The sequence below is a fragment of the Amycolatopsis sp. La24 genome (assembly GCF_029087445.1).
Classification (GTDB): Bacteria; Actinomycetota; Actinomycetes; order Mycobacteriales; family Pseudonocardiaceae; genus Amycolatopsis; species Amycolatopsis nivea.
Genome location: NZ_JARACH010000018.1, coordinates 54,643 through 109,251, shown reverse-complemented (window position 1 = coordinate 109,251; position 54,609 = coordinate 54,643). Strand labels below are relative to the sequence as shown.

Below are 54,609 nucleotides of genomic sequence, written 5' to 3'. Positions count from 1 at the left end.
AGCATCTCGCTGGACCGGGTCAGCAAGTCGATCGTGATGACCGAGTACACCTGCAAGGCCGACTGCACCGACTACCCGAACCGCGCCCCGCGCGCGGTGCGCTTCCCGTTCGCCTCGGGAGCGACGACGTTCGCCGCCTCCACGACGGCGAGCCAGGCGCTGAAGCTGCCCTGGTACAACCTCAACGGCGTCGCCTCGCACAACGGCCGCTGGTGGTTCAACTCGTCCGCCGCGAAGCAGCTCTACTACTGGACCCCGACCGCCGGCCCGGCCACGCACGCCTGGGTGAGCAGCGGGGAGAGCATTTCGTACTGGGAGGACCCGAAGGACGCGGATCTGCTGTGGTCGCTGCAGGAGGGCGCGGGAAACCGCAACGTGTTCGCGGTGAAGCAGGCCAGTTACGGCGCCTGACCGCTGACTGTCCGTGAGGGGAACCCGCATTGACTCTGATTCCTTCAGGGTTCCCCTCACGTACCTCGGCAGCGCCCGCCCGGGGTGGCGGGGGATAGGCTTCGCGGCATGAGTGCGGTCTACGACTGCGGCAAGCGCGAATCCCGAGCCGAAGGCCTGTCCGCGGCGGCCGCCGCGGTGCGGTCGAGCCGGCTGGTCGTCCTGCCGACGGACACGGTGTACGGCATCGGTGCGGACGCGTTCGACTCCGGCGCCGTCCAGGCGTTGCTGCGGGCGAAGAACCGCGGCCCGGACATGCCGGTCGGCGTCCTCGTCGGCTCCTGGTCCACTGTGGACGGTCTGGTGCTCGGCGTTCCGCCGCAGGCGCGGGCGCTCATCGAGGCGTTCTGGCCGGGCGACCTGTCGATCGTGCTGCCGCACGCGCCGAGTCTGCAGTGGAATCTCGGCAACTCCCGCGGCACGGTGATGCTGCGGATGCCGCTGCACCCGGTCGCGCTCGAGCTGCTGCGCGACGTCGGCCCGATGGCGGTGTCGAGCGCGAACGTCTCCGGGCGTTCGCCCGCATCGACCGTCGAGGACGCGCAGGAGCAGCTCGGCGATTCGGTGTCGGTGTACCTCGACGGCGGGTCGAGCGGGGAAACGGTGGCTTCGTCCATCGTGGACCTGACCGGCGACAAGCCGCTGGTGCTGCGCGAGGGCGCGGTCACGAAGGCCGCCATCGCCGAGGTGATCGGCGTCGCCGAGGAGACGCTGGACTGAGCCGCGGAAGTGACTGCCGTTCACCGTGGCCGCACGCGGGCGCGGTAGCGTGGCGCGGTGACTCCGACCTCCCGGCGGGCGTGACGCGGTCATGCCTGTAGTCCAAGGACTTCTCCCGATCCGGGAGTACCTGCTCGTCGCGCTGACCGCGACCGCGGTGACCTATCTGCTGACCGGCGTCGTGCGGCGCGTGGCCATCCGGATCGGCGCGATCGCCAACCCCCGCGCGCGCGACGTGCACGTCAAGCCGATCCCGCGGATGGGCGGCGTCGGCATCTACCTCGGGATCGCCGCCGCGATGGGCCTCGCGCACCAGCTGCCCGCGCTCAGCCACGGTTTCGACGTCTCCTACGACGCGGTCGGCGTGCTGCTCGCGGCGGGCGTCATCTCGCTCATCGGCATCCTGGACGACCGGTTCGAACTCGACGCGTGGACGAAGCTCGCCGGACAGGTCATGTGCGCCGGGATCCTCGTCATCTTCGGCGTGCAGTGGGTGTCGTTCTGGGTGCCGTGGGGCGGCAACGGCGATTCCATCGGCTCGGTGCTGGTGCTGGACAAGAACCAGGGCGCGCTGCTGACCGTCGTGATGGTCGTGGTGATGGTCAACGCGATGAACTTCGTCGACGGCCTCGACGGGCTGGCCGGCGGGCTCGGCTTCATCGCCGCGGCGGCCACCTGCGCGTTCTCGATCGGCCTGCTCGACAACGCGGGCGGCGACTTCGGCGCGTACCCGCCCGCGCTCATCGCCGCCGCGCTCGCCGGGGCGTGTCTCGGTTTCCTTCCGTACAACTTCCAGCCCGCCAAAATTTTCATGGGCGACTCCGGATCGATGATGATCGGGCTGATGCTCGCCGGGGCCACCACCTCGGCGAGCGGACGGGTCAACTACACCCGGTTCTCCGCCTCGGACGCGCTCGCCCTGCTGTCCCCGCTGGTGGTCGTCGTGGCCGTGCTTTTCGTGCCGGTGCTCGACCTCGTGATGGCCGTCGTCCGGCGCACGCGGCGCGGGCAGAGCCCGTTCGCCGCCGACAAAATGCATCTGCACCACCGGCTGCTGGAAATCGGCCATTCGCAACGGCGCGCGGTGCTGCTGATCTATTTGTGGGCCGGAATTCTCTCTTTCGGAGCGGTCTCCATCACGATTTTCGACAGCCCGGTCGTGTTCTGGGCGATTGCCGCCGCACTGGTGGTCGCGGTGCTGGTTTCCCTGGTGCCGCGACTGCGTTCCCGGCACCGCCACGGGGTCTGAGCCCGCGGGCGGTCTATACTGGCGGGTCGAACCGAACGAGGAGCGATTGCAGTGAGCGACACCGAGACGCCGGAGACGACGCCCGAGACGTCCCAGGCCACGGCTCAGGCCAAAGCTGTGTCCTCCTCGGAGAACCCGCACGCCGCTCCGGTGCGCCAGCTCGCGCGCTCGATGACGCGCGCCTCGCTGCTGTTCACTCCGCCGTTCATCCTGGTCTGCATTGTGCTTTTCACCGTCCTCAACGGACTGCACGGCTTCCTCGGGGCCCTGGTCGGCGGCGTGCTGGCGATGGTCGCCTCGCTGTCGACGCTGGGCATGATGAAGGTATCCGCCGGACAGGACCCCTCGCTGGTGATGCTCATCGCTCTCGGCGGCTACGCGGCGAAGGTCATCCTCCTGTTCCTCGCGCTCACTCTGCTCAAGGGCGTCACCGTGCTGCACCCGCTTTCCCTCGGGATCACGATGATCGTCGCCATTCTCGTAGCCGCCGCTGTGGAGTTCGCGACATTCCGCAAAGCGCGTATCCCGACCATCATTCCCGCCTCGAATTGACGGATTCGGGACAAGGGTCCCAGCCGGATCCGGGACTTAGGTCCTGGACCGTTCGGCTGGTAAGGAGTACGCCTGTACGGCAGTGATTGACCTGCTGGTATGGTCCGCGTCATGGGTGGCGGCCTCGGCCGCGCACTCCCGACGACGAACCGCGATCAGCAGTGTGGCGACCGGATGGTTCCGCCTCTTTCACCAGCTGGTCCGAAGTAGACCGCAGGGCAGTGTTCACGCGAGACATCCCTCGAGCGCAGACCGGTGTTTGGCTCCGCGCACGGTGGGTACCGCCGCCTCCGGCGTCCCGATGCGTATCGGGTACGTTAAGTCCAGATCGTGACGATTCCCCCGGCGGAGTGAACGCCGGCCGGGAGAACCGGGAGGAGCCCAGTGGCCGCGCTGGTACTGACCGAGGGTGCGACCTTCGTACCCCCTGGCGCCGAAAGCTTTGAGCTGCCGCCGTTGTTCGGCTTCGTCACGAAGCCGATGCTCCTGGTGGTGCTCTCGGTGATCATCATCGCGGGGTACTTCCTGCTGGCGACGCGCAAGATGAAGGTCGTCCCGACCAAAGGCCAGTTCGTGGCCGAAGGCATCTACGACTTCGCGCGCAACAACATCGCCCGCGAGCAGATCGGCTCGAAAGACTTCCAGCGCTTCGTGCCGGTCATCTTCGCGTTGTTCACCTTCATCCTGCTGAACAACCTCTACGGGGTCATCCCGTTCCTGCAGTTCCCCACCATGGCGCGGTTCGGGTTCCCGATCGCGTTGTCGGTGCTCGTGGTTTACCCGATGTACCACTACGCCGGGATCAAGAAGCACGGGATCGGCGCGTACTTCAAGAAGGAGCTCGCGCCCGCCGGGGTTCCCGGTCCGGTGCTGCCGCTGTTCGCGGTGATCGAGTTCGCGGAGAAGTTCTTCCTCAACCCGCTCACGCTCGCCATCCGAGTTTTCTCCGCCATGTTCGCGGGTCACCTGATCCTGGCGGTCTTCACCCTCGGCGGCACCTTCCTGCTGACCGAGACCTCGAGCATCGTGCTGAAGCCGGCGTCGCTGGTGGCGTGGATCGTCGCCATCGGCCTGACGTTCCTGGAGGCCTTCATCCAGGTGCTTCAGGCGTACATCTTCGCCCTGCTGTCCGCGGGGTACATCGGCGCCGCGCTGGCGTCGGAGCACTGAGAACACACACAGACCCCGATCCGCGTGAGTGCGCGGACCGAAGTGAAGGGAAACGCACGTGAGCAACATCGTTCTGGCCCAGCAGGCCGCCGAAGCCGTCAGCATCAACAAGGGCCTCGCCGCGATCGGCTACGGCCTGGGCGCGATCGGCCCCGGCATCGGTGTGGGCCTGATCTTCGCCGCGGTGATCAACGGCACCGCGCGCCAGCCGGAGGCCCAGAGCAAGCTCCAGGGCATCGGGTACGCCACCTTCGTGCTCACCGAGGTGCTGGCCCTGATCGGTATCGTCATCTACTTCATCGCCTCCGCCTGAGTCGTTCGCTCTCGCGTAAGGAGACGTTGTGCTGAAGACCGAAATGGTGCTCGCATCAGAAAGCCCGATCGTTCCGAACATCTCGGAACTGATCCTCGGCATCGTCGCCTTCCTGATCCTGCTGTTCATCCTCAAGAAGTACGTCGTCCCTCGTTTCGAGAAGACGTACGAGGAGCGGGCGCAGAAGATCGAAGGCGGGATCGAGAAGGCCGAGAAGGCTCAGGCAGAGGCCGAGAAGGCGCTGTCGGAGTACAAGGCGCAGCTGGCGGACGCCCGTTCCGAAGCCGCGAAGATCCGCGACGACGCCCGGCTCGAAGCCGAGCAGATCAAGGCGGAGCTGCGGGAGCAGGCGGAGTCCGAATCCCAGCGGATCGTGGCGCAGGGCCACGCCCAGCTGCAGGCGCAGAAGGCGCAGATCGTCGCCGAGCTGCGGGCCGAAATGGGCCGCAACGCGGTCGAGCTGGCCGGCCGGATCGTCGGCGAGTCGCTCGAGGACGAGGCGCGCCGTCGCGGCACCGTCGACCGGTTCCTCGCGGAGCTGGACACCGCCGGTGCCACTAACGGAGCGGGGAAGTAACCAGAGATGACGCTGCATGCTGCGAGCCGTGAAGCGCTCGACCTCGCCGAGCGCTCGCTCGGCGAGGTGCTGGCCGGAGCGGGCGCTGACCCCGCGAAGGTCGGGGACGAGCTGCTCTCGGTCGTCGACCTCCTTGACCGCGAAATCGGCCTGCGCCGCGCGGTCGGCGATTCTTCGGTCGCTCCGGAGAGCCGCCAGGGCCTGGTCCGCCGCCTGTTCGACGGAAAGCTGAGCGAGCAGGCCCTGAAGGTGCTCGACACCGTGGCGGGCAGCCGCTGGTCCAGTCCCCGCGAGCTGGTGGACGGGCTCGAGTCGGTCGGCCGTTCGGCGCTGCTCACCGCCGCCGAAAAGGCCGGGAACATCGAAACCGTCGAGTCTCAGCTGTTCCAGGTCGCGCGGATCGTCGCGGGCGCCCCGGAACTCGAGGCGGCGCTGTCCGACCTGAGCGCTCCCGCCGACGCGAAGCGGACCCTGGTCCGCGGGCTGTTCGCGGGCAAGGTCGACGCGGTCGTCGAGACCCTGGTCGAGCAGGCCGTGCAACGCGCCAAGGGGCGCGGCATCGGCAACGCGCTCGACAAGCTGGTCGCGCTGGCCGCCGAGCGGCGCGAACGCTCGGTCGCATACGTGACCTCGGCGAACGCGCTCACCGACGAGCAGCGGGCCCTTCTCGGGACCAAGCTCGACGGCATCTACGGGCGGCCGATCGCGCTGCACGTCGAGATCGACCCGGCACTCGGCGGCGGCCTCGTCGTCCGCGTCGGGGACGAGGTCATCGACGGCAGCACCTCCGGGCAGCTGGCGGCGGTGCGCCGCACGCTGAGCCGGGCCTGAGCGGCACAACAGACTTTGCACACTGGACAGAACAGAAGCGAGAGCGGGAACGAAATGGCGGAGCTGACGATCTCCTCGGACGAGATCGCCCACGCGATCGAGAATTACGTCTCGAGTTACGCCCCTTCGGTGGAGCGGGAAGAGGTCGGCGTCGTCGCCGACGCCGGTGACGGCATCGCCCACGTCGAAGGGCTGCCCTCGGCCATGGCCAACGAGCTGCTCGAGTTCCCGGGCGGCGTCCTTGGCGTGGCGCTGAACCTGGACGCGCGCTCCATCGGCGCGGCGATCCTCGGCGACTTCGAGAGCATCGAAGAAGGCCAGCAGGTCAAGCGGACCGGCCAGGTCCTCTCGGTGCCGGTCGGCGACGGCTACCTCGGCCGGGTCGTCAACCCGCTCGGCCAGGCCATCGACGGCCTCGGCGAGATCGAGACCACCGGCCGCCGCGCGCTGGAGCTCAAGGCCGCCTCGGTGGTCGAGCGCCAGCCGGTGGCCGAGCCGCTGCAGACGGGCATCACCGCGATCGACGCGATGACGCCGATCGGCCGCGGCCAGCGCCAGCTGATCATCGGCGACCGCAAGACCGGCAAGACCGCGGTCGCGGTGGACACGATCATCAACCAGAAGGCCAACTGGGAGACCGGCGACCCGAAGAAGCAGGTTCGCTGCATCTACGTCGCGGTCGGCCAGAAGGGCTCCACGATCGCCTCGGTGAAGTCGGCGCTCGAGGACGCGGGCGCGATGGAGTACACCACCATCGTCGCGGCCCCGGCCTCGGACTCGGCGGGCTTCAAGTGGATCGCCCCCTACACCGGCTCGGCCATCGGCCAGCACTGGATGTACGAGGGCAAGCACGTCCTGATCGTGTTCGACGACCTGACCAAGCAGGCCGACGCCTACCGCGCGATCTCGCTGCTGCTGCGCCGCCCGCCGGGCCGCGAGGCGTTCCCCGGCGACGTCTTCTACTTGCACTCCCGTCTCCTCGAGCGGTGCGCGAAGCTCTCGGACGAGCTGGGCGCGGGCTCGCTGACCGGTCTGCCGATCATCGAGACCAAGGCCAACGACGTGTCGGCCTACATCCCGACGAACGTCATCTCGATCACCGACGGCCAGTGCTTCTTCCAGTCGGACCTCTTCAACGCCGGTCAGCGCCCGGCCATCGACGTGGGCATCTCGGTGTCCCGCGTGGGTGGCGCCGCGCAGGTCAAGGCGATGAAGAACGTCGCGGGCTCGCTGCGCATCGACCTGTCCCAGTACCGCGAGCTGGAGGCGTTCGCCGCCTTCGCCTCGGACCTGGACGACGCGTCGAAGGCGCAGCTGGAGCGCGGCGCCCGGCTGTACGAGGTGCTCAAGCAGCCGCAGTACTCGCCGGTCCCGGTCGAGGAGCAGGTCGCCACGGTGTACCTGGGCACGAACGGCTACTTCGACTCGGTCCCGACCGAGGACGTGCGCCGCTTCAACCTCGAGTTCCTCGACTCGGCGCGGCGCAAGCACGCCGAGGTGCTGGGCGCGATCCGCGACACCGGCAAGTTCGAGGACGACACCCGCGACGCGCTGATCGCGGCGGTGAACGAGTTCAAGAAGGAGTTCACCACCTCCGAGGGCAAGCCGCTCGAGTCGAACGCCGACGCGATGGCCGCCGAGAAGGTCGGGCAGGAGACCGTCAAGGTCAACAAGCCCGCCCCGAAGAAGTGAGCTGGTAGCCCATGGCCGCACAACTCCGGGAGCTTCGCTCGCGCATCAAGGCGACGAAGTCGATCGGCAAGATCACCAAGGCGATGGAACTCATCGCCACCGCGCGCATCACCAAGGCGCGCGCGAAGGTCGCCGCTTCCCGGCCGTACGCGGACGAGATCACCAAGGTGCTCTCGGCGCTGGCCGGCGCGGCGGCCAACCTCGACCACCCGCTCCTGGTCGAGCGCCCGAACCCGAAGCGCGCCGCCGTCCTGGTCGTCACCAGTGACAAGGGCCAGTGCGGCGGTTACAACTCGAACGTGCTGAAGGCGACCGAAGAGCTGCTTGCCCTCCTGAAGAAGGAAGGCAAGGAGGTCGACATCTACACGACCGGCAGCAAGGGCCTGAACTACTACCGGTTCCGCAACCGCGCGGTGGCGGGCAGCTGGACGGGCTTCTCCGACCAGCCTGCCTACCCGGACGCGGTCACCGCGGCCGAGACGCTGGTGCAGTCCTTCAACGCGGGTGTCGACGACGCCTCGGGCAACGCGGACGGCATCACGGGCGTGGACGAGATCCACGTCGTCTACACCGAGTTCGTCTCGATGCTGACGCAGCGCCCGGTCGCCAAGCGCGTCGCGCCGCTGGAAGTCGAGTACTCCGACGGCGAGGACGAGAAGCCTGCCGGTCTGCTGCCGAGCTACGAGTTCGAGCCCAGCGCCGACAAGCTGCTCTCCGCGCTGCTGCCGAAGTACATCAACACCCGGCTGTACTCCGCGCTGCTCGAGTCCGCGGCGTCCGAACTGGCCGCCCGCCGCACGGCGATGAAGGCCGCGTCGGACAACGCGAACGAACTGGTGAACACGCTGACGCGGGAGGCGAACCAGGCCCGGCAGGCGCAGATCACCCAGGAGATCTCCGAAATCGTCGGTGGCGCGAACGCGCTCACCGCAGCAGGAAGTGATGACTGATGACCAGTACTGAAGCCCCGCGCGCCAAGGGGCGCATCGTCTCGGTGACCGGGCCGGTCGTCGACGTCGAGTTCCCGCGCGGTTCCGTTCCCGACCAGTTCAACGCGCTCAAGGTCGACATCGAGTTCGAGCAGCTGCGCAAGACGGTGACCCTCGAGGTCGCCGCGCACCTCGGCGACAACCTGGTGCGCACGATTTCGCTGCAGCCGCAGGACGGCCTCGTCCGCGGTGCGGAGGTCACCGACACCGGCGGCCCGATCACCGTCCCGGTGGGCGACAAGGTCAAGGGCCACGTCTACAACGCGCTCGGCGAGTGCCTCGACGAGCCCGGCTACGGCGAGGACCTCGAGCGCTGGGGCATCCACCGCAACCCGCCGCCCTTCGACCAGCTCGAGGGCAAGACGGAGATGCTGGAGACCGGCCTGAAGGTCGTCGACCTGCTGACCCCGTACGTGCAGGGCGGCAAGATCGGCCTGTTCGGCGGCGCGGGCGTGGGCAAGACGGTGCTGATCAAGGAAATGATCACCCGTGTCGCCCGGAACTTCGGCGGTACGTCGGTGTTCGCCGGCGTCGGCGAGCGCACCCGTGAGGGCAACGACCTCTTCCTGGAGATGTCCGAGGACGGCGTCATCAACGACACCGCCCTCGTGTTCGGCCAGATGGACGAGCCGCCGGGCACGCGTATGCGCGTCGCGCTGTCCGCGCTGACCATGGCGGAGTACTTCCGCGACGTCCAGAACCAGGACGTGCTGCTGTTCATCGACAACATCTTCCGGTTCACCCAGGCCGGTTCCGAGGTGTCGACCCTGCTGGGCCGCATGCCTTCGGCCGTGGGCTACCAGCCGACGCTGGCGGACGAGATGGGCCAGCTGCAGGAGCGGATCACCTCGACCCGAGGCCGTTCGATCACCTCGATGCAGGCGATCTACGTGCCCGCGGACGACTACACCGACCCGGCCCCGGCGACGACGTTCGCCCACCTGGACGCCACCACCGAGCTTTCCCGGTCGGTGTTCCAGAAGGGCATCTTCCCGGCGGTGGACCCGCTGGCGTCGACGTCGACGATCCTCGACCCGGCGATCGTCGGCGAGGACCACTACCGCGTCGCCTCCGAGGTCATCCGGATCCTGCAGAAGTACAAGGAGCTGCAGGACATCATCGCGATCCTCGGCATGGACGAGCTTTCCGAAGAGGACAAGCTGACCGTGCAGCGGGCGCGCCGGATCGAGCGGTTCCTGTCCCAGAACATGCTGGTGGCCGAGGCCTTCACGCAGATCCCGGGCTCCACGGTGCCGCTGGCCGAGACGATCGAGTCGTTCGACCGCATCACCAAGGGCGACTTCGACCACTACCCGGAGCAGGCGTTCCTGGGCATCGGCGGGCTCGAGGACCTCGAGAAGAAGTACCACGAGATCACCGGCAAGTGAGTGCGTGAGACCGGCGGGGGCACTGTCCATTATGGACATCGGCCCCCGCCGTTCTCGTAACCGAAGCAAGACCTATTACACTCGGTGGTGACACCCCGAGCGAAGGAGTGCTACGTGGCTGAGATGTCCGTGGAGCTGGTTGCCGTCGAGCGCCGGCTCTGGTCGGGTACCGCCGCCTTCGTGGTGGCGCAGACCACCGAGGGCGAGATCGGCATCATGCCCGGACACGAGCCGGTGCTGGGCCAGCTCGTCGAGGGTGGCGTGGTGAAGGTGACCACGACGGACGGCGACGTGCTGACCGCGGCGGTGCACGGCGGGTTCCTGTCCGTGACCGCGACCGGGGTGAGCGTGCTCGCGGAGAGCGCGGAACTGTCCGACGAAATCGACGTGGCCGCCGCGAAGGCAGCCCTCAGCACCGGCGACGAGGCCGAGCGGACGAGGGCCTCGGCCCAGCTCCGCGCGGCTGGACAATCGGTCTGAGCGGACTAGACGGGCAGGAGCCGGGCCGTGCAGATCGCTGTGGTGGTGCTAGTGCTCCTGATCGTGCTCGTCGTCGTGGTCGGCTGGTACGGCCAGCGGTGGATCCGGATGCGCCGCGGCGGCGGCGTCAGCGTGGCGCTGCGGTGGCGTCCGGACAGCCCGCGGTCGAGCTGGCATCTCGGCCTCGGCCGGTACGAGGGCGAGAAGTTCGTCTGGTACCGCGTGTGGAGCCTGCGCACCGGTCCGGACCGCGTGTTCCAGCGGGAAAGCATGCAGATCGCCGACCGGCGGGACCCGTCGGGTTCGGAGGCGTACGCGGTGCCTGAGGGCTCGACGGTGCTGCGGTGCGAATCCTCGGACCAGGAAGCGATCGAAATCGCGATGGGACCGGGCGCGCTGACCGGGTTCCTGTCGTGGCTCGAATCGGCCCCGCCGGGTCGAAGGCTGCCGCGGGCTTCGTGATTTTTCCGGCCCGCCATCGTGTCTCCACGATGGCGGGCCGTTTGCTTCTCGTGTGCCGGGTCGACCGGCGCTACGCTGGGAACATGGACGCCCGAGAACGGGAAGACCGCGCGCGCCGGTGGCAGACCTTGCCTAAGCCGGTGCGGCTCGAGGAGCTGACCGTGGCCCAGGCTGTCGAGCCAGGCCGCGATTCGACGTGGGACGTCGATTACGAGCGCTACTGGGCTGCTCAGGAAGCTAACTGGTCCCGGTAGGTCAGAGCACGGAGCGGACGATTCCCGCGAACCGTGCTGGCTTCTCGCCGTGCACGTTGTGTCCGCTGTCCACCCGCACGACCTCGACGTCGCTGATCAGCGAGGCGATCCGCTGCGCGTCCTCCCCGTCGATCGCCCCCTGAAGGACGCCATCCTCGCCGTACTTCCAGTTCGCGTGGATCAGGACCGTCGGCGCTTCGATCTTGCGCAGCGTCGCCTCGTGGTCGAAGCCCTCGTCCCAGGCACCGGTGTAGAACGCGTCCCCGAACCGCGGGTCGTAGTGCTCGATCGCGCGCTGCATGTCGTTCCAGCTCGGCGGCATGAAGAACACCGTGATTGGCCGCTCCGGATGCTTTTCCCGCCGCTTGAGCCCGGAGCGGATGATGCGTTCCGCGCCGTCGCCGAAGAAGTCCCAGAGCTTCTGGTGCGCGAAGAGGTAGGCGCCCCAGTCGGATTCGCCGGACTGCAGGTACGTGTGGCAGGCCGTGGCGAGGTCGACCCAGTTCCAGGTCTTCTCCGCCCGCGGCAGCAGGGTGGTGAACAGCGGCGGGTCCTCCAGCACGACCGCCCTGACCAGGTCCGGCCGGTTCCCGGCTAGCCAGGCCGCCAATTGGCCGCCCGACGAATGCCCGGACACGACGACCCGCGTGCCGATGACCTCCTCGACGAACCGCCCCAGATCGGTGCCGACCGCGGTCGCCGTGTACTTTTCCGGCGTCCGCGCGGACTGGCCGTGCCCGTGGACGTCGACCGCGTAGACCGTGAAGTCCCGCGCCAGGTCCGGCAGCACGCGCGCGTAGCTCTGCCAGTCGACGGCCTGGCCGTGGATCAGCAGCAGCGGCGGTTTGTCGCCCGCCGGGCCTTGGGCGTAGTGCAGTTTCGAGCCGTTGACCGCCACGTCGTGCTCGGTGAATCCGGCTCGCCGGGTGCGGGCCAGCGCCCAGTCGTACGTCTTGCGGTTGCGTACGGCCCAGCCGCCGGCCGCGAGGCCTGCCGTCGCCAGGACGGAGGCGCCTGCCGCGATCAGCCGCCCGGCTGCCACAGCACGTCGCCTTCGGGGTTGGCCAGCCGGGCGAGGATGAACAGCAGGTCCGAGAGCCGGTTCAGGTACTTGGCCGCGATCGGGTTGGACGTGTCCGGCTCGGCCTCCATCAGCGCCCACGCGGACCGTTCCGCGCGGCGGGAGACCGTGCGCGCCTGGTGCAGGAACGCCGCGCCCGGGGTGCCGCCCGGGAGGATGAACGAGGTGAGCTTCGGCAGCCGCTCGTTGAACTCGTCGCACCAGCCTTCGAGCCGCTCCAGATACGCCTCGGTGATGCGCAGCGGCTCGTACGGCGGGTCTTCCTGGATCGGCAGGCACAGGTCCGCGCCGACGTCGAAGAGGTCGTTCTGGATCCGGCGCAGCACGGCGGCGATCTCGTCGGTGAGCCCGCCGAGCGCGATCGCCAGGCCGAGCACGGAATTGGCCTCGTCGGTGTCGGCGTAGGCGGACAGCCGGGCCGAAGTCTTGGGCACCCGGGAACCGTCGCCGAGCGCGGTCGTGCCGCTGTCGCCGACCTTCGTGTAGACCCGGTTGATACGAACCACCATACGTTCGACTCTACCGGCCCGGGTTCGGGCAAAACTGGGCGAGAGGGCATGATTGGCGGCCATGAGCGAGCACTTCGACGTGCATGGCGGAGCCCGGCTGGTCGGCGAGGTCGACGTGGTCGGCGCGAAGAACAGCGTGCTGAAACTGATGGCCGCGGCACTGCTGGCCGAAGGCACCACGACCATCACGAACTGCCCGCAGATCCTGGACGTCCCGCTGATGGGCGACGTCCTGCGCAGCGTCGGCTGCGAGGTGGAGATCGAGGGCGACACGGCGCGCATCACGACGCCCGCGGAGCTGTCGCACCGCGCCGATTCGGCGGCGATGGGCAAGCTGCGCGCCTCGGTGTGCGTGCTGGGCCCGCTGGTCGGCAGGCTGAAGCAGGCGGTCGTCGCGCTGCCCGGCGGCGACGCGATCGGCCAGCGTCCCCTCGACATGCACCAGAACGGCCTCCGCAAGCTCGGCGCGACGAGCACCATCGAGCACGGCTGCGTCGTCGCGAAGGCCGGGACGCTGGTGGGCACCCAGATCTGGCTGGACTTCCCGAGCGTCGGCGCGACCGAGAACATCCTGATGGCGGCCGTGCTGGCCGAAGGCACGACGGTGATCGACAACGCCGCCCGCGAGCCGGAAATCGCCGACATCTGCACGATGCTGACCGAGATGGGCGCGAAGATCGAGGGCGCGGGCACCTCGACGCTCACCGTCCACGGCGTCGAGACGCTGCACCCGACCGAACACCGCGTGATCGGCGACCGCATCGTCGGCGCGACCTGGGCGTTCGCCGCCGCGATGACCCGCGGCGACCTGACCGTGCGCGGCGTGAACCCGCACCACCTCGACCTGGTCCTGGACAAACTGCGCCTGGCCGGCGCGGAGGTGACCACCTACGACGACAAGGGCTTCCGCGTCGTCCAGCCGGAACGCCCGAAGGCAGTCGACTGGGTGACGCTGCCGTACCCCGGTTTCGCCACCGACCTGCAGCCGTTCGCGGTCGCGCTGTCGGCGGTGTCCGAGGGCACGTCGATGATCACCGAGAACGTGTACGAGGCCCGGTTCCGGTTCATTGAAGAGATGATCCGGCTCTCCGGCGACGCCCGCACGGACGGCCACCACGCGGTGGTCCGGGGCGTGGAGAAGCTGTCGAGCGCGCCGGTGTGGGCGTCGGACATCCGCGCCGGGGCCGGGCTGGTGCTGGCCGGACTGTGCGCGGACGGCGTGACCGAGGTGTGGGACGTGTTCCACATCGACCGCGGGTACCCGCATTTCGTGGAAAACCTGAACCGGCTGGGCGCCCGGATCGAGCGGGTGACGGGGGAGCCGGAGCGGGCTTGAGCGACGGGTGCTCCGCAGGCGACTACGCGGAGCGGGACGAAGAAAGCTGCCGCGACGTCGAGGTCGTCGACGGGGTAATCCGTGCTCGGCCGATGCGGTCGCGAAGGCATCAGAGAATCATTCGGCGGCTGTCTTACGAGCTCGAATCGGCCTGCGGCAGCGATCTCGCCGTCGAGTTCGACGTCGACCTCCGGCTGCGCGATGTCCCGTTGCTGAACCGGCGTCCGGACTTGGTCGTCTACGACGCAGATCTGCCCACCGACGCAGTGCTGCGCCCGGAGCACTGCCGCCTCGTTGTCGAGGTGATGTCGCCAGGATCGATCACTGTCGATCAGCTCGACAAACCCGCTGAGTACGCGGCCGCCGGGATTCCGCAGTTCTGGCGGGTCGAGAACACCACCGACGAGGTCGGCGGACTTACCGTCTTCTGCTACCGACTCGACGCGACCACCCGCTCGTACGTCCCGACCGGCGCGCACCAGGGCACTTTCCAGGTCGCCACTCCGGTCGAAGTGTCGCTGGAACTGAAAACCCTGCTGTAAAGCCGGTTACGCGCTCAACGCCCGCACCACCAAATCCGTCACCTGGTCCAAATACCCCTCCTCCGCCGGAACCCCGCGCACGATCAGCCGCCAGTAAACGATTCCCGCGCCCATATCCAGCGCCAGTTCGATATCCGTGTCCGCCGGGATCTCCCCGCGCTCGATCGCTCTCGTGAACACCGCCCGGTTGACCGCCCGCCGGGGGCCGCCGATCGTCAGGCGGGCGAATTCGGCCATGGCCGGGTTCCGGCGGGCTTCCGCGATCAGCCCGGGGAAGATCCGCGAAAACCGCGGATGCGTGATCCATTCGCAGAGCGCTTCCAGCGAGGCCCGGATATCGCCGCGCAGGCTGCCGGTGTCCGGGTCCACCGCGCGCGCCACGCTGAATTCCGCGATGACCGCGCCGATCATCTCGTCTTTCGACGGCCAGCGCCGGTACAGCGCGCTCTTCCCGACGCCCGCGCGTTTCGCGACCGCTTCCATCGACAGCCTGCCGAAGCCGTGGTCGGCCAGTTCGTCGATCACGGCTTCGGTGATGGCGTAAGTGACGTCGGGCTGCAGAACGGCAGCTCCGGTCGGCGTCCGGCGGGTCGTCATGGCGATCAGCATAGCGTGTGGACGGGACGGTACCGTCCCGTGTACGTTGTGGATGAGACGGTACCGTCTCGTCCATTCCTGAGGAGGGGGTTCGATGCAGCTCATCGATCACGCGCTCGACCTGCTGGTCCAGCACGACATGGCCGGATTCGTGCAGTTGTTCGCCGAAGACGCAGTGCTCGAGTTCCCGTTCGCCGCGCCCGGTGAGCCCGGGCGGGTCGAAGGCCGCGCCGCACTGGCCGAGTACCTGCGCAACTACCCGAACCTGTTCGACATCCACGAGGTCGCCGCCAAGACCGTGCACCAGACCACCGATCCGGAGGTCTCGATCGCGGAGTTCGAACTGGCCGGCATCGCGGTCGCCACGCAGAAGCCGTACCGCCTCGGCTACGTCGTGGTGCTGACCGTCCGGGACGGCCAGATCCACCGGTACCGCGACTACTTCAGCCCGCTCGCGGTGATCGACGTTCTCGGGGTGCCGGGTGTCTGACGTCCTCGTGCTCGGCTCCACCGGCACCACCGGAAGCCGCGTCGTGCGCGGGCTCGAAGCCGCCGGGGTGCGGCCGCGCGCGGCGACCCGGAATCCCGTCGAACCCGGCCAGATCCGGTTCGACTGGGACGAGCCCGCGACGTACGGCCCGGCGCTGGAAGGGGTCTCGGCGGTCTACCTGATCGCCCCGGTCGGAGCCGATCCGCAGTCGCTCGTCGAAGAGTTTCTCAAGCACGCGCCGGACGCGCGGGTGGTGTTGCTCAGTTCGTCCGCGGTGGACGAGCACACCCCGGTGGTGGGCGGACTGCCCGGCCTCGTTCGCCGTCAGCCGGGCTGGGCGGTGCTGCGGCCGTCGTGGTTCATGCAGAACTTCACCGTCGGGCATCTGGTCGGCGACAGCGCCCGCGCGGGCCGGATCGTCACCGCGACCGGTGACGCCCGGGTGGCGTTCGTCGACGCCGGCGACATCGCCGCGGTCGCCGTCCGCGCGCTGCTCGACCCGGAACCGCACAACACCGATCACCTCATCACCGGTCCGCGCGCGCTCAGCTACGCCGAGGCCGCCGAGATCGTCGGGAAACGGCTCGGCCATCCGGTCGTACACGAGCCCGTTTCCACCTCGCAGTACCAGCAATTCCTGGTCCGCGACGGGCTCCCCGAGTCGTACGCCGAAATGCTCGCCTTGCTGGACGAGGCGATTCGCGGCGGCGCCGAGGACCGCGTCACCGACACCGTCGAGCGGGTCGTCGGACGACCCGCCCGTGATTTCGGCACTTTCGCGAAGGAAGAGATCCGATGAAGCCGCTGCTGTTCGAAGACGACCCGCAATTCTGGTTCGAGACCTTGCTCGCGTTCGGCGAGATCGCGTACGGGGGCGCGGATTTCGGCGAGATCGTCGCGATCGCGTCGAACATCAAATCCGGTGACTACGACAGCTGGCACGACGCGTGGCTCGCCACCGCCGAGCGGCTTTACGCCGAGGCCGCGACCATGCACCCGGTCAGCGCACGCGACGCGTACCTGCGGGCCTCGACGTACTACCGCCGTGCCGAGTTTTTCTTGCACGGCAACCCGGAAGACCCGCGAATCGACTACGCCTACGAGCGCAACGTCGAGTGCTTCCAGAACGCGATAGCAACGCTCGACCACGTCGAACGGATCGAAATCCCCTACGACGGTCACGTCTTGCGCGGCTACTTCTACCGCGCTCCCGGCGACGGCCCGAAGCCGCTTCTGGTGGCGCACAACGGTTTCGACGGCAGCGCCGAGGATCTGCACTTCATGGGCGCGACCGCGGGCCAGGAACGTGGCTACCACGTGCTGACCTTCGACGGTCCCGGCCAGCCCAGCGCCGTCCACCGCGACGGGATGCTGTTCCGCCCGGACTGGGAGCACGTCGTCGGCCAGGTGCTCGATTACGCCCTCGCTCTCCCTGGCGTGCTCCCGGAGAAGGTCGCGCTGATCGGCTGGAGCCTCGGCGGGATGCTCGCGCCGCGCGCCGCCGCGTTCGAACCGCGGCTGTCGGCCGTCGTCGCCGTGGACGGGCTCTTCGACGCCGGTGCGGCTTTCGTGCAGCAACTCCCGTGGGACCGCGACGAGATCGTCCGCCGCGCGAACGCGCCGGAGGACCCTGAACTGGACGCCTTTCTAGCCGGCGCGAAGGAGCAGAACCCGACCGTCCGCTGGGCACTGGGCCACGGCCGCTACGTGATGGGCGGTGCGACCGATCGCGAGTTCCTGGCGAAGTACCTCGAGTACAACCTCTACGACGGCGTGGCCGAGCGCATCACGTGCCCGGCGCTGATCTGCGACGCGCCGGAGGACCTGTTCTTCACCGGGCAGCCGCAGCAGCTGTACGACCGGATCAGCGGTCCGAAGAAGCTGCTGAACTTCACCGCGGAGGAGGGGCGCGGACGCACACTGCCACGTCGGCGCGATGCGGCTCGCGAGCGGCCGGATCTATGACTGGCTGGACGACGTGCTGTGAGTTCTCGTGAGTGTTCGCGCCGGTTCTCACCGGCTGCTGAGTCTCAGGACATCGCCGACAGTTGATGTCTCAGGACATCGCGGACACTCCGTCGTCCGCCAACGCTCACGAGGATTCGAGGGCCAGCGCCGCGCCGAACCCGACCAGCGCGGTGCCGGTCACCCCGTCCAGCGCGCGGCGGACCTTGCGGCGGCTGAGCCACGCGCGGACGCGGTGCACGAAGAACAGCAGCACCAGCAGCCAGATCGTGCCCAGCACGGCGACCGTGTACGCGAGCACCAGTGCGTCCCAGGTCGTCGTGCGCACCGGGTCGAGGAACTGCGGCAGCACCGACAGGTACAGCACCAGCACCTTGGGGTTCGTGATGTTCGAGAGGAACCCTTCGCGCCACCGCCGGAAGCCGCTGGTGCGCTTGCGCTGGGTGTCGGCGACCGCGTCGTAGTTGCCGCGCCAGGCGCCGCGCAGCGCTTGGAAGCCGAGGAACAGGAGGTATGCGGCACCGAGCCACTTGAGCGTGAGGAACACCGGCTGCGAACGGGCGATCACGACGCCGAGCCCGAGCGCCGCGGCCGTGCCCTGCACTGCGTTGCCAGCGAGGATGCCTGCCGTGGCCAGCAAGCCGCCGCGCGCGCCGCCGGACAGGGCGTTCTTCAGCATCACCATCGTGTCCGGCCCCGGCGCGAGCACGATGAGAACCACGATCACCAGATAACTGCCGTACCCGCTCCACGTCACGTCTGACCACGGTAGATCCCGGACCGGCCGACGTCTCGCGGATTTCCGTCACACCGGTTCGGCAACCTGGGCGAACCGGACGGCGTGCTCTCTTCGGGAGCGAGGAGGGCGACATGTTTCCACTGGCAGAAGGCGAGCACCTGCTCTGGTCCGGGCGGCCGCAGCGGTACCCGCGTCGGTACGCGGACTTTCACGGGTACGTCGCAGCGACGGTGGGCTTCGCCGCGCTTGGCGCGCTAGGCGTTTTCGCCAGCGTGAAGCTCGGCATGGAGCTCGCCGTCCTTGCGCTGTTGCCGGGCTTCTTCGGCGCGGCGGTCGCGCAGACCGCCGAACGGAACCGGCAGCGAAAGCTGCTGCTCGGCGTGCTGACTTACCTGGTGACCGATCGCAGGCTCGTCTTCGTCGCCGACCGTCCGGGCGGCATCGAGTTCCGCTGGGTGTGGCTTCCCGACCTGGACGAGCCGCGGGTGCGCGACCACGGCGACGGGACCGGCACCGTCAGCTTCAAGAGGCCCTCGCGTGTCCGGCTGCGCGACCAGAAGTTCCAGGCGCAGTCGTCGCTGACGACAATGACGCCCGAACTGATCGCGATCGAGGAGCCGGAGCACGTCGCAGAACTGATCGCTCGGACGCTCCGCGCTCTCCAGCCGTCGGGCGGAACATCCAGCTGACTCCGGCCAGCCGGGCAACCCACTCGAACCGGGCGGCGTGCTCTCTCCGGGAGCGAGGAGGGCATCATGTACCCACTGTCCGAAGGTGAACAGCTGCTCTGGTCCGGGCGGCCGCAGCGGTACCCCCACAGGTACGCGCGTTACCACGGATACGTCATAGCGGTCGTGTGCTTCGTGGCGCTTGTCGCGGTCGGCGTCATCGGCACCGTGAAGTTCGGCACGGACCTCGCCCTCTTCGCAATGTGGCCGGGTTTCTTCGGCCTGGTCCTCGGGCTGGCCGCCGAACGGAACCGGCAGCGAAAGCTGCTGCTCGGGGTGCTGACCTACCTCGTCACGGATCGCAGGCTCGTCTTCGTCGCCGATCACCCGAGCGGCGTCGAGTTCCGCTGGGTATGGCTTCCCGACCTGGGCGAGCCGCGGGTGCGCCAGCACGGTGACGGCACCGGCACGGTCGGTTTCGGGGCGTCCCTGCGCGTTTGGCTGCGTGACCAGCAGTTCCGGGCGCAGTCGTCGCTCGCGACGATGGTGCCCGAACTGATCGCGATCGAGGAGCCGGAGCACGTCTCCGACCTGATCGCCCAGCACGCTCCGCGCTCGCCCGCACCGCATCAATAATTCCGGCCAGCCGGGCAACCCTGGCGAACCGGCCAGCGTGCACGCTTCGGGAGCGAGGAGGGCGTCGTGTACCCACTGGCCGAAGGCGGACAACTGCTCTGGTCCGGACGGCCGCAGCGCTACCGCGATTACCGCTACTACCTCGCGGTGGGGGTCCTGCTCCTCGCCACCGCGGTAGTGGCCGCGGCCCTGGACCTGAGTTACGGAGTCCTGATCGGCTGGATCGTCGTGCTCAGCATGTTTCTCAACGCCGGCTTCGAGCGCAACCGCGAGCGTCGCGGTTTCATCGCCGTGACGACCTACCTGGTCACCGACCGCAGGCTGATCTTCGCGTCGGAGTCGCCGCCCGGCATCGAGTTCCGCTGGGTCCAGCTCGCCGACCTCCGCGCGCCGCGCGTGCACGACCACGGCGACGGCACCGGGACGGTCGACTTCCATCCCACGGCCCTCGAATGGCTGCGGGACCAGGGCTTCCGCCCCCGGCCCGCCTGGTTTCCGATCCTGCCGGAGCTGATGGCCGTCCCGGATGCCGCTCGGGTAGCCGAGCTGATCGCCCGGAACGCTTCGAGCGCCCCGGTCGTTGGGTGAAACATGCTGCTGACCTTGCTGGGTCTCGCGCTGCCGGTCGCCACCATCGTGCTGCTGATCGTCGGCGGATGGGAGCTGCGGCGGAAGAAGAAACCGTCCCGGCTCAAGGCGCGATTGTCCTCGACGTACCTCGACGAGGTCACCGCGTTCCTCTACGGCACCAAGCGCAATGAGCTCGAGCACCGGGATTCGGTGGAGATGACCCTCGAGGAGGACGCGCAGGGAGCGCCTCCGCTGGGTACCGTCGACCTCGACCGCGGGGTAGTGGTCGTCCGGCCCGGGGCTTCACCCGGGAGTGGCCGAATCCACTCCGCCGATTAAGTTACCGGCGGGTACACTCGGGCGGTCGTCTCGGCGAAGAGAGGTGCACCGTGCCGTACCCCACCGACCACGAGCGCGACCGGCCCTGGGTGATGCGCACCTACGCGGGTCATTCGTCCGCCGCCGCGTCCAACGAGCTGTACCGCCGGAACCTCGCCAAGGGGCAGACCGGGCTGTCGGTCGCCTTCGACCTGCCGACGCAGACCGGCTACGACCCGGACCACGTGCTCGCGCGCGGCGAGGTCGGCAAGGTCGGCGTGCCGGTGTCGCACATCGGCGACATGCGGCAGCTGTTCGACGGCATCCCGCTCGCCGAGGCGAACACCTCGATGACCATCAACGCGCCCGCGATGTGGCTGCTCGCGCTGTACGTCTCGGTGGCGCGCGAGCAGGCCGAAGCCGAGGGCCGCGACGTCGACGAGGTGCTGGCCAAGCTCACCGGCACCACGCAGAACGACATCATCAAGGAGTACCTCTCCCGCGGCACCTACATTTTCCCGCCCGGGCCGAGCCTCCGGCTGATCACCGACATGATCGCGTGGACCGTGCACCACGTGCCGAAGTGGAACCCGATCAACATCTGCAGCTACCACCTGCAGGAAGCGGGCGCGACGCCGACGCAGGAGGTCGCGTACGCGCTGTGCACCGCGATCGCCGTGCTGGACGCGGTGCGCGACTCCGGGCAGGTCGACCAGGCCGACATGGAGAAGGTCGTCGCGCGGATCTCGTTCTTCGTCAACGCGGGCGTCCGGTTCGTCGAAGAGATGTGCAAGATGCGCGCGTTCACGCAGCTGTGGGACGAGCTGACGCGCGAGCGTTACGGCGTCGAGAACCCGAAGGCGCGACGGCTCCGGTACGGCGTGCAGGTGAACTCGCTCGGGCTCACCGAGGCGCAGCCGGAGAACAACGTCCAGCGGATCGTGCTGGAGATGCTCGCCGTGTCGCTGTCGCGGGGTTCGCGGGCGCGGGCGATTCAGCTGCCTGCGTGGAACGAGGCGCTGGGGCTGCCTCGGCCGTGGGATCAGCAATGGGCGCTGCGGATGCAGCAGGTGCTCGCGTTCGAGACGGATCTGCTGGAGTACGAGGACATTTTCGACGGTTCGCACGTGGTGCAGGCGAAGGTCGACGAGATCGTTTCCGGCGCGCGCGAGGAGATCGCGCGGGTGCGGGACCTTGGCGGGGCGGTGGCCGCCGTCGAGAGCGGTTACATGAAGTCGCAGCTGGTTTCGTCGCTCGCGGAGTACCGGCGGGGGATGGAGAACGGCGAGCGAATTCTGGTGGGGGTCAACAAGTTCGAGACCACTGAGCCGTCGCCGTTGCAGGCGGAGGGGGCCAAAGCGATCGAGACGATCGACCCGGCGGTGGAGAAGGCCGCGGTCGCCGCAGTGGAAAAGTGGCGCGAGGAACGGGACAACGCCGCGGTGGCGAAGGCGCTCGCCGCGCTGAAGGCGAAAGCGTCCACTTCGGACAATCTGTTCGAGGCCACTGTGGACTGTGCGCGGGCGGGCGTGACGACCGGGGAATGGTCGGGCGCGCTGCGCGAGGTGTTCGGGGAATACCGGGCGCCGACGGGTGTTTCCGCGGCTTCGGCGGCCGGGCAGGGCAATCCGGAATTGGAGCGCGTCCGGGAACTGGTGCGCCGCACCGAAACCGAACTCGGCGAGCGGCTGCGGATTCTCGTCGGGAAACCCGGGCTGGACGGACACTCCAACGGTGCCGAACAGGTCGCGGTGCGGGCCCGCGACGTCGGGTTCGAGGTGATCTACCAGGGCATCCGGCTGACCCCGGACCAGATCGTCGCGGCCGCGGTACAGGAGGGCGTGCACGTCGTCGGGCTGTCGGTGCTGTCCGGGTCGCATCTGGAGGTCGTGCCGCTGGTGGTCGACGGCCTGCGCGCGGCCGGGGCCGGGGACATCCCGGTGATCGTCGGGGGCATCATCCCGCCGGACGACGCCGCGCTGCTGACCGAACGCGGGATCGCGCGGGTGTTCACGCCCAAGGACTACGAATTGACCGACATCATGGCCGGTATCGTGGAATTGATTCGCGAACGGCACGGATTGAGCGGTGCGTAGCCGTTCGGTTCTCCAGTGTGAAACCCCGCGGTGATCGATTACCGTTACAGTGGCGCAATCTTGGCCTGCGGCCGATTTTTGTCCACTGTGGATGATCGAATTCCCGGGGAGCCGCTGCGTCCGGGCGGAATCCTCGATGATCAATTTCCGTCCGCCCGGAAAAATGTGCCGGGAAGCGCGTTTCTAATCGGTAACAGAACCGACCGGGCGCAAAAGAATCTTTGACCGCGCCCCGGCGGGTGCCTACGTTCGATCCTTGTCGGCGTCACTGCCGCCAGCTTCGCGGGGTGGGGTCCCTGGCCGGCCGTGACCGGAAATCGCAGGTCACGGGTTCGTGACCCGATCAGGGCGAAGGGGCCGCGACATGGTTCACGACGAATGGAAGCGACGGGACTTCTTCCGGCTGGCGGCGTCCGGAGCGGTGGTGCTGGGCGGAACCGCGTTCGCCGCCGCGTGCACCCAAGCCCCGCAGGCGGGCGGGCAGGGCGGCGGAGCGCTCGACCGGGCGAAGAAGGCGGGCTCCATCAAGGTCGGCATCGCGGGCGAGATCCCCTACGGCTACACCGACGGCGGCAACGTGACCGGCGAATCGCCCGAGGTCGCCAAGGCGGTCTTCAAGAACATCGGCATCGCGAAGGTCGAAGCGACGCAGGTCGAATTCAAACAGCTCATCCCGGCGCTCGCGGCGGGCCAGTACGACATGGTCGCAGCGGGCATGGCGATCCTGCCGGACCGGTGCAAACAGGCGGCGTTCTCCGCGGTCGACTACGTGACCCCCACGGCTTTCCTGGTGCCGAAAGGAAATCCGAAGCAAGTCCTGAATTTTGAGGACATCAAGGCGAAGGGCGTGAACCTCGCGGTGCTGTCCGGCACGGTCGAGCAGCAGGTGGCGAAGGCGACCGGGATCCCGGACAGCCAGCTTCAGACCTACGACGGCCAACCGCAAATGCTGCAGGCATTGCAGGCGAATCGCGCGTACGCGGGCGCGCTCACCGACATCTCGTTGAAGGCGCTGCTCAAGCAGAATCCGGGTGCCGCACTGGAGGTCACGAGCGGATTCGTGCCGCAGGTGCAGGGCAAGAAACAGATCCAGGCAGGCGGTTTCGTGTTCCGCAAGACCGACAGCGATCTGGTGAACGCGTTCAACGCCGAACTGGCGAAGCTGCACCAGAACGGCCAATGGCTGGAGATCGTCAAGCCGTTCGGCTTCACCAAGGACAACCTGCCGCCCGCCGACGTCACGACCGAGCAGCTCTGCTCGGGTTCCTGACGGCGGTGGACGGCTGATGTTCGACCACTTCGGACTGTTCGTCTCCACCGTCGCGAACGGACTGCTGCTGACGGTCGAGGCGACGGTCGGCGGCATCCTGGTCGCTACCGTCCTGTCGTTCCTCGCCGGGCTGGCGATGCTGTCGCGGTTCGCCGTTTTGCGTGCGGTCACGCGGATCTACGTCGAGGTGTGGCGCGGGACCTCGGAGGTCGTCCAGCTGTTCTGGATCTACTTCGCGCTGCCCGTGCTCACCGGTTTCCAGATCCTGCCGTTGTGGTCGGGCATCGCGGTGCTCGGCTTGAACTTCGGCGCATACGGCGCGGAGATCGTGCGCGGCGCGGTGCAAGCGGTGCCGCGTGAGCAGCGGGAAGGCTGCGTCGCGCTCAACTTCACGCCGGCGCAGCGGATGCGGCGAGTGATCCTGCCGCAGGCGCTGGTCGACATGGTGCCGCCGTTCACGAACCTGTTCATTCAGTTGCTCAAGGGCACCGCGCTGCTCACCTTCATCACCGTGCCCGAGATGACCTACCAGGCGAGCCAGGTCCTGGTGACGCGCTACACCGGGCAGGCCGCGCTGATCTGGACGATCGTGCTGGTGTTCTACCTGGGGCTGTCGATCCTGATCAGCAGCGGCATGAAACTGCTGGAACGGCGGACGGCCGCGCGGGTAGGTCGCGCACCGGCCCGGCGGCGGGCAGTGCTGAGCGGGGCGGGCACATGAGCTGGGACTGGGCTTATCTGTGGAAGGTGCTTCCTTCGGTGCTGGAGGGGCTCCTGGTGACGTTCGAGGCTACCGTCCTCGGCGCACTGCTCGCCTACGTGCTGGGTTTGGTTTTCGCGATTCTCCGGCGGTCGCGGATTCGCGCGGTCAGCTGGGCGACCTGGCTGGTGGTGGAGTTCGTGCGCAGCACTCCGTTGCTGGTCCAGTTGTTCTTCCTGTTCTTCGTGCTGCCGCAGTTCGGGGTGACGCTCTCGCCGCTGACCGCGGGCGTGCTCGGACTCGGGCTGCATTACGCGACTTACACGTCCGAGGTGTACCGCGCCGGGATCGACGCTGTCCCGAAAGGACAGTGGGAGGCCGCGGTCGCGCTCAGCCTGCCGAAGGCGCGCACCTGGCTGCGGGTGATCCTGCCGCAGGCGATCCCGCGGGTGCTGCCCGCGCTCGGCAACTACACGATCTCGATGTTCAAGGAAACCCCGCTGCTGCTGGCGATCGGCGTGCTCGACCTCGCCGGCGCCGCGTTCGAGGTCGGCTCGCTGAATTTCCGTTACGTCGAACCTCTCACCTTGGCGGGCGTGCTCTTCCTCGTGCTGAGCTACCCGGCGTCCCTGCTCGTGCGATTCCTGGAGCGTCGTTTTGGACTCAGCAGATGAACCGATGATCCGCTTCGATCAGGTGGTGAAGAAGTTCGGCGGCACCACCGTGCTGCGCGACCTCGATTTCACCGTCGCGCCAGGGCAATTCGTCTCGCTGATCGGGCCGAGCGGTTCCGGCAAGACGACCATCCTGCGGTTGCTGATGACCCTGGAGAAGGTCGACGGCGGCCGGATCGAGGTCGGCGGCAAGCCGCTGAGCCACATGCCCCGGCGGGGAAAACTCGTTCCGGCGGACGAAAAGTACCTGCGCGGGATGCGCCGGTCGATCGGGATGGTGTTCCAGCAGTTCAACCTCTTCCCGAACATGCGGGTGCTGCAGAACATCACCGAGGCCCCGATCCGCGCCCTCGGCCTGTCCGCGCGGGACGCGACGGCGCGCGCGACCGAACTGCTCGAATTGGTCGGCCTCGCGGACAAGGCGGACGCCCATCCGACGCAGCTTTCCGGCGGCCAGCAGCAGCGCGTCGCGATCGCCCGCGCGTTGGCGATGCGGCCGGAAGTGCTGCTGCTGGACGAGGTCACGTCGGCATTGGACCCGGAACTGGTTGCGGAGGTGTTGCGGGTGCTCCGGGAAATCGCCTCGACCACGGACATCACGATCCTGTGCGTGACGCACGAGATGCAGTTCGCTCGCGATGTGTCGGATCGGGTGATGATGTTCGACCGCGGTCAGGTGTTGGAGGACGCGCCGCCGGATCGGTTGTTCACTGCGCCGGAACACGAACGCACGAAGGAATTCCTGCGCGCTGTCATCGATCGAGAGTGAGAATTTCCTTGGTGGACTTGACCGTCGCGAAACGGTCGCCGTGCAGGTTCGTCGCGGTCGCGCGGTACAGCTCGTCGGCGGTGAGGACGGTGCCGTCCGGGCCTTCCAGGTCGAAGGTGAAGGTCGCGTCGAGGGCGAAAGTGATGTCGTAGCCCAGGTTTCCGCCCATCCGCGCGGTGGTTTCGCAGCAGAAGTTGGTCTGGATCCCGGCCAGCACGAAGCTCGTGATGCCGCGGGTCTTGAACCAGGCGTCCAGGTCGACGTCGCCCAGGAACGCCGAGTTGACCTTCTTGCCGAAGAGCAGGTCCGGGCGGGCGCCGTCGAGTTCGGGTTTGAAATCGTTGCCGGGCTGACCCGGGCGCAGCGGCGAACCGGGCGTGGTCGAATCGTGGTGCACGAGCACGACCGGGTCGCGCCGGTCCTGCCAGGCATGCAGCAGCGCCTTCATGTTCGCTTCCGCGCCGGGGTTGTTGCGCGGTCCCCAGAACTCGGCGTCGTCGAATCCTCGCTGGACGTCGATCAGCAGCAATGCGGTGGTCATGGCTTCGATTCTGTCCGGGGGAGCACGCGGCGGGGAGTGGCACAAGACGCGCGATGCGATACTTTTCTGCCATGCGCACGATCGGGGTGCTGCTCCTGCCGGGCAGCCGGATGTTCGACCTCGCGGTGATCGCGGAGGTGTGGGCGCAGGACCGCACCGACAGCGGGATCGGCCCGTTCGCGGTGCGCGTCTGCGCGCCGGGGCGAGGAAGGACGCGGGTGTCGCCGTTCGGCGAAGTCGTCGCGACGCACGGGCTTTCCGGCTTGGCCGACTGCGACCTGGTTCTCGCCCCAGGACGGGACGATCCGCTGGCCGAAGTACCCGCCGCCGCTCGCGCCGCGCTTCGCCGGGCCCATCGCGCCGGTTCGACGGTGGCTGGGCTTTGCTCCGGAGCTTTCACCCTCGCTGCTGCCGGATTGCTCGACGGCCGCCCCGCGACCACGCATTGGCGGGACCTGGACACACTCGCGACGGCCGCGCCCGCTGCCGAACTCCGCCGCGACGTGCTCTACACCGAACAGGACGGCGTGCTTACCTCAGCGGGCGTCGTCGGCGGTCTTGATCTTTGCCTGCATCTGGTTCGCCGTGATCATGGAGCTGAGGTCGCCGCGCGGCTTGCCCGGCGGCTGGTGATGCCGCCGGTGCGGGAAGGCGGCCAGCGCCAGTACGCGGAGGCTCCGTTGCCCGCCAACGCTTCCCGGCCGGGTATCGCGTCCACAATGGACTGGGCGCTGACCCGGCTCGCCGACGAGATCGGGGTGCCGGATCTGGTCGAGCACGCCGGGATGAGCCCTCGGACCTTCCATCGCGAGTTCGCTGCCGCGACGGGGAGCACGCCCGGCCGGTGGCTGCTCGTCCAGCGGGTGCAGCACGCGCAGCGGCTGCTGGAGACCACGGATCTGCCGGTCTCCCGGGTGGCCGAGCGGGCGGGGCTCGGCAGCGCCGCGAACCTGCGCCGACGGCTGCGGGCGGAGGTCGGGGTCGGGCCGGATTCGTATCGGCGCACTTTCCGCATCCCGCCGGTCGGGGTTACGGTCGGGGCATGGGCGAGTACGAGCACCTCCTCGTGAAGCGGGACGGGGACACGGTCACCATCACGATGAACCGCGCGGCACGGCGCAATTCGCTGTCCGCCGACCATCTCGGCGAATTGCTCGCCGCGTTCCGCGAGGCGGGCGAGTCCGACGCGACCGGCATCGTGCTGGCCGGCGCGGGGCCGGTGTTCTCCGCCGGGCACGACTTCGGCGACGTCGCCGCCCGCGACCTCATGGGGGTGCGCGAACTACTCACCCTGTGCACGACGTTGATGCGGACGATGGAATCGGTCCCGCAGGTGGTGATCGCCCGGGTGCACGGCCTGGCGACGGCCGCCGGATGCCAGCTGGTGGCGTCGTGCGATCTGGCGGTCGCGGCGGAGTCCTCGGGATTCGCGCTGCCCGGCGGCAAGGGCGGCTGGTTCTGCCACACGCCCGCGGTGCCGGTGGCGCGCGCGATCGGCCGGAAACGCCTGATGGAACTGGCCTTGACCGGCGACGTGATCGACGCGGCGACGGCGCTGGACTGGGGCCTGGTCAACCGCGTGGTCCCGGACGATTCCCTCGACGAGGCGGTCGCCGACCTGCTCGGCCGCGCGACTCGCGGCAGCCGGGCGAGCAAGGCAATGGGGAAGCAGACCCTGTACGCGCAGCTGGACCGCCCGGAAGCGGACGCGTACGCGATCGCCGTCGAGGTGATGGCTTCGGCTTCGCAGCTGCCGGGGGCGCGGGAGGGAATGGCGGCGTTCCTGGAGAAGCGCAAACCTGACTGGACGGACTGACGCCCGGCTCTTCTGCTCCGGAGAAGTCCGTGAAGGGCTCCTTGAGGGAACCAGATTCCCTCAAGGAGCCCTTCACGGACCGCTCGGTCGTGCGGTGAGCGGGAGGGGCGGGCTGCCGTGAGTCAGCGACGTTCGTGCAGCAGCAGCAACGTATAAGCCGCCACCGTCTGCGCGTCCGAGATCTCCCCGGTGGAGATCATCTTCTCGACCTCGGCCCGGCTGAACCACGCCGTCCGCATGTCCTGTTCTTCCAGTTCCCGCTCCGGCTCGCCCTCGGTGAGACCGGTCGCGAGGTACACGTGCCCGCGCTGGCTGGTCAGCCCGGGCGCGACGTCCAGCATTCCCAGTTCGGTGAACGCCGACGCCCGCAATCCGGTCTCCTCCCGCAATTCCCGTTGCGCCAGTTCGGCGGGCGGGGTCTCGGCGAGGTCCGGCGCGGTGCCCTGCGGGAATTCCCAGCGCCGCATTCCGAGCGGGTACCGGAATTGCTCGACCAGGTGCAGCCGGTCGCCGTCGAGGGGGATGACCAGCGCGTAGGTCGGTTTGTCGACGACGCCGTAGATGCCGTCGCTGCCGTCGGCGCGGCGGATGGCGTCCTCGCGCACCGTCATCCAATTGTTCCGATACACCTCGCGGGTCGCGACACGCTGAATGGGGTCCACCTCGCCAGTATCGCCGAGCCTGTCCTACCCTCGGCGGGTGCGTCTCGTGCTCCCCTCTCAGCAAGCCAGCCCGCTCCGTGCGGGGCGGGTCCGATGAGGCTCGTCGTCGCCCGGTGCCAGGTCGACTACGTCGGCAGGCTGACCGCGCATCTCCCGATGGCCAACCGCGTCCTGATGGTGAAGGCCGACGGCTCGGTGCTCGTGCACTCCGACGGCGGCTCCTACAAGCCGCTGAACTGGATGTCGCCGCCGTGCTGGCTGATCGAGGACCCGGACGTCTGGACGGTCCAGAACAAGGCGGGCGAGAAACTCGTCATCACCATCGACGAGGTCATGCACGACCTGAAGCACGACCTCGGCGTCGACCCGGGCCTGCAGAAGGACGGCGTCGAAGCGCACTTGCAGGAACTGCTCGCCGAGCACATCAAAACCCTCGGCGACGGCTACACGCTGGTCCGCCGCGAGTACCCGACCGCGATCGGCCCGGTCGACATCATGGCCCGCGACGCCAACGGCGGTTCGGTCGCGGTGGAGATCAAACGCCGCGGCGAGATCGACGGCGTCGAGCAGCTGACCCGGTACCTCGAACTCCTCAACCGCGACCCGCTGCTCGCCCCGGTGCAGGGCGTGTTCGCGGCGCAGGTGATCAAGCCGCAGGCGCGCGTCCTCGCCGAGGACCGCGGGATCCGCTGCGTCGTCTTGGACTATGACGCGTTGCGCGGCACGGATTCGGACGAGTTCCGGCTGTTCTGAGCACCGCCCGGGGTCAGGCGGCGAGCGGCTGCCGGTAGCGCCGGGCCTGCGTCGCGACCCGGGCGCCGAGGTGGCGTGCCGTGGCGAGGTCGGCGGCGTGGACGGCTTCCGGACCCTGGTCGTTCCAGGTCTGCGCGCCCGCGCCGAGGTAGAACCCGAGCCGGTTGTCGTCGTGTTCGGTGCTGGTGGTGGTGTTCCAGCCGGGCATGAGGCCGAGGCTGACCCAGTGCATGCCGTGCTGCGCGGCGAGCAGCGCCAGGTACTGCAGCGTGTGCAGTTTGTCGCCGCTCATCGAGCCGGAGTTGGTGAACCCGGACGCGAGTTTGTCCAGCCAGCGCTGGGACATCCAGCGCTTCGAGGTCGCTTCGGCGAACACGTGGAACGCGCCGGACGCCGAACCCATGTAGGTCGGCGTGCCGAAGATGATCGCGTCGCTGGCGTCGAGGGTTTCCCATTTCGCGTCGGTCATTTCGGCTACGTCGACCAGGTCGGCGCGGGTGCCGGGCACTGACTCGGCGCCCGCCGCGACGGCCTTCGCGATCTCGAGGGTGTGCCCGTAGCCGGAGAAGTAAGCGATGGCGACGTGAACAGAGGACATCAGAGGTTCCTTTCGCTGTTGACGTTGATAACGCTATTCCGATGACAGTGTCAGTGTCAACGTCAACAGGTATCTGTTATCGTCGGCACATGGCATCGGACGACCAGCGCGAGCGCATCCTGAGCGAAGCGGTGAAACTGCTGGCGACGGCCGGCCCGTCGGGGTTGTCCACCCGGGCGGTCGCGGCGGCGGCCGGAGTGCAAACTCCGACGCTGTACCGGCTTTTCGCGGACAAGGACGGGCTGCTCGACGCCGTGGTCACCTTCGGTTTCGAGAGCTACCTCGCGGAGAAACACGCGCTCGAGCCCAGCGAGGATCCGGTCGAGGACCTGCGTCACGGCTGGGAGATGCACGTCGCGTTCGGGCTGGCCAATCCCGCGATCTACACGCTGATGTACGGAACCGTCCGGCCGGGCAAACAGCCCGCGGCGGCGGCGGAAAACCGGGCCATCCTGTGCGGCATGCTCGAACGCGCCAACGCACAGGGCAGGCTCCGAGTGCCGGTCGAGGCGGCCGCGGTGGCGATCGAGGCGTCCACGACCGGCGCGGTTCTGCTCCTGCTGGCCCAGCCGGAAGAAGCGCGGGACGTCGAGGTGATCCGGCCGTTGGGCGACCTGGTGCTCGACGCGCTGATCGACCAACCGGCCCCCGAAAGTTCCCCGATCGCCGACCGTGCGCAGGCTTTGCTCGGAATCGTCACCCCCACCAAGGACGCCGACCCGGTCACCGAAGCGGGTTTCAGCGTCTTCGAAGCCGGTCTGCTGCGCGAATGGCTCGCCCGGCTCAACGAAGCCAGCCGATGACACCGGACGGAATGCGTCAGAGCGTCGACCCGGCGCGACGCTGAGCAGCCTTCGCGGCGAACCACGCTTTCGCTTCCGCGTGGAACAACGTCGTCGCCACTGCTCCAGCCAGCACCAGGCCCGCCGCCGCGGCCACGCCGCCGCCCGCCAGGTTGAGCAGCCCGCCGAGCGCGGACAACACCTCGACTGCAAGCAGCGCCCACCGGCCCCAGCCGTAGCCGAGCAGAACCACGATCCCGGCCGCCAGCAGTCCGGCGGCGAAGGCGTACGACAGGTACTCCAGCGAGTACAGAATCGAAAACGGTTCCTCGCCGCCAGCGCGCTGCTTGTCGATTTGCCGATGGGCGAAGACGCCGAACACGCCGTTCAGCAGCGCTTGCAGGACCACGAGCCCGAAAGCGGCGCGAAGCCGTCCGGGGAGGGGCAGCGCGGGGCCGGTCATCGCCGGGATCTTATGGGCCCGGCACCGAGCGCCACCCCGGAACGAGTGAATCTGTCCCGTTGGTGAGGGGTTGGCGAGCGAAGCGACAGGACTCAACACGGGTGCTTCCGGGCACGCGGAATGCACAGGTCAGCGGCAGGTTGGTGAAAAACCGCGGTGTCGGGGTGCCTCTTCGGAATCCATGCAGTACTGTGCCGGTCTGACAGGAACGATGGTGTTTTCTGTGTGAGAATGTTTGATTCGGAGGTGGCAGGGTGCCGTTCCTCGCCGACGCGAACTTGCGGCTCGACGCGAGTCCGATCGACTACATCGAGTTGGCGTTCTATTTCGTCCTGGTGCTCGGCATCGGCTATCTCGCGCGAAGGCAGGTGTCGAGCAGTCTCGACTTCCTGCTGTCGGGCCGGTCGCTGCCGGCGTGGGTCACCGGTCTGGCGTTCATTTCCGCGAACCTCGGCGCGGTCGAGGTCATGGGCATGTCCGCGAACGGCGTCCTCTACGGCCTGCCGACCGTCCATTACTTCTGGATCGGCGCCATCCCGGCGATGCTGTTCCTCGGCCTGGTGATGATGCCGTTCTACTACGGCTCCAAGGTCCGCAGCGTCCCCGAGTTCATGCGGCGGCGGTTCGGTCCGACGGCACACCTCGTCAACGGCATCAGCTTCGCCGCGGCGCAGATCCTCATCGCGGGCGCGAACCTGTTCCTGCTGGCCAGCGTCGTGAAGCTGCTGCTGGGCTGGCCGCTGTGGGTGTCGATCGTCGTCGCGGCCGCCATCGTGCTCACGTACACCGCGCTGGGCGGGCTGTCCGCCGCGATCTACAACGAGGTGCTGCAGTTCTTCGTGATCGTCGTGGCGCTGCTGCCGCTCACCATCGTCGGCCTGGTCAAGGTCGGCGGCTGGCAGGGCCTGGTGCAGAAGATCACCGACGGCCCCGGCGGCACCGCGCAGCTGCACTCCTGGCCGGGCGACAACCTGACCGGCTTCGGCAACAACTTCCTGTCCGTCCTCGGCATCGTGTTCGGTCTCGGCTTCGTGCTGTCCTTCGGGTACTGGACGACGAACTTCGTCGAGGTCCAGCGCGCGATGGCGTCGAAGAGCATGTCGGCCGCGCGGCGGACGCCGATCATCGGCGCGTTCCCGAAGATGCTGGTGCCCTTCATCGTGATCATCCCCGGCATGATCGCCGGCGTCGTGGTGCCGGAGTACATGCAGGACAAGGGACTTCTGCTGCAGGACAAGACCGCGCCGAGCGGGGTCACCGCGAACAACGCGCTCCTGCTGCTGATGCGCGACCTGCTGCCCAACGGCATCCTCGGCATCGCGATCGCCGGTCTGCTCGCGTCGTTCATGGCGGGCATGGCGGCGAACCTCAGCTCGTTCAACACCGTCTTCACGTACGACATCTGGCAGACGTACGTGAAGAAGGACAAGCCGGACGGCTACTACCTGAGCCTCGGCCGCAAGACCACGGTCGTCGCGACCGTGCTGGCCATCGGCACCGCGTTCGTCGCGTCGCAGTCGGCGAACATCCTGACCTACCTGCAGGACCTGTTCTCCTTCTTCAACGCGCCGCTGTTCGCCACGTTCATCCTCGGCATGTTCTGGAAGCGGATGACCGCGGCGGCCGGGTGGATCGGCCTGGTGGCCGGCACCGCGTCGGCGATCACGATCTGGGCGCTGTCGCAGCTGGACGTGCTGTCGCTCGCCGGGCAGGGCACCAGCTTCGTGGCCGCGGGCACCGCGTTCGTCGTCGACATCGTGGTGAGCGTCGGGGTTTCCCTGGCCACTCAGCCGAAGCCGGACGCGCAGCTGGTCGGCCTGGTCTACTCGCTGACCCCGCGCGACGCGCTCAAGCACGACAACACGGGCGAGAACGCGGGCTGGTACCGCAAGCCGGGCCTGCTGGCCGGCATCGTCCTCGTGCTCACGATCGCTCTCAACATCATCTTCTGAGGAGGCCCGCATGACCGAGAAAACCTCGCGGCCGCACAAGGCGGGCGCCTTCGACATCCGGCTGATCATCGCGCTGCTGCTCGGCGTCTACGGCGTGATCCTCACGATCATGGGCGCCGGGTTCACCAGCGACGACGACCTCAAGAAGGCCGCCGACGTGAACATCAACCTCTGGTCGGGCATCGGCCTGCTGGTGGTGACCGCGATGTTCGTGCTGTGGGCGGTGCTGCGGCCGCTCGTCGTGCCGCCGAGCACGGAAACGACGGAAACCTCACCCGCCGAATAACCCGGGCCCCGCCCCACCGCCACCCTCAACGGAGTGGCTTCGCCACGCCGAAATATTCAATGCGCCCACGTCCGGCAGCCTCGCCCGCTAGGTTGCCGGACGTGGTGCACGATCGCCGGTTCGGCCGGTTCCTCAAGTTGTCCGCCCTGGTCGCGACGGGCGTGATCGCGATGTCCGCGTGCGGCGGTCCGAACCTGGGCAAGGAGAACTTCGCGCGCACGACTGTCCCCGCCGGCGGGGACAGCGCCGCGACGTCCGGCCCGATCACCGATCCCGCGGTCGCTCCCGCCGTGCTGCGCGACCTGCTGCCGTGCCAGTTCGTGGACAAGACCGCGATGAGCCCGCTCGGCACGATGCAGGGCGAGGCGACCGCGTCGAGCACGCAGTTCGACTCCTGTGTCGCGAAGGCGACCGACCCGGGCGGCAAGGAAATCCGGGCGAGCGTCGACGTCGGCGGCCTCGTGACGTTCGCCTCCGACAAGACCACCGGCGTGGTCGGCGGGCTGCCGCAGGTCGAGGTGCCCGACCTCGGCGGCGGATCCGGCTGCGTCGTCAGCGCGCTCACCGCGCGGAACCCGGCCGTCGGCGTCTCCTTCCGGATCGACTACACCGGCGGCGACGCCTGCGCCGCGGGCCGCAAACTCGTCGCGACGGCGGTCGAGAAGCTGCACAACAACCCGCAGAAGTACACGCCCGGTCCGGGCACGCTGCTCGCCGTCGACCCGTGCACGGTGCTCGACCCGGCCGCGGTGGACGGGGTCGTGAAGGGCGGGAAGCCGCGGCCGTCCGGACTGCACTCGTGCGAATGGGGCCTCATCCCGAGCGTCCGGGTGACGATGTTCCCCGGCGTCGCGCCGAGCGAGGGCGACGGCTGGCTGAAGGCCGACGTCGGCACGCCGAGCCAGGCGTACTCGAAGCAAGGCACCTCCGGGTCGAGCTGCCAGGTCAAATGGCAGCACCGGCAGTGGAAGGAAGAGCGCGTCGAGGTGGTCCAGTTGGAGTACACGAACTCCGACGCGCAGCCGGACAAGGACGACCCGTGCGGCAAGACCGTCGGGCTCGCCAAGCAGCTGGCCGGGAAACTGCCCGCGGCGTGACCAGGGGGCGCTTTGCGGCGCGCCCGGCGACCTCATAGGTTGGGGTCGTCCACGACGCCGAGGTGCCGGAGGTCCGCCATGAAAAAGATCATCAACGATCCGGCGGCCGTCGTCGCCGAATCGCTGAGAGGGCTCGCGGTCGCGCACGCGGACCTGCTGCGCGTGCGCGACGATCCGGCGCTGGTCGTGCGCGCGGACGCGCCGGTGGCGGGCAAGGTCGCGGTGGTGTCCGGCGGCGGGTCGGGGCACGAACCGCTGCACGGCGGGTTCGTCGGCCCCGGGATGCTCGACGCCGCGGTGCCCGGGCCGGTGTTCACCTCGCCGACCCCGGACGCGGTGCAGGGCGCGATCGCGGCGACCACCGGACCGGCCGGGGCGCTGCTGATCGTGAAGAACTACACCGGCGACGTGCTGAACTTCGAGACCGCCGCCGAACTGGCCGCGGCCGAGGACCTGGACGTGCGCAGCGTGGTCATCGACGACGACGTGGCGGTCAAGGACTCCACGTTCACCGCCGGGCGGCGCGGCGTCGGCGGGACCGTGCTGCTGGAGAAGATCGCCGGCGCGGCGGCCGAGCGCGGCGATTCGCTGGACGCGGTGGAAGCGTTGGCGCGCAAGGTGATCGGGCAGGTCCGGTCGATCGGGGTGGCACTGTCCGCGCCGACCGTGCCGCACGCTGGCGAGCCGAGTTTCGACCTCGGGCCGGACGAGATCGAGTTCGGCATCGGCATCCACGGCGAACCCGGCCGCGAGCGGATCCCGGCCGAACCGGCGGACGTGCTGGTCGCCCGGATGGTCGAGGCAGTGGTGTCCGACCTGCCGTTCGAATCCGGCGACAAGGTGCTGCTGTTCACGAACTCGATGGGCGGCACGCCGCAGCTGGAGCTGTACCTCGCGCACGGCATCGCCGAGCGGCTGCTGGCCGAGCGCGGGATCCTGGTCGAACGCAGGCTGGTCGGCCCGTACATCACCAGCCTGGAAATGCAGGGCATCAGCCTGACCCTGCTGAAACTGGACGACGAGCTTACGCAGTTGTGGGACGCGCCGGTGCGCACGCCCGCGCTGCGGTGGGGGATCTGATGGCCTGCACTGCCGAAGGGGTCGCGGCCGCGTTGCGCGCCGCCGCCGAAGTGATCGCCGAACACCGCACCGAACTGGTGGACCTGGACCGCGCGATCGGCGACGCCGACCACGGCGAGAACCTCAGCCGGGGGTTCACCGCCATCGTCTCCGCGCTGGAGACCGCGGTGCCGGAAACCCCGGCCGGAGTCGTGAAACTCGCTGCCACCACGTTGATTTCCAAGGTCGGCGGCGCGGCCGGACCGCTTTACGGGACGGCTTTCCTGCGTGCGTCGGCGAAGCTTGGCGACGCGGCGGAGATCGACGTGCCGTTGCTGCTGGACGCGTTGCGGGCAGCATTGGAAGGCGTGCAGGCGCGCGGCAAGGCAGTGGGCGGCGACGCGACGATGGTCGACGCGCTGATCCCGGCGCTCTCCGCGGCTGAAGGCGCCGCGGACGGAACGATCGCGGACGTGCTCACCGCGGCGGCGGACGGAGCGGACCGCGGTGCGGAGTCCACTGTGGACTTGATCCCGCGCAAGGGACGTGCCTCGTACCTCGGGGAACGGGCGGTCGGGCACATGGATCCGGGCGCTCGTTCGACGGCGCTGCTGCTGCGTGCGTTCGCGGAGGCGGCCCGGTGACCGTCGGAATCGTTCTTGTGTCGCACAGCGCGAAACTGGCCGAGGGCCTGGCCGACCTGGCGGCCCAGATGGCCCCGGACGTCCGGATCGTCCCGGCGGGCGGGCTGCCCGACGGCGGCGGCATCGGCACCGACTACGACGAGGTCGTCGCGGCCACCCAGCGGGCGGATTCCGGCGACGGCGTGGTGCTGCTGTACGACCTCGGCAGCGCGCAGATGACCGCCGAGCTGGCGGTCGAATCGCTCGCTGACCCGTCCGCCGCGGTCGTGGTCGACGCGCCGCTGGTGGAAGGCGCGGTGGCGGCGGCCGTCGCGGCGCAGGGCGGCGCGAACGCCAAGGCGGTGGGCGAGGCCGCGGCGAGCGCCGGTGTCGCGCCGGATCTGGCCGCGGTGGAGCTGTCGGCGGCCGGTGAGGAAGGCGTGGTGGAGAAGGAATTCACGCTGACCAACGACGTCGGCCTGCACGCGCGCCCGGCCGCGGTCGTGGTGCGCAGCCTGGCGGAATTCGAGGCCGAGGTGTCGATCCGGCTGGGCGAGCAGGAGGCGGACGCGCACAGCGTGCTGGCGCTGATGTCGCTCGGTGCGCGCCAGGGCGACCGGATCGTGGTGCGGGCTCGCGGGCTGCAGGCGGCGGAGGCGGTCGCGAAGGTGGCCGAGCTGGTGGAGTCGAACTTCGGGGAGTAACGCCGGTTTCCGACCGGGTGACTTCGCCCGGACTGACTCGATTCCGATGTGCTTTCGAGGGGCTCGCGTGGCACAGTGAGCGGCAATTACCAGCGGGTAACCTCTGGAGGCCCTGTGGCACGGGAAATCTCGACGGTCGGTGTGGTCGGTCTTGGCACGATGGGCGCGGGCATCGCCGAGGTGCTCGCCCGCAGCGGGCTCGACGTGGTCGCGGTGGAACTCGACGAGGCCGGGGTTGAACGCGGCCTCGGCCACCTGCGGCATTCGACCGAACGGGCGCTCGCGGGCGGCAAGCTCGACGCGGCGGGCCGCGAGGCGCTGCTCGGCCGGATCCGCACCACGACCTCGCTGACCGAACTGTCCGAAGTGGACTTGGTGATCGAGGCGATCCCGGAGAACCTCGCGGCGAAGGCCGAGGTATTCACCCAGTTGGACCAGGTGACCCGGCCGGACGTGGTGTTCGCGTCCAATACGTCCTCGCTGTCGATCACCGAGATCGGCGTGCACACCGCGCGGCCGGGCAAGGTCGTCGGGATGCACTTTTTCAACCCGGCTCCGGTGCTGAAGCTGGTCGAGGTCGTGCGCACGGTGGTCACCGAGCCGGACGTGGTGTCCGACGTCGTGGAATTCGCGCAGCGGCTGGGCAAATCGCCGGTGGTGATGGGCGACCGGGCCGGGTTCATCGCGAACGCGCTGCTGTTCGGCTATCTCAACCACGCGGTGCGGATGTACGAACAGCGCTATGCCACCCGCGAAGATCTTGACGCGGCAATGCGTTTCGGCTGCGGCTACCCGATGGGCCCGCTCGCACTGCTCGACCTGATCGGGCTGGACACCGCGTACGAAATCCTCGACACGATGTACCATCAATCCCGGAACCGGCTGCACGCGCCCGCGCCCTTGCTGAAGCAGATGATCACCGCGGGGCAGTTGGGTCGCAAGAGCGGACGTGGTTTCTACACCTACGACGCACCCGATTCGCCGGTGGTGGTGGATTCGGTCACTTCGTCCGAAGTGGACTCTTTGGTGGCTCGCGAAGTGCGGTCTGTCGGCGTGATCGGCACCGGCACAATGGCGACCGGTATCGCGGAAGTGTTTGCCAAGCGCGGTTTTGACGTCGTGCTGCGGGCGCGGAGCATGGAGAAGGCCGAAGCGTCGGTGGCGAAGGTGAAGAAGTCGCTCGACAAGGCCGTGGTGAAGGGAAAACTGTCCGAAGAGGACGCTGCGGCCGCGCTTGGCCGGATCCGTCCGGTGACGGAATTCGAGGAACTGGCGGACGTCGACCTGGTGGTCGAAGCGGTGGCCGAGGAGCTTTCCGTTAAGCAGGCGGTGTTTTCGGCGTTGGACGAGGTCGTCAAGCCGGGCGCGGTGCTCGCCACCACGACGTCCTCACTGCCGGTCATCGAATGCGCGGCGGCGACTTCGCGCCCCGGTGACGTGATCGGCCTGCACTTCTTCAATCCCGCACCGGTGATGAAACTGGTGGAAGTGGTGTCGACGATCGCCACCGCTCCCGATGTCACCGCGACCGCGACGGCAGTGTGCGCGGCGGTCGGCAAACATCCGGTGCATTGCGGCGACCGGGCCGGATTCATCGTGAACGCGTTGCTGTTCCCGTATCTCAACGACGCGGTGAAAATGCTGGAAGCGCATTACGCGTCGGCGGATGACATCGACACCGCGATGAAGGTCGGCTGCAGTCTGCCGATGGGACCGTTCGAATTGCTGGACGTGGTCGGGTTGGACGTGTCGCTGGCGATCGAGCGGACGCTGTTCAACGAGTTCCGCGAAGAAGGCTTCGCGCCGGCTCCGTTGTTGGAACACCTCGTGACGGCGGGACGATTGGGCCGCAAGACCGGCAAGGGCTTCAAGGACTACTGACGCTTCTATGGGTAGAGAACGGTCCGGTCACCGGTCGCGCCGCCGGATGCGCGCGCCCTGGGCGGGTTCGCCGTCCGGTGGCAGCAGCGGGCCGCCTTGCCACTGCTGGAACACGAGGTTGGTGTGCACGCGGGCGACCTCGTCGCGGGAGGTGAGCTCGTCCAGCACCAGCCGCTGCAACTCCGCGGCCGAGGTGGTGGCGACGTGCGCGAGGAAGTCGTCCGGCCCGGTCAGGTGGTAGACCGCGCGGATCTCCGGCAGCGCCAGGAGATGTTCCACGAACTGCTCGACCAGCGGCCGTCGATGCGGCCGGACCTGCACGAACAGGAACGCTTCCAGTGGACGCCCGACCTTCGCCGCGTCGACCTTGGCGTGCTGTCCGGTGATCACGCCGGTCTCGCGCAGCCGCGCCACCCGGTCCAGACAGGTCGACGGCGCGAGCCCGACCGCGGCCGCGAGCTCCTTGTTCGACGTCCGGGCATCGTTCTGCAACACCCGCAGAATCTCAAGATCAACCGGACTCAGTTCGACGGTCTCGCTCATCGCTGAATCTTATCCGAGATTGTTGCGTTGCGGCCGTGTCGTGTCCGAACGTGACTGCCATGACTTCCGCCTTGCGCACCCGAGCCGTCCACGCCGGTCGCGACGATCTCGCCGACCTCGGCCTGCACGCCGCCCCGCTCGACTTCTCCACGACCTACCCCGCGCGCGACAGTGCCGAGGAGGCCCGCCGGATCGACGAGTTCGCCGCGGGCGGGAACGTCACCGGCATCTACGGCCGGATCGGCAACCCGACCGTCGAACGGTTCGAGCAGGCGCTGGCGGAACTCGAAGGCTTCGACCACGCCGTGGCCTTCGCGAGCGGCATGGCGGCGGTCTCCGCGTGCCTGCTTTCCGCGGTATCGCAAGGAAAACGGCACATCGTCGGCGTCCGGCCGCTGTACGGCTGCACGGACCACCTGCTGACCACCGGCCTCCTGGGCACCGAGGTCACCTGGACCGCGCCCGAGGATGTCGCGGAGGCTCTGCGTCCCGACACCGGCCTGGTTTTCGTGGAGACGCCCGCGAACCCGACCTTGAGCGAACTGGACATCGCCACCCTGACCGAGGCCTGCGGCGACGTCCCGGTCCTGGTCGACAACACCTTCGCGACGCCAGTCCTGCAGCGCCCCGGCCGGCTGGGCGCCCGAATGGTGTTGCACAGCGCGACCAAGTTCCTGGGCGGCCACGGCGACGTCATGGGCGGCATCGTGGCCTGCGACGCCGAGGAAGCCGCGCGCCTGCGCTCCCTGCGCTTCGCGACCGGCGGCGTGCTGCACCCCCTCGCCGGATACCTGCTGCTGCGCGGCCTCTCGACACTCCCGCTGCGAGTGAAGGCTGCTTCGGAAACCGCCGCCGTATTGGCTTCGCGGCTGGCTTCGCACCCGTCGGTGAGCGCCGTGCACTACCCCAAACTGGGCGGCCCGCTGGTGGCCTTCGAGGTAACCGGAGACCCCCACGCGGTCATCGGCGCGGTCCGGCTGATCACGCCCGCGGTGAGCCTGGGCAGCGTCGACACGCTGATCCAGCACCCGGCTTCGCTGACGCACCGCATCGTCGCCGAGGACGACCGTACGGGCTCGGGCATCACCCACGGCCTGCTGCGGCTTTCGGCGGGGCTGGAGGATGTCGAGGACCTGTGGCTTGACCTGGATCAGGCGCTGAAGTCCTGCTGATCGGGTGTGCTCGCGGCATCCACCGCCGGGGTTGGCGGTGGATGCCGGGGTTCAGGAGTTCGCCGGACCGGTGAGCACGGGGCTGGGTTGGAAGCTTTGCCAGCCAGCTTCGGGACCGAGCCCCTCGCCAACTGGTCGGCCCGGTCGGGAGGTGCGCTGATCGGCTGCGGCAACCGTGTCGAGCCAGGCCGGAAGCTCCGCCAGCCAGCCCCTCGCCAGCCGGGCGCCCCAGCCGCGATGAGAGCAGGTCAGCTGCAGCAACCGCCCCCGCAACACCCTCCGCCAGCCGGTGCGGGCGCGGAGGCCGAACCGGTGAGCGCGACCGTCGTGAGGAGCTTGACCGTGTCCGTATGCCCCTCCGGGCACGGGGCGGGCGCGCTGGACTCGGCCATCGGGCGCTGGAGTTCGAACGTCTCGGTGCAGTCGCGGCAACGGTAGGCGTAGGTGGGCATGCGTCGATTATCGCTGGCGGGCCGCGTTGGTGGGAAGCTGTCCGGGTGGATGTGCCCCAGTACGCGGATGTTCCGCACCTCGGCCAGGTCGTTCCCGCCCTGCTCGGCGCGCTGGGCGTGCCCGGCGAGGACGGCGGCCTGGCGCTGCCCGAAGCCCGCAGCGCGTGCGTGCTCCTCATCGACGGCCTCGGCTGGGAACTGCTCGCCCAGCACGCTGCCGACGCCCCCGTCCTCACCGAACTCGCCAGCAGCCCCCTGCGAGTCGGCTTCCCGTCGACCACCGCTGCCGGCGTCGCCGCGATCGGCACCGGTCTGGCGTCGGGCGAGCACGGCATGGTCGGCTACACCTTCGAGATCCCGGGAACCGGCGTCCTGAACGCTCTGCGCTGGCGCTCCCACGACGACGGCAGCGACCTCCGAGGCGCCCTGCCGCCCCGCGAAGTCCAACCCCTCCCGACGACCTTCGAACGCGCCGCCGCCGCGGGCATCGAGGCCGCGGTGGTGTCCTCGGCACATTTCGCCAATACTGCCCTGACCCAGGCAACGCAAAGCGGTGCCCGATACGCAGGCGTACACGCGCTGGGTGATCTGGCCGCGCGAACCTTGGACATCCTCTCGTCGCGCGCGTTTTGCTATGCCTACCACAGCGAATTGGACCTGCTAGGCCACCTTTACGGCCCCGGCTCGACCGCGTGGCGGATGCAGCTCCGGCACGTCGACCGGCTGGTGGAGTCCATTGTGGACGGACTGCCCGCCGGTGCTGTGCTGGCGGTGGTGGCGGACCACGGAATGGTGACCGTCGAGGAGAAACTGAACCTGGAGGACGCTCCGGAACTGCTGGCAGGCGTCCGCGCGTTCGGCGGCGAGGTCCGCGCGCGGCACGTCTACACCGAACCCGGCGCGACGGCTGATGTGGTGGCCGCGTGGCGCGAGGTCCTCGGTCAGCGGGCCTGGGTGTTGCCGCGCGAGGAGGCGATCGCGGCAGGCTGGTTCGGTGCCGCGGTGAGCGATCGGGTGCGTCCGCGGATCGGCGACGTCGTTGCCGCGGCGACGGGAACCTTCGGCATGGTTCGCGAACTCGCCGAGGCCGTGGAATCGAACCTGGTCGGCCAGCACGGCTCGCTGACGTCGGCGGAGCAACTCGTCCCACTGGCGATCGCCCGAGGCTGATCCCTGGCGGAGCTCACGCACCTTGCGCAGCGTCGGCGGGTGCGGCTCGGGGTGTGTGGCCGAACCGACCCGACGTCCGGTTACCGTGGCTGCGTGCCCAGACGCAATCGACCCGGCCGAGGCCGTTCCGGTCCCGTCGAACGGCCGGACGCCGGCGCGGTCAGCGGCTGGGCCCGCAGCGAATCCGCCCCCGACGGCGACTGGCTGGTGCGCACGGTCCCCGGCTCGCAGGCCGCCAAGACCTACCGCTGTCCCGGTTGCGACCACGAGATCCGCCCGGGCGTCCCGCACCTGGTCGTGTGGCCCGCCGACGAGACCGGCGGCGTCGCGGATCGCAGGCATTGGCATCGGCCCTGCTGGGAGGCCCGGGCGCGGCGGCGGCCGAACCGGCGTTGGTGACGAGAAGCCCTTACCGCGAAAGGGCTTCCTTCCGCCGCGCCCGATGCCGCCGGACCGCGTCGCGGTTGACGCACGCGTGGGTGCAGTACCGCTGTGTCCCGCTGCGGGTGAAGTCGACGAACGCGCGGCGGCATTCCGCCGCGGCGCAGCGACCGAGACGGTGCAGGCTGGTCGAGGTCAGGTACTGGGCCGCCGCCACGGAAGTCACCCCGCGCAATACCGCGGGCAGGCGCATCCCGTCGTCCTGGTAGTGCAGATGCCAGCTGTACCCGTCGTGCTCGGTGATCCGCGGGTAGGCGGCGGCCTCGGCCAGCAGGGCGTTCAGCAGCCGGACCCGGTCCGTCTCGTCCGTGGCGTCGACGACCTCGATCCACCGGTCCAGGAAAGCGCACACCTCGGGAAAATCCTCGTCGGCGACCGGCGGGACGGGGCCCATCTCCGGTTCGTCCCAGCGTCCGAGCAGGTCGGCGAGGTCCGCGGGACGGTCGTTGGAGAGGCCGGTCACGAACTTGAGGAAACTCCGGTAGTAAGAGTTATGCGGCATAAGCCTATTACAGCACGCTCTCGGTATGTCTCTAACGAGCCGCGCTGAGCCCGAAGCTCCGTCCTGGGTTCCGTTGATCGCCGCGTGCGTTGGCACGTTCCTGCTGCTGATCTACACCAGCATCGTCACCGTCGCGCTGCCCGCGATCGGAGCCGAGCTCGGCGCGGGATACGGGCAGCTGCAATGGATCGTGGACGTCTTCACGGTCGCGCTCGCCGGTCTGCTGCTGGGTTTCGGCTCGTTGAGCGACCTCCTCGGCCGCAAGCGCGTCTACCTCGCCGGGCTGGTCCTGTTCTCCGTCGCGACGCTCGCCTGCGGCCTCTCCGGAACGCCCGGCGAGCTGATCGCCGCGCGGGTCGTGCAGGGCGTCGCGGGCGCGGCGATGTTCGCGACGATCCTGCCGCTGGTCGGGCTGACCTACGAGGGCCGCGACCGCGCCCGTGCGTTCGCGGTCTGGGGAACGGTCGCCGGAGTGGCCAGCGCGGTGGGCACCTTCTCCGGCGGTGTGCTCGCGCAGGTGCTCGGCTGGCGCTGGGTTTTCTTCGTCTCCCTGCCCATCTGCGCGGTCGCGATCGTCATGGCGGCGACGTCGCTGAAGGAGGGGCCGCGAGCGCGCGGCCGCACCGTCGACTACCCGGGCATCGCCACGTTCTCGCTCGCCGCGACGGGCCTCACCTATTCCGTCATCACCGGCGGCGATCGCGGATGGTCGTCTGCTGGCGCGGTGATCGGGTACCTGGTCACGGCGGTAGCCGTCGCGGCTTTCGTGGTCGCGGAACGCCATAGCGGTACGCCAATGGTGCCTCCCGGCTTGTTCGCGACGCGCCGATTCCTCGGCGTGCTGCTCGTCGCGTTCAGCTACTACTTCGCGGGATTCGGTGCGCTGCCAGTGATTTCGCTGTGGTTGCAGAACACGACCGGCCTCACCTCGGCGGCGACCTCGGCGGTGCTGGCACTGCAGGTAGTGGTGTTCGTCGTGGTGTCGGCCTTGATCAGCGGACGGTTGCAGACCACATCGCCAGACCGAGTTCTCGGAGGCGCGACGGTGTTACTCGGCCTAGGCTGCCTGACCGCGGTCGCGGTGCTGCTCAGCCCGACCTGGCTAGCCCTGCTCCCGGCGCTGAGCCTGACCGGAATCGGCGCGGGCATCGTGTCCCCGGTCTTCCCCGCCGTGGCGATCGCTTCGGTGCCCGCTGAGTACGGCGGCACCGCTGGCGCCGCCGCGAACAGCTCCCGGCAACTCGGGTTGGCCTTGGGAATCGCGGTGTCCGGCGCGGTCTACGCGACCCACGGCGAGGGGAGCGCCGGGGCGACCCACGGGGTGCTGCTGGTCCTGTCCCTGTGCGGCGCGATCGCGGTAACGAGCGGTCTCGTCGGCGGATGGTTGTTGCGGGACAACACGAACCGCTCGGCTCAAGACATCACCGACGGCTCAACCCGGGGCAACGCTAACCGCTCGACCCGGACCACCACCAACCATCTCAGCGAAAGCTGACTTGTCCGGGCGCGAGTTCCACCGCGCAAGCTGCCAACCTGATGCGATAACCGGCGGACTTTCCACGCCAGGGTTCAGGGCAGCGAACCGCAGAATCGGTCCCACGCCCAGCCACGCCCGGCCCAGCCCAGCCACGCCCGGCCCAGCCACGCCCGGCCCAGCCACGCCCGGCCCAGCCCAGCCACGCCCGGCCCAGCCCAGCCACGCCCGGCCCAACCCAGCCACGCCCGGCCCAACCCAGCCACGCCCCGCCCAGCCTCACCGCCGGAAATGCCGCGAAATCGCCCCGTCGTACTCCTCCTCCACGTAATCCGTAAAACCCAGCTTCTCCACCACCCGCAACGACGGCGTGTTCGTCACCGCGACGCTGATCAGCACCGGAATCGCCGGTATCTCCCGCTCCGCCCACTCCACCGACGCCCGCGCGGCCTCCACCGCATAACCCTTCCCCCACGCCGACGGGCGGAAGCGGTACGCCAGGTTCAGCACCTTCTCGCCCCGGAACTCCCGGTTGCGCACGCCGGCCATGCCGATCACGTCCGACCCGTCGGCGGCTTCCGGCCTGCCTCGCTCCCGGACCGCCAGATACCCATAGCCGAACGTCGCCCAGTGCTCGAGCCAGCTGTCGAACATCACCAGCGTGGTCGCGGTGTCCGGCGGACGCGGGTTGTACCGGTTCGTCTCCGGGTCGCTCTGGATCTCCACCACCGCTTGCCGATCCGCCTCCACGAAGTGCCGCAGCACCAGCCTTTCCGTCACGATCTCTGTCACGCCCCCGACCATAACGACGGGGTCCGACAAAAATCGCGCCCAAAAACAGCGACAATCTCCGCCATGACCGAACTGCCGTTGGTGCTCCTGCACGCCTTCCCGCTCGACGCCCGCATGTGGGACCCGGTCCGCGCGCCGCTCGCGGAACGCTTCCGGGTCATCACGCCTGATCAGCGCGGCCTCGGCCGGAGTCCGCTGCCGGAGAGCGAAGCCGAGCCGGAGCTGGCGGACGCGGCGAGGGACGTCGTCGCGCTCCTGGACAAGCTCGAACTCGACCAGGTGGTTCTCGGCGGCTGTTCGATGGGCGGCTACCTCGCGATGGCCGTCCTGCGGCAGGCGCCCGAGCGCGTCGGCGGGCTGGTCCTCATCGACACCAAAGCTGCCGCGGACACACCCGAAGCCGCGCAAACCCGGCTCGACGTCGCGAATCGCGCCGAGGCCGAAGGCGTCAAAGGCTGGCTGGCCGACGCGAATCTGCCGAACCTGCTGGCCGACACCGCGTCCGCCGACGTTCGCGCGCGCGTGCGCGAATTGATCGACGCGCAGCCGCCGTCCGGGGTCGCCTGGGCCGCGCGGGCGATGCGCAACCGGCCCGATTCCGTTGACCTGCTGCGCGAAACCGACGTTCCGGCGCTCGTCATCGTGGGGGAGCGCGACGCGATCACGCCGCTCGACGCCGCCAACACCATGGTCGAAGCACTCCCCGACGCGACCCTCGCCGTTCTCCCGGACGTCGGGCACCTGACGCCGTTGGAGGACCCGGCGGGCGTGGTCGAAGCGATCCTCGGCTGGGTCAGCTGAAGTAGTCGACGGCCGCGGCGCGTGCTTCGTCGAGGCGGTGCGGGAAGCGCTGTGCGATCAGAAACCGCCACGTGACCGCGAAGAGCGAGCGAAGCTGCGTACACGTCGCGAGGACGGCTTCGTCCGCTTCGCCCGGGTACGCGGCGAGAAACTCCGAGCCGCCCTGTCGCGCGAGGATCGCCAGGTCCCATTCGAGCGGTCCGCGCCAGGTGTCCTCGAAGTCGAGCCAGCACGGGCCGTCGGCGGTCTCGATGAGGTTGCCGGGGTGCGCGTCGCCGTGCAGGGGCTGGACCGGGCCGGACGGCAGCAGCGCGGCGAGCCGTTCCGTTTCCGCGCCGATCCGGTCGGCGAAGCCGTCCAGCAGCGAACCGCTGCGGGCGACGGTGTCCAGCAGCTCGCCGACCGGGCCGCGGGACGGCAGTTCGCCGGGATAGCCGCGCAACGCGGCGTGGACCCGGGCGAGCGACGCGGCGGTCTCGTCCGGCCCGTGCCGATGGTCCGGATCGTGCGGGGTCCAGTGCCAGAGCGTGACCGGCAATCCCTCCGCGAAATGCGGTCCGGCCGGGGGATCCGCGGTCGGTGAGACGACGCGCACACCACGTTCGGTGAGGTAGGCCGAAAGGGCGACATCCCGTTCGAGCCAGGCCGTCGCGTCCGGCCGCAGCAACCGCGTGGTGGCCGGGACCCTCGCCACCACCGGACCCATCCTCACCAGCACGTTCGAGCGCTCGTGCAGCACCTCGGCCGACCCCGTCGCCAGGCCGAACCGGCGGCCGGCAGCGAGCGCGGCGGAGACCGCCGCGGCGCGGAACGGGTCGGTCATGCGGTGATCTAAGCAGCCGGTGCGAGCGACTGTCGGTACCGAGGGCTACGATCCCCTTGACCGCCCGGATCAGGCCCGCCTGAGCCCGAGCGCCCCGAAGTTGACCACCACAAGGTTGCAGTGTTGGAGGCAGGAGTGACGGCCGTAGCCCCCAAGCCGATCGCGACGCGCCCGTATCCCGCGCGCGAGACGGCAAAGGGTTCGTACCTGCTGCGGTTGTTCCGCACGACGGACCACAAGCAGATCGGGATCATGTATCTGGTCTCGTCGTTCGCCTTCTTCATGATCGGCGGCGCGATGGCCATGCTCATCCGGACGGAGCTCGCCCAGCCCGGGCAGCAGTTCCTGTCCCAGGAGCAGTACAACCAGCTGTTCACCATGCACGGCACGGTGATGCTGCTGCTGTACGCGACGCCGAGCCTCTTCGGGTTCGCGAACTTCGTCCTGCCGCTGCAGATCGGCTCGCCCGACGTGGCGTTCCCGCGGCTGAACGCGTTCTCCTACTGGCTGTTCCTGTTCGGCAGCCTGATCGTGCTGTCCGGCTTCCTGACGCCCGGCGGCGCCGCCGACTTCGGCTGGTTCGCCTACACGCCGCTCTCGGACGCCATCCACTCGCCCGGCGTCGGTGCCGACCTGTGGATCGCGGGCCTGGCAGTATCCGGTCTGGGCACCATCCTCGGTGCGGTCAACATGATCACCACGGTGGTCTGCCTGCGCGCACCGGGCATGACGATGTACCGGATGCCGATCTTCACCTGGAACATCCTGATCACGAGCATCCTGATCCTGCTCGCGTTCCCGATCCTCACCGCGGCCCTGTTCGGCCTGATGGCGGACCGGCACCTCGGCGCCCACGTGTTCGACCCGGCCAACGGCGGGGTGATCCTGTGGCAGCACCTGTTCTGGTTCTTCGGCCATCCCGAGGTCTACATCGTCGCGCTGCCGTTCTTCGGGATCGTGTCGGAGATCTTCCCGGTCTTCAGCCGCAAGCCGGTGTTCGGCTACAAGGGCCTGGTCTTCGCGACGCTGTCGATCGCGGCGCTGTCGGTGGCGGTGTGGGCGCACCACATGTACGCGACCGGCGCGGTCCTGCTGCCGTTCTTCTCCTTCATGACGTTCCTCATCGCGGTCCCGACCGGCGTGAAGTTCTTCAACTGGATCGGCACGATGTGGAAGGGCCAGCTGTCCTTCGAGACGCCGATGATCTTCTCGATGGGCTTCATCGTCACGTTCCTCTTCGGCGGTCTGACCGGCATCATGCTGGCCGCCCCGGCGATCGACTTCCACGTGTCGGACAGCTACTTCGTGGTGGCGCACTTCCACTACGTCCTCTACGGCACGATCGTGTTCGCGACCTTCGCCGGGATCTACTTCTGGTTCCCGAAGATCACCGGCCGGATGATGGACGAGAAGCTCGGGAAGTGGCACTTCTGGACCACGTTCATCGGCTTCCACACCACGTTCCTGGTCCAGCACTGGCTGGGCGCGGAAGGCATGCCGCGGCGTTACGCGGACTATCTGGCCAGCGACGGGTTCACCACGCTGAACACGATCTCCACGATCGGCGCGTACATCCTCGGTGCGTCCACGCTGCCGTTCATCTGGAACGTGTTCAAGAGCTACCGGTACGGCGAGATCGTCACGGTCGACGACCCGTGGGGCTACGGCAACTCGCTCGAGTGGGCCACGTCCTGCCCGCCGCCGCGGCACAACTTCACCGAACTGCCCCGGATCCGCTCCGAGCGGCCCGCGTTCGAACTGCACTACCCGCACATGGTCGAACGCCTCCACGCGGAAGGCGAGATCGGCTTCTTCGGCAAGGCCAAGCACGTCGGGGCCCCGTCGCAGAAGCTCGTGGACGCCACCATGCCGGGCGACCACAGCAAGGACAACGCGAGCGAGCAGTAACGAGCGCTCGCAGGATGTGCCCGGCGCGTGCCCGGTCGAGGTTCCCCTCGGCCGGGCACGCGCCGTTTCTGCGCCCGGAGTGCCGTGGCTCGGCTGGCTGGAACCGGCGTGAAGGCTCCCGAGGACCGACTGGGCCGCCAGACCTAGCCCGAGCGCCGTTCGCACGGCCGATCCGTTGCCGCTCGGCCTGCTCTCGTCAGAGACCTCTCGGCGGCCCGAGTCGCCCGTCTGCTGCCGCTGAGGACCGCACATGGACTCTTAGCCGTCCGGCCGCGCGCACCCGACCCCGCCGCTCAACCCGGCCTCATCCGACCCGCCCAGCGTCGTTCATTGCCCGTTCGTGGCACCGGCGGTGTGAAGCACGGCACGGGGGCGTTCTGCCCGCCGCCGCTGGAGGCCAGACTGGGCGTGCCGACTCGCCGTGGCCTAAGCGTCGGTGCCGAGACGAACGAGGGATACCGAACCAGTGAGCCAGACTCCCGTCCTCATCACCACGACCGGTCCGGACAAGCCCGGGGTCTCGTCCGTGCTGTTCGCCGTGCTCACCCGGCACGACGTGGACGTGCTCGACATCGAGCAGGTGGTCATCCGCGGGCAGCTCGTGCTCGGCGTGCTCGCCGGCGTCTACCGCGACCCGGAGGGGCTCCAGGAGTCCGTCGAGCAGGCGATGGCGACCGTCGGCATGGAGGTCGAGGTCCGGATCGGCGACGCGATCGGCGCGGACCCGTTCGCGCTCGGCCGGCGCGATTCGTCGCACGTGCTCGTCCTGCTCGGGCGTCCGGTGACCGCGCGGGCGTTCTCCGAAATCGCGCGGCGGCTGGCGGGCGTCGGGGCGAACATCGACTCGATCCGCAGCGTCGCCGACTACCCGGTGACCGGGCTCGAGCTGTACGTCTCGGTGCGCGAAGACACCGAGGAAACGGACGCCGAACTGCGGTCCATGCTGGCCGACGCGGCGTCCGAGGCCAACATTGACGTCGCCGTCGAGCGCGCGGGCATCACGCGCCGGGCGAAGCGGCTGGTGGTCTTCGACGTCGACTCCACGCTCGTGCAGGGCGAGGTCATCGAGATGCTCGGCGCGTACGCCGGGGTCGAGGAGCAGGTCCGCGAGATCACCGAGGCCGCGATGCGCGGCGAGCTGAACTTCGCCGAGTCGCTGGAGCGGCGCGTTTCGCTGCTCGCCGGGCTGCCCGCCAGCGTGATGGACGAGGTCGCGGCGAAACTCGAGCTGACCCCGGGGGCCCGCACGACCGTGCGCACGCTCAAGCGCATGGGCTTCCGCTGCGGCGTCGTCTCCGGCGGGTTTACCCAGGTCATCGACCATCTCGTGGACGACCTCGGCCTCGACTTCGCGGCGGCCAACGAGCTGGAGGTCGTCGACGGAAAGCTCACCGGCCGCGTGGTCGGCGACATCGTGGACCGGGCGGGCAAGGCGACCGCGCTGCGCCGGTTCGCTGGGGAGTACGGGATTCCGCTGGGCGCGTGCGTCGCGGTCGGAGACGGAGCCAACGACATCGACATGCTGGCCGCGGCCGGCATGGGCGTCGCGTTCAACGCTAAGCCCGCGCTGCGCGAGGTCGCCGACACCGCGCTCTCGCACCCGTATCTCGACGCGGTGCTGTTCGTCCTCGGCGTCACGCGCGCCGAGGTCGAGGCGGCGGACGCGGCCGACGGACTCGAACTGGCCCGCCCGTGAACCCGCTGCTCGAACCGCTGCGCGCCCGGTACGCCTCGTGGCTCGGGCTGCCCGCCGAGGACACCTCGGACACGTCCGACGAGAACCCGGACGAGGTCCGCGCGATGCCGATCATCCTGCGGATCGAACGCGCCGAACCGCCCGGCCGCACCGCGCTGCTCGAAGCGGCGGCCGCGGCGGCGCTGGCGGTGTGCCTGGACGACCGCGTCCAGCCCGGCGGCGAATGGGCCGAGCCGGTGCACGCGTGGCTCGACAACCGCATCCGGAAGGTCGCGCGCCGGGCTCGTGGCGCGCACTGGCAGGCGGTGCTCGACCAGCCGGGAATCACGATCGAGGTGGACGGCGCGCAGGCGCGGGCGCTCGTGCCCGGGCTGGTCAGGGAGGCCCCGAAAGAGGTCTCGCGACTGCAGATCTCCGGCAGCGAACTGCCCGCCGACACGCCCGGCCCAGCCCCGGCGGACGTCCCGTTGGTGATGCTGAACCCGGACGTCCCGATGACCGTCGGCAAGGCGTCCGCGCAGGTCGGGCACGCCACGATGATCCTCGCGGCACTGCTGCCGGACGACGAACTGGCGGCCTGGGCGGCGAAGGACTACCGGGTCGCGGTCCGCACGCCCAGCCCGGCCCGGTGGAAGGAGCTGTGCCCGGTCGAGGACCCGGAGGCGGGCTGGCGGGACAACCGCGTCATCGCCGTCCGCGACGCGGGATTCACCGAGGTCGATCCCGGCACGATCACCGTGCTGGCGCAGCAGCCCGGAACATCGGCGTGACCCGCGCGGTTGCGCCAATGCAGTGACCCGACGGGTGGAAAGGCGTCTCGGATGACCTTGGAAGTACAGCGCGAAGGCACGCACAGTTTCGTAGGCCGCAACGAGCGCGGCGCGGAAGTACGACTGGGCCGGGCCGGCGCGGAGGGCGCGTTCTCCCCGGCGGAACTGCTGCAGATCGCGGCGGCGGGCTGCTCCGCGGTGACGGCGGAACAGCTGATCACGCGGCGGGTGGGCGAGGACTCGAAGTTCCGGGTCTCCGTGACCGCCGACCGGCGCGAGGGAGCTTCGGAACTGGACGCGGTGCACGTCGCGTTCGACGTCGACGTGTCGGCGCTGGACGAAACCCAGCGGGAGGCGCTGGCGGGCGCGGTGGACCGGGCGATCGAGCGGCTGTGCACGGTGAGCCGGACGCTGAAGAAGGCGATTCCGGTGACGGAGACTTTCCCGACTGCCTGAGTCTCAGCGGTGGGCCGTCGAATCGCGCTAGTGGGCGCTTCGTGGCAAGGATGTCAGGCTGCGACGGGCGGTTCGTGAGTCGCGCAGTCAAGCGGCCGACGAAGGTCTGCGGTGGAGCGGCGCGGAAGGTCATGCCTGCCGAGCCGCTCCTGCCGGCCACAGCAGAGCCGCTGAAACCGAAACCCGCGGAGCGCCAACCCTTGCCCAGCAAGGCTTCCCTGCCGGGTCGCTTTCAGCAAAAGCAACCCGGCGTCGAGCTGATCCGGCTCAGCTTTGCCACACCACGTACGCCTGGTCGGCGTCCGTGGTCATCGCCTCGATGAACTTCTCGTTGTCGAAGCCGGGCAAGGTCTGCAGGCGTTCGATGAGGGCGTCCGCGGCCGGGTCGCCGCTCGGGACCGCGGTGCCCTTGCCGTCGTTGCCGACCAGCATGAAGAAGACGTCTTCGTTCCAGGGGCCGTCCGGGATGACTCTCACCATGACGGATTGCAGGTCCGACCACGTCACAGCTTCTTCGCTGCCATCGGCGAGCCGGCGCCGGACCCCGGTGTCGTCAACACTGACGGTCCGGGATTGGGCGCTGGACGAATCCTGGGTCAACGGTGCTCCCTGTCGTGTTCGTTCCACTCACCGTACCCGCCTGTCCGGTTCGCTCGGTCAGGCGGGCGCGGCCGCGTCGAGGCGCTTCAGTGCGTCGCGTGCGACCTGCGGATCTGTTGTCGGCCAGAACGGCGGCAGCGACGCGCGCAGGAAACCGCCGTAGCGGGCGGTGGCCAGCCGGGAATCCAGTACGGCCACTACGCCGCGGTCGGTGACCGAGCGGTGCAGCCGTCCGGTGCCCTGTGCCAGCAGCAACGCGGCGTGCGTCGCGGCGACGGTGAGGAATCCGTTGCCGCCTCGGGCTTCCACCGCGCGCTGGCGTGCGGAGGACACCGGATCGTCCGGACGGGGGAACGGGATCCGGTCCACCACCACGAGCTGCAGCGACGGCCCTGGCACGTCCACGCCCTGCCACAGCGTGAGCGTGCCGAACAGGCAGGTGCGCGCGTCTTCGGCGAATTGCCGCACCAGCAACGGCGTGGCGTCGTCGCCCTGGCAGAGGATCGGGTGGTCGAGCCGTTCCCGCATGGCCTCCGCGGCCTGTTTCGCCGCGCGCATCGAGGAGAACAGGCCCAGCGTACGGCCGCCCGCGGCTTCGACCAGTCCGGCCAGTTCGTCCATTGTGGACTCGGCGAGTCCGTCCCTCCCCGGCGGCGGCAGGTGCTTGGCGAGGTAGAGGATGCCGTTGCGGCGGTGGTCGAACGGCGAGCCGACGTCCAGTCCGGTCCACTTCGGGCCGGAGTCCTTGTCCGACGGGGCTTCCTTGTCGGTGGCCGTGCCCGGCGACTTCACCACACGCGGGCCGCTCGGCGGGAGGCCCCATTGCCGTGCCATTGTGTCGAATTCGCCGCCGAGGGTGAGCGTCGCCGAGGTCAGCACGGTGGTGTGCTGGTTGAACACGCGCTCCCGCAACAACCCCGCGACGCCCAGCGGTGCGACCTTCAACGCCGGCGGACGCGGGTTCGCCGAATACTTGTCGCCTGTCAGCCAGACGACGTCGCGTTGGTGCGCCAGATCCTCGTCGTACGCGTCGAGCAGCCGGACCGCGGTGTCGTGCACTTCTTCGAGCAGCGAACGCGCCAGCTTGCGCGCGGTGGCCTCGCCGACGTCTTCCTTGCGATCCGAGCCCAGCGCGGTGAGGCATTCCTTCGCCGCGTCGCGGACCGCCGGGATCGCGCCCTGCAACGGGCGGGGCAGCGCGTCGAGCCTTCCGGCCGGGATGTCGTCGAGGATCAGCGCGAGGCCGTCGGACGACTCCAGCAGCCGGTCCGCGATGCCCGCGTCCATCAGCTTTCCGCAGCGCCGCGCGGCGGCCGACACCATGGCGCTGGTGAGTTCGCCGGTGGCGACCGAGGTGACCCGGTCGACCAGGTCGTGCGCCTCGTCGATGATCACCAGGTCGTGGTCCGGCAGCACCTGGTAGCCCTGCAACGCGTCGATGGCCAGCAGCGCGTGGTTGGTGACCACGACATCGGCACGACCCGCTTCGGCTCGCGCGCGTTCGGCGAAGCAATCGGTGCCGACCGGGCACTTCGCGGCGCCGAGACATTCCCTTGCGGTGACGGAAACCTGCCGCCATGCCTGGTCGGAGACGCCGGGCACCAGTTCGTCGCGGTCGCCGGTTTCGGTGTCCGACGTCCACTCGTGCAGCCGCGTGACTTCCTTGCCCAGCCGGGACACCGCGAACGGGTCGAACAGCTGCGCG

General features: G+C 69.0%; 63 protein-coding genes (2 of these 63 cut by a window edge). 48 read left to right on the top strand and 15 right to left on the bottom strand.

The genetic code is table 11. From position 1 onward, the window contains the following. The 14 genes from PUT80_RS19160 to PUT80_RS19095 form a co-directional block, all read left to right on the top strand. Positions 1–411 carry the final stretch of a hypothetical protein gene (locus PUT80_RS19160; RefSeq protein WP_238604472.1) on the top strand. 786 nt of this gene lie to the left of the window's left edge, so 411 of the gene's 1,197 nt are visible here — the last part of the coding sequence; its start codon lies off the left edge, out of view; the stop codon is at positions 409–411. A gap of 108 nt (positions 412–519) precedes the next feature. Beyond that, positions 520–1,170, top strand: coding sequence for an L-threonylcarbamoyladenylate synthase (locus PUT80_RS19155; RefSeq protein ID WP_037815380.1), 651 nt, complete (start codon positions 520–522; stop codon positions 1,168–1,170). A 91-nt stretch (positions 1,171–1,261) separates the two neighbouring features. Next, the gene (locus tag PUT80_RS19150) at positions 1,262–2,419 is read left to right on the top strand and encodes an MraY family glycosyltransferase (protein ID WP_037815379.1); all 1,158 of its coding nucleotides are present in this window, start codon (positions 1,262–1,264) and stop codon (positions 2,417–2,419) included. A gap of 51 nt (positions 2,420–2,470) precedes the next feature. Then, positions 2,471–2,971 carry a hypothetical protein gene (locus PUT80_RS19145; RefSeq protein WP_275293007.1) on the top strand — a complete coding sequence of 167 codons (501 nt, stop codon included), beginning with the start codon at positions 2,471–2,473 and terminating at the stop codon, positions 2,969–2,971. A gap of 384 nt (positions 2,972–3,355) precedes the next feature. Next, positions 3,356–4,141, top strand: a complete 786-nt coding sequence (gene atpB / locus PUT80_RS19140; protein ID WP_275293006.1) for a F0F1 ATP synthase subunit A — start codon at positions 3,356–3,358, stop codon at positions 4,139–4,141. Between the two features lie 58 nt (positions 4,142–4,199). After that, complete coding sequence (locus PUT80_RS19135; protein ID WP_037815373.1) at positions 4,200–4,454, top strand: ATP F0F1 synthase subunit C; 255 nt, start codon at positions 4,200–4,202, stop codon at positions 4,452–4,454. Positions 4,455–4,482: 28 nt separating this feature from the next. Then, complete coding sequence (locus tag PUT80_RS19130; protein ID WP_275293005.1) at positions 4,483–5,031, top strand: F0F1 ATP synthase subunit B; 549 nt, start codon at positions 4,483–4,485, stop codon at positions 5,029–5,031. 6 nt (positions 5,032–5,037) lie between these two features. After that, the gene (locus PUT80_RS19125; RefSeq protein ID WP_275293004.1) at positions 5,038–5,862 is read left to right on the top strand and encodes a F0F1 ATP synthase subunit delta; all 825 of its coding nucleotides are present in this window, start codon (positions 5,038–5,040) and stop codon (positions 5,860–5,862) included. Between the two features lie 54 nt (positions 5,863–5,916). After that, positions 5,917–7,554 carry a F0F1 ATP synthase subunit alpha gene (gene atpA, locus PUT80_RS19120; RefSeq protein ID WP_067576349.1) on the top strand — a complete coding sequence of 546 codons (1,638 nt, stop codon included), beginning with the start codon at positions 5,917–5,919 and terminating at the stop codon, positions 7,552–7,554. An 11-nt stretch (positions 7,555–7,565) separates the two neighbouring features. Continuing rightward, positions 7,566–8,504, top strand: coding sequence for a F0F1 ATP synthase subunit gamma (locus tag PUT80_RS19115; protein ID WP_275293003.1), 939 nt, complete (start codon positions 7,566–7,568; stop codon positions 8,502–8,504). Further along, entirely contained in the window at positions 8,504–9,931 is a 1,428-nt protein-coding gene (gene atpD, locus PUT80_RS19110) for a F0F1 ATP synthase subunit beta (protein WP_037715400.1), read from the top strand. Before PUT80_RS19115 ends, atpD begins: the two co-directional genes overlap by 1 nt. A 114-nt stretch (positions 9,932–10,045) precedes the next feature. Beyond that, positions 10,046–10,411: a F0F1 ATP synthase subunit epsilon gene (locus PUT80_RS19105; protein ID WP_037815362.1), complete on the top strand. Its 366-nt coding sequence runs from the start codon at positions 10,046–10,048 to the stop codon at positions 10,409–10,411. Positions 10,412–10,438: 27 nt separating this feature from the next. Next, entirely contained in the window at positions 10,439–10,873 is a 435-nt protein-coding gene (locus tag PUT80_RS19100) for a DUF2550 domain-containing protein (protein WP_037815359.1), read from the top strand. Between the two features lie 83 nt (positions 10,874–10,956). Next, positions 10,957–11,127, top strand: coding sequence for a hypothetical protein (locus PUT80_RS19095; RefSeq protein ID WP_238604473.1), 171 nt, complete (start codon positions 10,957–10,959; stop codon positions 11,125–11,127). Position 11,128: 1 nt separating this feature from the next. Here the strand turns inward: PUT80_RS19095 and PUT80_RS19090 are convergent, their stop codons facing one another. Next, positions 11,129–12,169 (bottom strand): alpha/beta hydrolase, encoded by a 1,041-nt coding sequence (locus tag PUT80_RS19090; protein ID WP_275293002.1) that lies wholly within the window; start codon positions 12,167–12,169, stop codon positions 11,129–11,131. After that, positions 12,151–12,717: a cob(I)yrinic acid a,c-diamide adenosyltransferase gene (locus tag PUT80_RS19085; RefSeq protein WP_037815354.1), complete on the bottom strand. Its 567-nt coding sequence runs from the start codon at positions 12,715–12,717 to the stop codon at positions 12,151–12,153. Before PUT80_RS19085 ends, PUT80_RS19090 begins: the two co-directional genes overlap by 19 nt. Before the next feature lie 61 nt (positions 12,718–12,778). Between PUT80_RS19085 and murA the strand changes: the two genes are divergently transcribed. Continuing rightward, a complete protein-coding gene (gene murA, locus PUT80_RS19080; protein ID WP_275293001.1) occupies positions 12,779–14,053 on the top strand; it encodes a UDP-N-acetylglucosamine 1-carboxyvinyltransferase in 1,275 nt (424 codons plus the stop codon). After that, positions 14,050–14,595: a Uma2 family endonuclease gene (locus PUT80_RS19075; RefSeq protein ID WP_275293000.1), complete on the top strand. Its 546-nt coding sequence runs from the start codon at positions 14,050–14,052 to the stop codon at positions 14,593–14,595. Before murA ends, PUT80_RS19075 begins: the two co-directional genes overlap by 4 nt. Before the next feature lie 6 nt (positions 14,596–14,601). Here the strand turns inward: PUT80_RS19075 and PUT80_RS19070 are convergent, their stop codons facing one another. Further along, positions 14,602–15,192, bottom strand: a complete 591-nt coding sequence (locus PUT80_RS19070; protein WP_037815429.1) for a TetR/AcrR family transcriptional regulator — start codon at positions 15,190–15,192, stop codon at positions 14,602–14,604. Between the two features lie 94 nt (positions 15,193–15,286). Between PUT80_RS19070 and PUT80_RS19065 the strand changes: the two genes are divergently transcribed. The 3 genes from PUT80_RS19065 to PUT80_RS19055 are packed head-to-tail and all read left to right on the top strand — an operon-like array spanning position 15,287 to position 17,647. Further along, complete coding sequence (locus tag PUT80_RS19065) at positions 15,287–15,682, top strand: nuclear transport factor 2 family protein (protein WP_275292999.1); 396 nt, start codon at positions 15,287–15,289, stop codon at positions 15,680–15,682. Beyond that, a complete protein-coding gene (locus PUT80_RS19060) occupies positions 15,675–16,481 on the top strand; it encodes an ergot alkaloid biosynthesis protein (RefSeq protein ID WP_275292998.1) in 807 nt (268 codons plus the stop codon). Before PUT80_RS19065 ends, PUT80_RS19060 begins: the two co-directional genes overlap by 8 nt. Then, positions 16,478–17,647, top strand: a complete 1,170-nt coding sequence (locus PUT80_RS19055; RefSeq protein ID WP_275292997.1) for an alpha/beta fold hydrolase — start codon at positions 16,478–16,480, stop codon at positions 17,645–17,647. Before PUT80_RS19060 ends, PUT80_RS19055 begins: the two co-directional genes overlap by 4 nt. A 127-nt stretch (positions 17,648–17,774) precedes the next feature. Here the strand turns inward: PUT80_RS19055 and PUT80_RS19050 are convergent, their stop codons facing one another. After that, positions 17,775–18,404: a LysE family translocator gene (locus PUT80_RS19050; protein WP_238604479.1), complete on the bottom strand. Its 630-nt coding sequence runs from the start codon at positions 18,402–18,404 to the stop codon at positions 17,775–17,777. Between the two features lie 113 nt (positions 18,405–18,517). Here PUT80_RS19050 and PUT80_RS19045 point away from each other — a divergent pair, with 113 nt between their 5' ends. The 9 genes from PUT80_RS19045 to ehuA all read left to right on the top strand — a co-directional run bounded on the left by PUT80_RS19045 (position 18,518) and on the right by ehuA (position 26,087). Further along, positions 18,518–19,075 carry a hypothetical protein gene (locus PUT80_RS19045; protein ID WP_275292996.1) on the top strand — a complete coding sequence of 186 codons (558 nt, stop codon included), beginning with the start codon at positions 18,518–18,520 and terminating at the stop codon, positions 19,073–19,075. A gap of 66 nt (positions 19,076–19,141) precedes the next feature. Beyond that, the gene (locus tag PUT80_RS19040; protein WP_275292995.1) at positions 19,142–19,690 is read left to right on the top strand and encodes a hypothetical protein; all 549 of its coding nucleotides are present in this window, start codon (positions 19,142–19,144) and stop codon (positions 19,688–19,690) included. A gap of 66 nt (positions 19,691–19,756) precedes the next feature. Continuing rightward, positions 19,757–20,278, top strand: a complete 522-nt coding sequence (locus tag PUT80_RS19035) for a hypothetical protein (RefSeq protein WP_275292994.1) — start codon at positions 19,757–19,759, stop codon at positions 20,276–20,278. Between the two features lie 3 nt (positions 20,279–20,281). Next, positions 20,282–20,599 (top strand): DUF6191 domain-containing protein, encoded by a 318-nt coding sequence (locus tag PUT80_RS19030; RefSeq protein WP_308196525.1) that lies wholly within the window; start codon positions 20,282–20,284, stop codon positions 20,597–20,599. Positions 20,600–20,649: 50 nt separating this feature from the next. After that, entirely contained in the window at positions 20,650–22,674 is a 2,025-nt protein-coding gene (locus tag PUT80_RS19025; RefSeq protein WP_275292993.1) for a protein meaA, read from the top strand. 364 nt (positions 22,675–23,038) lie between these two features. Beyond that, complete coding sequence (ehuB, locus tag PUT80_RS19020) at positions 23,039–23,944, top strand: ectoine/hydroxyectoine ABC transporter substrate-binding protein EhuB (protein ID WP_051172122.1); 906 nt, start codon at positions 23,039–23,041, stop codon at positions 23,942–23,944. A gap of 16 nt (positions 23,945–23,960) precedes the next feature. Then, the gene (ehuC, locus tag PUT80_RS19015) at positions 23,961–24,665 is read left to right on the top strand and encodes an ectoine/hydroxyectoine ABC transporter permease subunit EhuC (protein WP_275292992.1); all 705 of its coding nucleotides are present in this window, start codon (positions 23,961–23,963) and stop codon (positions 24,663–24,665) included. After that, positions 24,662–25,318: an ectoine/hydroxyectoine ABC transporter permease subunit EhuD gene (gene ehuD, locus PUT80_RS19010; protein ID WP_037815337.1), complete on the top strand. Its 657-nt coding sequence runs from the start codon at positions 24,662–24,664 to the stop codon at positions 25,316–25,318. The genes ehuC and ehuD overlap by 4 nt, the downstream gene beginning before the upstream one ends. 4 nt (positions 25,319–25,322) lie before the next feature. Continuing rightward, positions 25,323–26,087, top strand: coding sequence for an ectoine/hydroxyectoine ABC transporter ATP-binding protein EhuA (ehuA, locus tag PUT80_RS19005; RefSeq protein WP_275292991.1), 765 nt, complete (start codon positions 25,323–25,325; stop codon positions 26,085–26,087). Here ehuA and PUT80_RS19000 read toward each other — a convergent pair. After that, positions 26,071–26,628: a cysteine hydrolase family protein gene (locus PUT80_RS19000; RefSeq protein WP_275292990.1), complete on the bottom strand. Its 558-nt coding sequence runs from the start codon at positions 26,626–26,628 to the stop codon at positions 26,071–26,073. The two genes, ehuA and PUT80_RS19000, sit on opposite strands and share 17 nt — an antisense overlap. Positions 26,629–26,699: 71 nt before the next feature. Between PUT80_RS19000 and PUT80_RS18995 the strand changes: the two genes are divergently transcribed. Together PUT80_RS18995 and PUT80_RS18990 are read left to right on the top strand one after the other, a co-directional pair. Next, entirely contained in the window at positions 26,700–27,698 is a 999-nt protein-coding gene (locus PUT80_RS18995; RefSeq protein ID WP_275292989.1) for a helix-turn-helix domain-containing protein, read from the top strand. Further along, the gene (locus PUT80_RS18990) at positions 27,671–28,444 is read left to right on the top strand and encodes an enoyl-CoA hydratase-related protein (RefSeq protein WP_134667337.1); all 774 of its coding nucleotides are present in this window, start codon (positions 27,671–27,673) and stop codon (positions 28,442–28,444) included. Before PUT80_RS18995 ends, PUT80_RS18990 begins: the two co-directional genes overlap by 28 nt. Before the next feature lie 122 nt (positions 28,445–28,566). Here the strand turns inward: PUT80_RS18990 and PUT80_RS18985 are convergent, their stop codons facing one another. Continuing rightward, positions 28,567–29,106, bottom strand: coding sequence for an NUDIX hydrolase (locus tag PUT80_RS18985; RefSeq protein WP_238604486.1), 540 nt, complete (start codon positions 29,104–29,106; stop codon positions 28,567–28,569). A gap of 93 nt (positions 29,107–29,199) precedes the next feature. Here PUT80_RS18985 and nucS point away from each other — a divergent pair, with 93 nt between their 5' ends. Continuing rightward, positions 29,200–29,859, top strand: coding sequence for an endonuclease NucS (gene nucS, locus PUT80_RS18980; protein ID WP_037815327.1), 660 nt, complete (start codon positions 29,200–29,202; stop codon positions 29,857–29,859). Positions 29,860–29,872: 13 nt separating this feature from the next. Here nucS and PUT80_RS18975 read toward each other — a convergent pair whose 3' ends face one another. Then, positions 29,873–30,457, bottom strand: coding sequence for a flavodoxin family protein (locus tag PUT80_RS18975; protein WP_275292988.1), 585 nt, complete (start codon positions 30,455–30,457; stop codon positions 29,873–29,875). A gap of 89 nt (positions 30,458–30,546) precedes the next feature. Here PUT80_RS18975 and PUT80_RS18970 point away from each other — a divergent pair, with 89 nt between their 5' ends. After that, a complete protein-coding gene (locus PUT80_RS18970; protein WP_275292987.1) occupies positions 30,547–31,260 on the top strand; it encodes a TetR/AcrR family transcriptional regulator in 714 nt (237 codons plus the stop codon). 16 nt (positions 31,261–31,276) lie between these two features. On the opposite strand, the gene PUT80_RS18965 is transcribed toward PUT80_RS18970, so the two are convergent. Beyond that, a complete protein-coding gene (locus PUT80_RS18965) occupies positions 31,277–31,702 on the bottom strand; it encodes a hypothetical protein (RefSeq protein WP_275292986.1) in 426 nt (141 codons plus the stop codon). A 254-nt stretch (positions 31,703–31,956) separates the two neighbouring features. On the opposite strand from PUT80_RS18965, the gene PUT80_RS18960 reads away from it, so the two are divergent. The 7 genes from PUT80_RS18960 (at position 31,957) to PUT80_RS18930 (ending at position 39,304) form a co-directional block, all read left to right on the top strand. Next, a complete protein-coding gene (locus tag PUT80_RS18960; RefSeq protein WP_043832136.1) occupies positions 31,957–33,654 on the top strand; it encodes a sodium:solute symporter family protein in 1,698 nt (565 codons plus the stop codon). A 10-nt stretch (positions 33,655–33,664) separates the two neighbouring features. After that, complete coding sequence (locus PUT80_RS18955) at positions 33,665–33,940, top strand: hypothetical protein (protein WP_037815322.1); 276 nt, start codon at positions 33,665–33,667, stop codon at positions 33,938–33,940. A gap of 101 nt (positions 33,941–34,041) precedes the next feature. Then, on the top strand, positions 34,042–35,037 hold the full coding sequence (locus tag PUT80_RS18950) for a hypothetical protein (protein WP_275292985.1): 996 nt from the start codon (positions 34,042–34,044) through the stop codon (positions 35,035–35,037). A gap of 78 nt (positions 35,038–35,115) precedes the next feature. After that, a complete protein-coding gene (gene dhaK / locus PUT80_RS18945; protein WP_275292984.1) occupies positions 35,116–36,117 on the top strand; it encodes a dihydroxyacetone kinase subunit DhaK in 1,002 nt (333 codons plus the stop codon). Then, the gene (gene dhaL, locus PUT80_RS18940) at positions 36,117–36,740 is read left to right on the top strand and encodes a dihydroxyacetone kinase subunit DhaL (protein WP_037815424.1); all 624 of its coding nucleotides are present in this window, start codon (positions 36,117–36,119) and stop codon (positions 36,738–36,740) included. Before dhaK ends, dhaL begins: the two co-directional genes overlap by 1 nt. Then, positions 36,737–37,423, top strand: a complete 687-nt coding sequence (gene dhaM, locus PUT80_RS18935; protein WP_037815318.1) for a dihydroxyacetone kinase phosphoryl donor subunit DhaM — start codon at positions 36,737–36,739, stop codon at positions 37,421–37,423. Before dhaL ends, dhaM begins: the two co-directional genes overlap by 4 nt. Before the next feature lie 114 nt (positions 37,424–37,537). Further along, positions 37,538–39,304: a 3-hydroxybutyryl-CoA dehydrogenase gene (locus tag PUT80_RS18930; protein ID WP_275292983.1), complete on the top strand. Its 1,767-nt coding sequence runs from the start codon at positions 37,538–37,540 to the stop codon at positions 39,302–39,304. A gap of 27 nt (positions 39,305–39,331) precedes the next feature. Here PUT80_RS18930 and PUT80_RS18925 read toward each other — a convergent pair whose 3' ends face one another. Further along, entirely contained in the window at positions 39,332–39,847 is a 516-nt protein-coding gene (locus PUT80_RS18925; protein ID WP_037815315.1) for an Lrp/AsnC family transcriptional regulator, read from the bottom strand. Positions 39,848–39,906: 59 nt separating this feature from the next. Here PUT80_RS18925 and PUT80_RS18920 point away from each other — a divergent pair, with 59 nt between their 5' ends. Further along, positions 39,907–41,019: a PLP-dependent transferase gene (locus PUT80_RS18920; protein WP_037815313.1), complete on the top strand. Its 1,113-nt coding sequence runs from the start codon at positions 39,907–39,909 to the stop codon at positions 41,017–41,019. A 248-nt stretch (positions 41,020–41,267) separates the two neighbouring features. Here PUT80_RS18920 and PUT80_RS18915 read toward each other — a convergent pair whose 3' ends face one another. Next, positions 41,268–41,471 (bottom strand): zinc ribbon domain-containing protein, encoded by a 204-nt coding sequence (locus PUT80_RS18915; protein ID WP_078870550.1) that lies wholly within the window; start codon positions 41,469–41,471, stop codon positions 41,268–41,270. Positions 41,472–41,516: 45 nt separating this feature from the next. Here PUT80_RS18915 and PUT80_RS18910 point away from each other — a divergent pair, with 45 nt between their 5' ends. Further along, positions 41,517–42,641, top strand: a complete 1,125-nt coding sequence (locus PUT80_RS18910) for a nucleotide pyrophosphatase/phosphodiesterase family protein (protein WP_043832149.1) — start codon at positions 41,517–41,519, stop codon at positions 42,639–42,641. Between the two features lie 93 nt (positions 42,642–42,734). Beyond that, the gene (locus PUT80_RS18905; RefSeq protein WP_101438092.1) at positions 42,735–43,040 is read left to right on the top strand and encodes a hypothetical protein; all 306 of its coding nucleotides are present in this window, start codon (positions 42,735–42,737) and stop codon (positions 43,038–43,040) included. 10 nt (positions 43,041–43,050) lie between these two features. Here PUT80_RS18905 and PUT80_RS18900 read toward each other — a convergent pair whose 3' ends face one another. Continuing rightward, a complete protein-coding gene (locus tag PUT80_RS18900) occupies positions 43,051–43,584 on the bottom strand; it encodes a CGNR zinc finger domain-containing protein (protein WP_275292982.1) in 534 nt (177 codons plus the stop codon). Between the two features lie 25 nt (positions 43,585–43,609). Here PUT80_RS18900 and PUT80_RS18895 point away from each other — a divergent pair, with 25 nt between their 5' ends. Beyond that, positions 43,610–45,079 carry an MFS transporter gene (locus tag PUT80_RS18895; protein WP_275292981.1) on the top strand — a complete coding sequence of 490 codons (1,470 nt, stop codon included), beginning with the start codon at positions 43,610–43,612 and terminating at the stop codon, positions 45,077–45,079. Positions 45,080–45,337: 258 nt separating this feature from the next. Here PUT80_RS18895 and PUT80_RS18890 read toward each other — a convergent pair whose 3' ends face one another. Beyond that, a complete protein-coding gene (locus PUT80_RS18890) occupies positions 45,338–45,862 on the bottom strand; it encodes a GNAT family N-acetyltransferase (protein ID WP_037815293.1) in 525 nt (174 codons plus the stop codon). 51 nt (positions 45,863–45,913) lie between these two features. Here PUT80_RS18890 and PUT80_RS18885 point away from each other — a divergent pair, with 51 nt between their 5' ends. Beyond that, positions 45,914–46,651 carry an alpha/beta hydrolase gene (locus PUT80_RS18885; protein ID WP_238604499.1) on the top strand — a complete coding sequence of 246 codons (738 nt, stop codon included), beginning with the start codon at positions 45,914–45,916 and terminating at the stop codon, positions 46,649–46,651. Here PUT80_RS18885 and PUT80_RS18880 read toward each other — a convergent pair. Further along, positions 46,644–47,474 carry an aminoglycoside phosphotransferase family protein gene (locus PUT80_RS18880; protein ID WP_275292980.1) on the bottom strand — a complete coding sequence of 277 codons (831 nt, stop codon included), beginning with the start codon at positions 47,472–47,474 and terminating at the stop codon, positions 46,644–46,646. The genes PUT80_RS18885 and PUT80_RS18880 overlap by 8 nt on opposite strands. Before the next feature lie 135 nt (positions 47,475–47,609). Here PUT80_RS18880 and ctaD point away from each other — a divergent pair, with 135 nt between their 5' ends. The 4 genes from ctaD (at position 47,610) to PUT80_RS18860 (ending at position 52,304) form a co-directional block, all read left to right on the top strand. After that, on the top strand, positions 47,610–49,382 hold the full coding sequence (gene ctaD, locus PUT80_RS18875; protein WP_037815289.1) for a cytochrome c oxidase subunit I: 1,773 nt from the start codon (positions 47,610–47,612) through the stop codon (positions 49,380–49,382). A gap of 466 nt (positions 49,383–49,848) precedes the next feature. Then, positions 49,849–51,078 carry a phosphoserine phosphatase SerB gene (gene serB / locus PUT80_RS18870; RefSeq protein WP_037815286.1) on the top strand — a complete coding sequence of 410 codons (1,230 nt, stop codon included), beginning with the start codon at positions 49,849–49,851 and terminating at the stop codon, positions 51,076–51,078. Next, on the top strand, positions 51,075–51,848 hold the full coding sequence (locus PUT80_RS18865; RefSeq protein ID WP_238604501.1) for a peptidyl-tRNA hydrolase: 774 nt from the start codon (positions 51,075–51,077) through the stop codon (positions 51,846–51,848). Before serB ends, PUT80_RS18865 begins: the two co-directional genes overlap by 4 nt. A 51-nt stretch (positions 51,849–51,899) precedes the next feature. Continuing rightward, the gene (locus PUT80_RS18860) at positions 51,900–52,304 is read left to right on the top strand and encodes an OsmC family protein (RefSeq protein WP_134667353.1); all 405 of its coding nucleotides are present in this window, start codon (positions 51,900–51,902) and stop codon (positions 52,302–52,304) included. A gap of 267 nt (positions 52,305–52,571) precedes the next feature. Here PUT80_RS18860 and PUT80_RS18855 read toward each other — a convergent pair whose 3' ends face one another. Next, on the bottom strand, positions 52,572–52,904 hold the full coding sequence (locus tag PUT80_RS18855) for a hypothetical protein (RefSeq protein WP_037815281.1): 333 nt from the start codon (positions 52,902–52,904) through the stop codon (positions 52,572–52,574). A 57-nt stretch (positions 52,905–52,961) separates the two neighbouring features. Then, positions 52,962–54,609, bottom strand: the 3' portion of a protein-coding gene (locus tag PUT80_RS18850) for an ATP-dependent DNA helicase (protein WP_275292979.1). 404 nt of this gene lie beyond the right edge of the window; only the last 1,648 of its 2,052 coding nucleotides appear in the window; its start codon lies off the right edge, out of view — the gene reads right to left on this strand; it ends in the stop codon at positions 52,962–52,964.

Bases quoted from the DNA above. Each gene is read 5' to 3' on its own strand.
- PUT80_RS19065 (WP_275292999.1), top strand. From the start codon at position 15,287: ATGCAGCTCATCGATCACGCGCTCGACCTGCTGGTCCAGCACGACATG.
- PUT80_RS18990 (WP_134667337.1), top strand. From the start codon at position 27,671: ATGGGCGAGTACGAGCACCTCCTCGTGAAGCGGGACGGGGACACGGTC.
- PUT80_RS18890 (WP_037815293.1), bottom strand. From the start codon at position 45,862: ATGGTCGGGGGCGTGACAGAGATCGTGACGGAAAGGCTGGTGCTGCGG.
- nucS (WP_037815327.1), top strand. From the start codon at position 29,200: ATGAGGCTCGTCGTCGCCCGGTGCCAGGTCGACTACGTCGGCAGGCTG.
- ehuB (WP_051172122.1), top strand. From the start codon at position 23,039: ATGGTTCACGACGAATGGAAGCGACGGGACTTCTTCCGGCTGGCGGCG.
- PUT80_RS18965 (WP_275292986.1), bottom strand. From the start codon at position 31,702: ATGACCGGCCCCGCGCTGCCCCTCCCCGGACGGCTTCGCGCCGCTTTC.
- PUT80_RS18925 (WP_037815315.1), bottom strand. From the start codon at position 39,847: ATGAGCGAGACCGTCGAACTGAGTCCGGTTGATCTTGAGATTCTGCGG.
- PUT80_RS18970 (WP_275292987.1), top strand. From the start codon at position 30,547: ATGGCATCGGACGACCAGCGCGAGCGCATCCTGAGCGAAGCGGTGAAA.
- PUT80_RS18955 (WP_037815322.1), top strand. From the start codon at position 33,665: ATGACCGAGAAAACCTCGCGGCCGCACAAGGCGGGCGCCTTCGACATC.
- ehuD (WP_037815337.1), top strand. From the start codon at position 24,662: ATGAGCTGGGACTGGGCTTATCTGTGGAAGGTGCTTCCTTCGGTGCTG.
- PUT80_RS18915 (WP_078870550.1), bottom strand. From the start codon at position 41,471: ATGCCCACCTACGCCTACCGTTGCCGCGACTGCACCGAGACGTTCGAA.
- PUT80_RS19030 (WP_308196525.1), top strand. From the start codon at position 20,282: ATGCTGCTGACCTTGCTGGGTCTCGCGCTGCCGGTCGCCACCATCGTG.
- PUT80_RS18885 (WP_238604499.1), top strand. From the start codon at position 45,914: ATGACCGAACTGCCGTTGGTGCTCCTGCACGCCTTCCCGCTCGACGCC.
- ehuC (WP_275292992.1), top strand. From the start codon at position 23,961: ATGTTCGACCACTTCGGACTGTTCGTCTCCACCGTCGCGAACGGACTG.
- PUT80_RS19125 (WP_275293004.1), top strand. From the start codon at position 5,038: ATGACGCTGCATGCTGCGAGCCGTGAAGCGCTCGACCTCGCCGAGCGC.
- PUT80_RS18975 (WP_275292988.1), bottom strand. From the start codon at position 30,457: ATGTCCTCTGTTCACGTCGCCATCGCTTACTTCTCCGGCTACGGGCAC.
- PUT80_RS19085 (WP_037815354.1), bottom strand. From the start codon at position 12,717: ATGGTGGTTCGTATCAACCGGGTCTACACGAAGGTCGGCGACAGCGGC.
- PUT80_RS18920 (WP_037815313.1), top strand. From the start codon at position 39,907: ATGACTTCCGCCTTGCGCACCCGAGCCGTCCACGCCGGTCGCGACGAT.
- PUT80_RS19150 (WP_037815379.1), top strand. From the start codon at position 1,262: ATGCCTGTAGTCCAAGGACTTCTCCCGATCCGGGAGTACCTGCTCGTC.
- atpA (WP_067576349.1), top strand. From the start codon at position 5,917: ATGGCGGAGCTGACGATCTCCTCGGACGAGATCGCCCACGCGATCGAG.
- murA (WP_275293001.1), top strand. From the start codon at position 12,779: ATGAGCGAGCACTTCGACGTGCATGGCGGAGCCCGGCTGGTCGGCGAG.
- PUT80_RS19040 (WP_275292995.1), top strand. From the start codon at position 19,142: ATGTACCCACTGTCCGAAGGTGAACAGCTGCTCTGGTCCGGGCGGCCG.
- PUT80_RS18880 (WP_275292980.1), bottom strand. From the start codon at position 47,474: ATGACCGACCCGTTCCGCGCCGCGGCGGTCTCCGCCGCGCTCGCTGCC.
- PUT80_RS19045 (WP_275292996.1), top strand. From the start codon at position 18,518: ATGTTTCCACTGGCAGAAGGCGAGCACCTGCTCTGGTCCGGGCGGCCG.
- PUT80_RS19095 (WP_238604473.1), top strand. From the start codon at position 10,957: ATGGACGCCCGAGAACGGGAAGACCGCGCGCGCCGGTGGCAGACCTTG.
- PUT80_RS19000 (WP_275292990.1), bottom strand. From the start codon at position 26,628: ATGACCACCGCATTGCTGCTGATCGACGTCCAGCGAGGATTCGACGAC.
- PUT80_RS19070 (WP_037815429.1), bottom strand. From the start codon at position 15,192: ATGACGACCCGCCGGACGCCGACCGGAGCTGCCGTTCTGCAGCCCGAC.
- PUT80_RS18995 (WP_275292989.1), top strand. From the start codon at position 26,700: ATGCGCACGATCGGGGTGCTGCTCCTGCCGGGCAGCCGGATGTTCGAC.
- ehuA (WP_275292991.1), top strand. From the start codon at position 25,323: ATGATCCGCTTCGATCAGGTGGTGAAGAAGTTCGGCGGCACCACCGTG.
- atpD (WP_037715400.1), top strand. From the start codon at position 8,504: ATGACCAGTACTGAAGCCCCGCGCGCCAAGGGGCGCATCGTCTCGGTG.
- PUT80_RS19115 (WP_275293003.1), top strand. From the start codon at position 7,566: ATGGCCGCACAACTCCGGGAGCTTCGCTCGCGCATCAAGGCGACGAAG.
- PUT80_RS18895 (WP_275292981.1), top strand. From the start codon at position 43,610: ATGTCTCTAACGAGCCGCGCTGAGCCCGAAGCTCCGTCCTGGGTTCCG.
- PUT80_RS18900 (WP_275292982.1), bottom strand. From the start codon at position 43,584: ATGCCGCATAACTCTTACTACCGGAGTTTCCTCAAGTTCGTGACCGGC.
- PUT80_RS19155 (WP_037815380.1), top strand. From the start codon at position 520: ATGAGTGCGGTCTACGACTGCGGCAAGCGCGAATCCCGAGCCGAAGGC.
- dhaL (WP_037815424.1), top strand. From the start codon at position 36,117: ATGGCCTGCACTGCCGAAGGGGTCGCGGCCGCGTTGCGCGCCGCCGCC.
- PUT80_RS18860 (WP_134667353.1), top strand. From the start codon at position 51,900: ATGACCTTGGAAGTACAGCGCGAAGGCACGCACAGTTTCGTAGGCCGC.
- PUT80_RS19055 (WP_275292997.1), top strand. From the start codon at position 16,478: ATGAAGCCGCTGCTGTTCGAAGACGACCCGCAATTCTGGTTCGAGACC.
- dhaK (WP_275292984.1), top strand. From the start codon at position 35,116: ATGAAAAAGATCATCAACGATCCGGCGGCCGTCGTCGCCGAATCGCTG.